Below are 56,804 nucleotides of genomic sequence, written 5' to 3'. Positions count from 1 at the left end.
TCAGGAGAGCTGGACGACACCCTGATCGAACTGGAAGTGGCGGACAGTGCCAGCCCCTTTCCGATGATGGATATCCCCGGACAGCCGGGCAACCAGATGGGGATGATGAATCTGGGCGACCTGTTCGGAAAGGCTTTTGGCCAGCGCAAGCAGCGCAAACGGCTGAGCGTGGCAGAAAGCTATGAAATCCTGATCGGGGAAGAGGCTGACAAGCTGCTGGACGACGAGACCGTGAACCGGGTCGCGCTGCAATCGGTCGAGCAGAACGGGATCGTCTTTCTGGACGAGATCGACAAGGTTTGCGCCCGCTCTGACGCGCGCGGCGCTGACGTCAGCCGCGAAGGCGTGCAGCGCGATCTGCTGCCCCTGATCGAAGGGACGACCGTCAGCACGAAATACGGCCCTGTGAAAACGGATCATGTGCTTTTCATCGCCTCGGGTGCGTTCCACATCGCCAAGCCTTCGGATCTTCTGCCTGAACTTCAGGGGCGTCTGCCGATCCGTGTTGAATTGCGCGCCCTGACCGAAGACGATTTTGTCCGCATTCTGACCGAAACCGAAAATGCGCTGACACGGCAGTATTCCGCGCTGATGGCTACGGAAGAGGTCGCAGTCACTTTTACCGACGACGGCATCGCAGCGCTTGCACGTATTGCCGCCGAAGTGAACCACACGGTGGAGAATATCGGCGCGCGGCGGCTTTACACGGTGATGGAGCGCGTGTTCGAGGAGCTGTCCTTTACCGCACCGGATCGGGCGGGGCAAAGCGTGACGGTGGATGCCGCCTTCGTTGACACCAACCTGGGCGAATTGATGCGGTCCACCGATATCAGTCGTTACGTGCTTTAAGGAACGCCTGCCACTAACATGTTTTCCGGCGCAGATGCGCCTATCTGTGGCGGCGCAGATAGACGTAGTAGGCGCCAGCCCCGCCGTGCGATACATGGGCCTGGGAGATCTGCAGGACCGCTTGCGCCAGGGGCGGTGTGGACAACCAGTTCGGCACCTGGTGTTTGAGTATTCCGCGCGGCACGGGGATCGGTCCGCCCTCATCCCTGTCGCGGCCTTTTCCGGTAATCACCAGCACCAGCCGTTTGCCACTGGCCTGGGCGCGCAGGATGAAGGACGTCAGGGCCGGGTGCGCCTTGTCCATGGTCATGCCATGAAGGTCGATACGCCCTTCCGGGATCAGTTTGCCCCGTTTCATACGCACGAATGCCTTGCTGTCCATGCTTACGGGCGCATCCCGCAGCCTGTCCACGAGGGCTGGCATCAGATCATGTGGCGGCGCGGACGCTCGGACCTTGGCACCAAGCTGGAAGTCCGGCAGTCGCGGCTTCGGGGTCTTGTGGGGCTTGGGTTTAGGCCGCTGCGGCCCATCTTCGGCCCTGGGGCCATCCTGTATCGGTCGCTCCGGATGGAGTCTTTCCGTGCTGTCAGCGATCTTGCGCCAAAGCTCGATCTCATCGGGCCGCAGCCGGCGCCGTGTCATTCCGGGATATCCGTCGCGGCCATGGCATAAGCGCGCTGAATCGGCAAAAGCACGACCATGCGCCCCGGATCCTTCAGCCGCCCCGCCGCGCGCCCGGCCGCATCCCCGGTGCCGAAAAAGATGTCAGCGCGCTGGGCGCCCTTGATGGCAGATCCTGTGTCCTGCGCGATCATCAGGCGGCGCATCGGGTTTTCACCGTCCTTCTCGATCCACACTGGCGCACCCAGGGGGGTGAAGGCAGGGTCCACGGCGATGGTGCGCAAGTCTGTCACCGATCGGTTCATGGCGCCAAGCGGTCCCTTTTCGGCGGGTACGTGGCTGACCTCGCGGAAGAAAACGAAGGATGGATTGTGGCGCAAGAGGTCAAGCCCTTCCTCAGGATTGCGCCGCACCCAGTTCTTGATCACCTCCGCCGATACCTGATGCGAGGCAAAGGTCCCGCGCCGGATCAGTTCAGCGCCGATGGACCTGTATTCATGGCCGTTCGCCCCGGCATAGCCCACGCGAATGCTGCGGCCATTCGACAGTTTGATGCGACCCGATCCCTGGATCTGCAGAAAGAACAGTTCGACCGGATCGTCGACCCAAGCGATTTCAAGACCCCGACCTGACATGACGCCATTCGCTTCGATCTCAGAGCGCGAAAACCAGGGTTGGTTGGTCCGGGCTTCCGGCGGCATGCGATAGACGGGAAACCGGTAGCGGGACGAGGGGGTCAGCGACCCCTCCAACTCGGGTTCGAAATAACCGGTGAACAGGCCGGGGGCACCATCCTCGATCAGGACGGGACGAAAGAACAGTTCGAAAAAGGATCTGGCACTGGTCTGAAGCCGCGCTTCGGTCTGGGCCACCGCACAGAGGCTGGACCAATCCGGGTCCTTCATGTCGGCGCAGGTGTTCAGAAAGGTCCGAAACGCGGATGAATGGTCATCGCTGACCCAGCCGTCAAGTTGGCTGAACTCGAGGACCCGGTAGGTTGGTTCCGACTGCGCTGTGCTTGCTGTCATCGCGAACCAAACCAGGGTCAGGGCTGCCAGCGCCCTGATCATTCGCCCGTTGCGACAAGTTGCCAGTTCGGATCGTCGGTGCCCAGAACACGGGCAAAGGTCCAGACATCCTTCTGGCGCTTCACTTCGTTCGGCTTGCCTTCAACAACCTCGCCCGCTGCATCGCGGACAACGGATGTCATCTCGCCGGTAAAGCGCACGGTGACTTCCGCAAGATTGCTGTCCTTGTCGAAGGTCGCGCCGTGCAGGGCCATTTCCCGGATCCCGATGAACTCGGCCTCAACCGTCAGACCCTGCGCTTCGCGGGCGGCCACGACCTCGGCAAAGGTTTCGTAAACGTCTTCAGCCAGAAATGGCTTGATGCTGTTCATGTCGCCGCGCTCGAAACCCATCAGGATCATCTCATAGGCATAGCGCGCACCCTGCAGAAACTCTGCGACAGAAAAGGACGGCTCGACGCGCTTCATCGCGGCAAGCGTCTTTGCGACGTCGCTGTCGGCCTCGACATTGTCCGTGATGTCATGATCGGGCCCGCCCTCGATCACCTCGAATCCGCGGCGACGATCCGTATTTGCGGGCGCGTCCCGGGGAACGGCAGGCTTCTCGAACCCTTCCCGCGTGCCAAGCACATTTTTCAGGCGCAGGATCAGGAATATAGCAATGCCTGCCAGAACCAAAAGCTGAAGGATGGGAGAATTCATTTAAACCTCTCGTGGGGTCAGGGCATGGAAAGCGAACTAGACCGTTCTTATGTAGGTTAGGGGGTGGGCCAAGTCCACTGTGCCATGGAAGGAAAGGAGCAAGCTCATGTGGCTTTTCGCTGCATTCGTTGCAATTCCCATTATCGAGATCGCCCTGTTCATCCAGGTTGGCGGTTGGATCGGTATGTGGCCGACCCTTGGAATCGTTGTCTTGACGGCCATTCTGGGAACCATGTTGGTACGTGCACAGGGGCGGCTTGCGCTGATGGAACTGCAGCGCGCCTTCTCGCGTCTTGATGATCCGACGTTGCCGCTTGCCAATGGCGCCATGGTTCTTGTCGCCGGCGTTCTTTTGCTGACACCCGGTTTTTTCACCGACGCACTGGGATTTGCTCTACTTGTGCCGGGGGTTCGCTTCGCGGTTTTCAATTTCCTGCGCGCCCGGATTCAAGTTTCCCGTTTCCAGATGGGCCGTGACTCCGGTTTCACGGATGAAGGCCCGGAGCCTTTCCGGCATCGCGCGCAAGGCGCTTCCGGGTCAGAGGTGATAGACGGTGAGTTCCACGAGGTGGAGCCGGGAAAGCGGCCGACACATCGGCCGTCTGGCTGGACGAAGCATTGAGGCTTCGCATCTGTGCTGCTAGACACCTGCGGAAACGTCACTCATCCGGAGATAAAAAATGGCCGAAAACGGCGCAGCCGATACGCCCGCCCAGCCTGCTGCACAGGCCCAGGCGCCGCAGCTGAAACTGAGCATCATCAACCAGTTCATCAAGGACATGTCCTTTGAGAACGTGTTGGCCCAAAAAGGCGTCAGCGGAGAAGTTCAGCCCGACGTGAAGGTCCAGGTCAATCTTGACGCAAAGAAGCGTGCGGCGGAAAACCAGTTCGAAGTGACCATGAAGCTGATCGTCGACAGCTCGGTCAAGGACAGCACGTCGAAGCTTTTTCTTCTTGAGCTGGAGTATGCCGGTGTCTTCCATATCGAAGGCGTGCCGGCCGACCAGATGCATCCTTTCCTGCTGATCGAATGCCCGCGCCTGCTGTTCCCGTTCGTGCGGCGCATCGTGTCGGACGTGACGCGCGATGGCGGCTTCCCGCCGCTGAACATGGACATCATCGATTTCGTTCAGCTGTATCGGTCCGAGCTGGCACGTCGCCAGGCGGCAGAGCAGGCTGCAACCCCGAACGCCTGATTACCCCTGCTTGATCCACAAAGCGCCGTCGCCCAAAGCCTTCACAAAGGCATCATGGGCGGCGGCTTCTTCGTCCGTGATCCGGCTGGGAAGCGGCGTCGGACGCGGTTTCGGACGCCAGGTCTGTGACGATGTCACGCTGGTTTCTGTTGTCGTCGCGGTGGACAGCCCGAAATCCGGCTGCCGCCCGCCGATCAGCTCAAGATAGACTTCGGCCAGGATCTGGCTGTCCAGCAAGGCGCCGTGCAACGTGCGCTCCGTCTCGATCCCGAAGCGGCGGCACAGAGCATCCAGCGACGCAGGCGATCCGGGGAACTTCTTGCGCGCAATCATCAGCGTGTCGATGGCCTGATCCATGGGAAGCAAGGGAAGCTTTATCCATCCCAGCTCTGCGTTCAGGAATTTCATGTCGAAGGCTGCGTTATGGATCACCAGCTTTGCATCGCCGACAAATTCAAGAAATTTCGGCCCGATCTGGGCGAACAAGGGTTTGTCGCGCAGGAAATCATCGCCCAAACCGTGCACTTCGAATGCAGCCTGGGGCATTGCCCGTTGCGGATTGATGTATTCATGAAAGGTGCGCCCTGTCGGCATGTGGTTGTACAGTTCCACGGCGCCGATCTCGACGATCCGATCCCCTTCGGAGGGTTCAAAGCCCGTGGTTTCGGTATCCAGAACGATTTCACGCATGGGTCATTCGCTTCCTTACATCTGCCAGCACTGCGCGAACCTGCTGCGCCGCGTGTTCGGGCGTATCGGTGGTGATCACATAATCCGCTCGGGCACGTTTTTCAGCATCAGGCATTTGCTTGGCAAGAATGGCCTCAAACTGGTCTTGTGACATCGTGCCCCGCGACATTACCCGCTTTTTCTGGGTTTCGGCATCAACCGATACGCAGACAGTCGCATCGACACGGTTTTCGCCGCCGGTTTCGAACAAAAGCGGGATATCCAAGACGACAATTTCAGCGGATGTGGCCTTGATGAAACCCGCACGATCCTGGGCCACAAGGGGGTGAACGATCTGTTCGATCCTGCGCAAGGCATCGGGGTTCTTGGTGATGATCGACTTGAGGATGTCGCGCGACACCGCGCCGTCTATCACCGCCTCGGGGAATGCCTCGGCCATCTGTGCTACTGCGCCGCCATCTTGGGCGTAAAGGCGATGGACAGCGGCATCCGCATCCCAAACGGCGCAACCCTCGTCTTCGAACAGCCGCGCGGTCGTGGATTTTCCCATCCCGATAGAGCCTGTCAGACCGATCAGAAATGTCATTTCAAAACAGCCGCGCGGGTTGCGGCATCGACGGTCGGACGCTGACCGAACCAGCGTTCGAAACCGGGAACGGCCTGGTGCAACAACATGCCAAGACCGTCCACCGTCACGCATCCCATTTCCTGGGCCACGCGCAGCAGGCGCGTTTGCAGCGGGGCATAGACTAGATCCGTGACCAGGGCGCCCTTTTGCAGACCGTCCAGCGGAATCCGCAGTTCAGGCTTGCCCACCATCCCCAGTGAGGTCGTATTGACCACGGTTGTGGCGTCTTCCAGCATGTTCCCGGCCTGCACCCAGTCAACGACCCGCAAGCGCTTGCCGAAATCATGCTGCAACACATCTGCGCGGATGCGGGTCCTGTTCGAGATCAGGATCTCGGGAACGCCAACATCAAGCAGAGAGGCAACAACAGCACGTGCAGCGCCACCTGCGCCAAGAACCGCGGCGGGACCTGCGGCGGGATTCCACTCTGGCGCGTTCTGGCGCAGGTTCTCGATGAAACCGTACCCGTCGGTGTTGTCGGCGTGAATCTTGCCATCCTTGCGGAAGATCAGCGTGTTCGCCGCGCCGATCAGCGTTGCGCGATCTGTCACCAGATCCGCGATTTCCAGAGCGGCCTCTTTATGGGGTATGGTCACATTGACGCCGACAAATCCGGCCTTGGGAAGGGCGCGCAGAACCTCTGCAAGGTGTTCGGCGCTGACATCCATGGGAATATAGAAACCGCGGATACCGTAGGTTTTCAGCCAGTGACCATGCAGCACAGGCGATTTCGAATGCGCGATCGGCGAGCCAATGACACCGGCCAGCGGGATGCGCGGCAGACTTTTCGCATCAGTGCTCATGTATCAATATCCCCCCTGAGAGAAAGATAGGACAGAAGGTCCAGCAAGGGCAGCCCCAGGACGGTGAAATAATCCCCTTCCACCCGCGAAAACAGTCGCACGCCCTCTTTCTCAAGTTTGTAGGCGCCGACGGATTCGGCAATGTCCGGCCAGTTCCTGTCCAGGTATCCTTCAAGCCAGACATCGCTGAAATCGCGGACCATCAGCCGCACCTGTCCGATATGGCGCCAGATCGGTTTTCCCGCATCGCAGATCACGACCGCTGACAGCAGGCTGTGACGCTTGCCGCGCAGCGCGCGAAGCTGCGCCGCGGCATCTTCGCGGGTCGTGGGCTTTGTCAGAACCTGCCCGCCAAGATCCAGAACCTGGTCACATCCTATAACCAGCGCCTCGGGGCGTTTTTCGCTGACACGCAGCGCCTTCATCTCGGCCAGGGCATCGGCCAGATCGCGCGGGCTCGCGCCTTCCGACAGCATGGCATCACGCAGCATGTCTTCATCGACAGCAGGGCGAATGACCTCGAATTCCAAGCCCGCTTGCCGGAGCATCTGCGCCCGGATGGAAGAGCCGGATGCAAGGATTAACGGTTGCGGCATGTGTATAACCCGGTGGAGGAGTGTAAGGTTTTGTTAGGGATGATTACTGGGCATTTTATGGCTTGGATGCAAGGCGGTGACAGGCGCGGGATAACCCGCATGCGCCACGGGTTTTTTCCCGCTGGGGAATGGATGAATCCAGCGTTGTGGAAAACATGCTTTTCCCATGGGTTGTCGAAAAATCCATCCACCGGAAAAAGCAAACCGATCTCTTTTCAAGTTATTGTTTTTACTTTGTTCTTAATTCTTTCCTGATTGGTGCCGGTTTTTATCCCTGACTGTTCCACAGGCTTTGCGACACTTGGATAGGTGTTGGGTAACCCGGTAATCCACAGGAAGGGGTGCTACCTACAAAAACATCATCCTTTTCTCTTATCTATTTATTTTTTAAGAGGGTTCATCGCTGACGAGGATCGCATGACCGATTTCCTGACCCTTGCCTATCCGTGGATGAAGTCGATCCATATCATGGCTGTCATCACCTGGATGGCAGGTATCTTCTACCTTCCAAGGCTGTTCGTGTATCACGCAGAGCAGTCCAAACCAGGTGACAGCCGCGATCAGATATTCACGGTGATGGAGTTCAAGCTGTATCGCTACATCATGAACCCTTCGATCATCGTGGTATGGGTGTTCGGGCTGATCCTTGCCATGACACCGGGGATCGTGGATTGGTCAGCACTCTGGCCCTGGGCCAAGGCTGCTGCGGTCATAGCGATGACGTGGTTTCACATGTGGCTGGGCCAGCGGCGCAAGGAATTCGCGGCTGGTGCAAACGTCCTTTCTGGCCGGAACTACCGGATCATGAACGAGGTCCCGACAATCCTGATGATCGTGATCGTCGTGGCGGTTGTCGTTAAATTCTGATCAGAATTGACTTGAGACCAGGATTTACCTAAAGACCTGTCCAAGCCGCCCGTCCGGGCGGATGTTTCCATTTCAAATAAGACCAAGCGCCGCGGTTGTGCCCGGTCTTCAGGATATTCCCATGAACGACGATGCCACCCAAACCATCGAACGCCTGAACCTTTCCGATCTGAAGGCGAAAAGCCCCAAGGATCTGTTGGCCATGGCCGAGGATCTCGAGATCGAGAACGCGTCCACGATGCGCAAAGGCGACATGATGTTCGCCATTCTCAAAGAGATGGCGGAAGAGGGTTGGGAAATCGGCGGTGATGGTGTTCTGGAGGTTCTTCAGGACGGGTTCGGCTTCCTGCGCTCGCCCGAAGCGAACTATCTTCCCGGTCCGGACGATATCTACGTCTCGCCTGAAATGATCCGGCAGTACGCCTTGCGTACCGGCGATTCCATCGAAGGTGTCATGAAGGCGCCTGAGGAAACCGAGCGGTATTTTGCACTGACCAGTGTGAACTCGATCAATTTCGAGGACCCTGAAAAGGCACGCCACAAGATCGCGTTCGAGAACCTGACCCCGCTTTATCCCGACGAACGCCTGAAGATGGAAATCGAAGATCCGACGATCAAGGATCGTTCCGCGCGCATCATCGATCTGGTGGCACCGATCGGCAAGGGTCAGCGCTCGCTGATCGTCGCCCCGCCGCGCACAGGTAAAACGGTGCTGTTGCAGAACATCGCGCATTCGATCGAACGCAATCACCCAGAATGCTATCTGATCGTTCTGCTGATCGATGAACGTCCCGAAGAAGTGACGGACATGCAGCGCTCGGTCAAAGGCGAGGTGATCTCGTCGACATTCGATGAGCCGGCAACCCGACATGTCGCCGTGTCAGAGATGGTGATCGAAAAAGCCAAGCGTCTGGTCGAGCATAAGCGCGATGTCGTCATCCTGCTGGACAGCATCACCCGTCTTGGTCGGGCGTTCAACACGGTTGTCCCGTCCTCGGGCAAGGTCCTGACCGGCGGTGTTGACGCCAACGCGCTGCAGCGGCCCAAGCGTTTCTTTGGCGCGGCACGCAACGTGGAAGAAGGCGGGTCCTTGACGATCATCGCAACGGCGCTGGTGGATACCGGCAGCCGCATGGATGAGGTCATCTTCGAAGAATTCAAGGGCACCGGCAACTCCGAGATCGTGCTGGATCGCAAAGTCGCCGACAAGCGCGTGTTCCCGGCAATGGACATCCTCAAGTCTGGTACCCGGAAAGAGGATCTGTTGGTGGATGCAAAGGATCTTCACAAGACCTTCGTGCTGCGCAGGATCCTTAACCCGATGGGCACGACGGACGCGATTGAATTCCTGATTTCGAAGCTCAAGCAAACGAAAACCAACGGCGAGTTCTTCGATTCTATGAATTCGTAACTTTTTCACTATAAAACAAAAGGTTACAACTATCATGGACACGATTTTCGCGCTTGCCACCGCGCAAGGCAGGGCGGGGGTGGCTGTTGTTCGCATTTCTGGCCCAGAGTCGCATGATGTCTGCCGCGCGCTGTGCGGCGATCTGCCGGCGGTAAGGATTGCTTCGGTCCGCGTGCTGTCGGACAGTGCAGGGGTCCGGTTGGATGAGGCGTTGGTTCTCGTGTTCGAGGAGGGCGCCAGTTTTACTGGTGAAAAGGTCGTAGAGCTCCACCTGCATGGCAGCATAGCTGTCATCAGTGCGGTACTGCGCGTGCTGTCGTCGATGCCGGGTTTGCGTGCTGCTGAAGCGGGCGAATTCACGCGCCGCGCTCTTGAAAACGGTTGCATAGATCTTGCCCAGGTCGAAGGTCTTGCCGACCTGATAGATGCAGAGACAGAGGCGCAGCGCCGTCAGGCGCTGCGCGTTTTGTCGGGCGACCTTGGAAAGCTTGCGGAAGGGTGGCGGCGTGACCTGATCCGCGCCGCAGCGCTGCTTGAGGCGACGATCGATTTTGCTGACGAAGAGGTTCCCGTTGATGTGACCCCGGAGGTTTCCGAACTTTTGACAGGGGTCAGAATCGCGCTTGCGCGTGAAAGTGAGGGGGTCACGACCGCGGAACGCATTCGGTCCGGCTTTGAGGTGGCGATCGTTGGCGCGCCCAATGTCGGCAAATCCACGCTGCTGAATGCGCTTGCAGGCCGTGAAGCTGCGATCACATCAGAGTTTGCTGGCACAACGCGCGATGTCATCGAAGTTCGGATGGATATTGGCGGCATCCCTGTGACGCTGCTGGATACCGCGGGTTTGCGTGAAACCACTGATGCCATCGAAGAGATCGGGATTCGTCGCGCGCGCGAACGTGCCGCTGCTGCGGATTTGCGGGTTTTTCTGGTTGAAGGCAGCGATGCGCCGGATATGACACCCGAGTCTGGCGATATCGTGCTCAAGGCAAAGGCGGACTTGCTGACTGACAAGACCGATGCCGTGTCCGGGATGAGTGGCGATGGGATCGAATCTCTGATAGAGAACATCAGCAACAGGCTGTCAGGTCGGCTGGGCTCTCTTGGTGTTGCCACCAGAGAGCGTCACCGCGTCGCGATGCAGCGCGCCGTCTTGGCGCTGGACGCGGCATCTGAAAAGTTGGAGCTGGGGCCTGATCTATACGATCTTGCGGCTGAAGAGGTTCGTCAGGCAGTGCGCGCGCTTGAATCGCTTGTGGGTCGTGTGGATGTGGAAAATCTGCTGGATGAGATTTTCTCCAGCTTCTGTGTCGGGAAGTGAGACATGTTTCACGTGAAACAATCTGATTTCGATGTCATCGTTGTTGGCGGTGGCCACGCCGGTGCCGAGGCCGCGCATGCGGCCGCGCGCCTTGGTGCGCGCACCGCGCTTGTGACGTTGCGGCGCGACAGCATTGGCGTCATGTCCTGCAATCCGGCCATTGGTGGGCTTGGAAAAGGCCATCTGGTGCGCGAGATTGATGCAATGGATGGCGTAATGGGCCGCGTGGCGGATTGTTCCGGCATCCAGTTTCGGCTTTTGAATCGCAGAAAGGGCCCCGCCGTGCAGGGCCCGCGCGCGCAATCGGATCGCAAGGTTTATCGCGAAACGATGCAAAGCGAGCTTGTGTTGCTGCCCAACCTTGTCATCGTCGAAGGCGAAGTGACCGATTTCATCATGGATCGGGATCGCGTCAGCGGTGTAAAGCTGGCCGACGATGTCGACTTGCGCGCCGGGGCGGTGGTATTGACCACTGGTACCTTCCTGCGGGGCGTCATCCATATCGGCAACGTGTCCCGGCCGGGTGGTCGTATGGGCGACAAACCGTCGGTGCCTTTGGCGCATCGTATTGACAGCTTCGGTTTGCCCCTTGGCCGGCTGAAGACCGGAACGCCGCCGCGCATTGATGGGCGGACGATTGCCTGGGATCGGCTTGAGTCGCAGCCGGGCGATGATGATCCGGTGATGTTTTCCTTCTTGTCGAAGTCACCGCCACTGCGTCAGGTTGCCTGCGGTATCACGCATACGAATGAACGCACACACGAGATCATCCAGAAGAACCTTGAAAGATCCGCCATGTATGGCGGCCATATCGAAGGTGTCGGGCCTCGGTATTGCCCGTCGATAGAAGACAAGGTCGTTCGCTTTGCGGACAAGACGTCTCATCAGATTTTCCTCGAGCCTGAAGGGCTTGATGATCATACGGTCTATCCCAACGGCATATCGACCTCCTTGCCCGAGGATGTGCAGCGTGACTATGTCCACTCGATTGTGGGTCTGGAAGACGCGGTTATTCTGCAACCCGGCTACGCCATCGAATATGACTATGTGGACCCCCGTGCGCTTGACCTGCGTCTGGCTGTGCGGACGGTTCCAGGGCTGTACCTGGCTGGTCAGATCAACGGCACGACCGGGTACGAGGAGGCGGCAGCGCAAGGTCTGGTCGCTGGCTTGAACGCGGCGTCCGAGGCCCTTGGTCGGGATGCTGTCACCTTCAGTCGTTCCGACAGCTATATCGGCGTGATGATCGACGATCTTGTGTCGCGCGGCGTGACGGAGCCTTACCGCATGTTTACCTCCCGCGCGGAGTTTCGCCTGTCGTTGCGGGCGGATAACGCCGATCAGCGCTTGACGCCAAAGGCAATGGCAATCGGTTGCGTGGGTTCGGCAAGGGCTGAGTCGTTTTCGAGAAAGATGGATGCACTTGTTGCAGGACGACGTCTGCTTGACCAAAGCAGCCATACGCCAAAGGCGCTAAACGGTCTGGGGTTGGCCTTGAATCAGGATGGCGCGCGGCGCTCTGCCTTTCAGTTGTTGTCCTATCCCGATGTGACTTTTGCTCATCTGATTCAGCTTGATGCGTCGCTGGAAATTATTTCACCCGAGATTCAAGAACAGCTGGCCAAGGATGCACTTTACGCCACCTATATTGAGCGGCAGCAGCGTGATGTCGATGCGATCCGGCGGGATGAAATGCAGGAAATCCCGGCGGATTTCACGTTTTCCGGCATTGATGGTCTTTCGAACGAGTTGAAAACAAAGCTGGCGCGCGCTCGACCAGCCAATTTGCATCAGGCCGCGAAGATCGATGGAATGACGCCGGCTGCACTGACGCTGATCTTGGCGAAGCTTCGCCAGGCTCGCCGAGAGAGGCTTGCGTGACTCCAGTGTCCGCAGAGGATCTGAATGTTTCACGTGAAACATTTGACAGGCTGCAATGCTATGCGTCGCTTCTTGAAAAGTGGACCCTCAAGATCAACCTGATCTCGCGGTCCAGTGTGCCGTTCATCTGGTCCCGACATATACGCGACTCGCTTCAGGTTTACAGGGCGGGGCCAGATACCTTTGACAGCTGGGTTGATCTTGGCAGTGGAGGCGGGCTGCCGGGCGTCGTCGTGGCAATATTGGCTGCGGAATCTCCCGCCCAGAAGGCGGTGCGACTTGTCGAGAGTGATGGAAGGAAGGCTGCTTTCCTCAGGACAGCCCTGCGCGAAACAGCCGTTCCGGGCAGCGTCATCTGTGAAAGGATCGAAGCGCTTTCGCCGCAGAATGCAGATGTGTTGTCGGCCCGCGCGCTTGCAGATCTGAAGACGCTGCTGGGTTTTGCAGACAGGCATCTTTCGCCTACAGGCGTCGCGCTTTTTTCTAAAGGCGCAACCTGGGAAAAAGAGGTTGAAGAGGCAAGGCAGGAATGGTCATTCTCCTGTCAAGCCGTTGAGAGTGAAACGGAAAAGGGATCCGTGATCCTGAAAATCGGAGATATAGCACGTGTCTGACCCGCTTCGCCCGCCCGGGCCGCGAATCATTGCAATTGCGAACCAGAAGGGTGGGGTCGGCAAGACCACCACGACAATCAACCTGGGTGCTGCCTTGGCGAAGCTGGGTGTAAAGGTATTGGTTGTTGATCTTGATCCACAAGGCAACGCATCGACCGGTCTTGGGATCGAGGTCGATGACCGGGAGTACACCACCTATGAGCTTTTGCTGGATGACGTCAGCCTGTCCGAAGTGATCAAGCCTACTGCGAATGCGGGGCTGTTCATCGTGCCTGCGACCGTCGATCTGAGTTCGGCCGATGTCGAGCTGGTATCCAATGAAAAGCGCAGCTTCCTGCTCCATGACGCGCTACGTCAGTATGCGATGGATGACCTTGCCTTTGACTATGTACTGATCGATTGCCCGCCATCGCTGAACCTGTTGACGGTCAATGCCATGGTCGCCGCGCATTCGGTTCTGGTCCCCCTGCAGTCGGAGTTCTTTGCGCTCGAGGGTTTGTCGCAACTGATGCTGACTATTCGCGAAGTCCGTCAGACCGCGAATGAGGCGCTGCGTATCGAAGGTGTTGTGTTGACCATGTATGATATACGCAACAACTTGTCTCAGCAGGTCGAAGCCGACGCGCGTGAAAACCTGGGAGAGCTGGTGTTCAGCACGGTCATCCCGCGCAACGTTCGACTATCCGAGGCCCCGTCTTTCGCCCAGTCCGTTCTGGATTATGATCCTGAGTCCAAGGGCGCACGGGCATATCTGGATCTTGCAAAAGAGCTATTGAAAAACCATGGCCGTGCGGCCGTCAGTGAGGGTGTAGCAACATGACCGACAAAAAGCCGAAAACCCGTGGTTTGGGCCGTGGTTTGTCCGCGTTGATGGCCGATGTTGCTGTTCAGGATGATCGTGGCGACTCTGCCCAGGCACGCCGCCCTGATTTTCTTGTACCGATCGAAAAGGTCTTCCCAAACCCACAGCAGCCCCGTCGAAGCTTCGTTGCCGAGCAATTGGAAGATTTGGCGGCCTCCCTGCGCGAAAAGGGGATCATTCAGCCGCTGATCGTCCGTCGGCGCGCGCAGCAAGACGGCACATTCGAGATCGTTGCCGGCGAACGTCGCTGGCGCGCTGCACAGATGGCGCAACTCCATGAGCTTCCCGTGTTGGTGCGAGATTTCGACGATGTCGAGGTGCTGGAAATCGCGATCATCGAAAACATTCAGCGTGCAGACCTGAACCCGATGGAAGAAGCCGTCGGCTACAAGCAGTTGATGGAAAAGTTTGGTCACACACAAGAAAAGCTGTCTGACGTCCTTGGGAAAAGCCGTAGCCACATCGCCAACCTTGTGCGTTTGCTGCAATTGCCGGATGAGGTTCAGGCCTATCTTCGCGAGGGAAAACTGTCCGCGGGTCACGCGCGCGCCTTGATTACGGCCAAAGATCCGGCCGCTTTGGCACGCAAGGTGATCCAGGGTGGTTTGTCGGTTCGTGAAACCGAGCGTCTTGCAAAGGCTGAAGACAAGCCTGCCGGCACAGGTGGCGATGCAGAGACCAAGAAGCGTAGCGCCCCTGAGAAGGATGCCGACACGCGGGCGCTTGAGGCGGATCTGTCAGCGAACCTTGGTATGAAAGTCTTGATTACGCATGATAATGGGCAGGAATCGGGTCTGATCTCGATCCGGTATGACTCGCTGGATCAATTGGACGAGCTTTGCCAAAAGCTTGGGTCCTGACAGGATCAGTTGGTCAGCAGGTCCGACAGGATGGCATTCAGAACCATGCGGCCTTGCCGCGTGACAGTGATGCGGTTGCTGTCTTTCTCGATCATGCCAAGCGCTGACAGGTGATCAAGCCTGTCCTGGGGCAAAGCTCTGCCGGCAAGTGATTGAAATCGTGAAGGATCAATCCCTTCGGCCAGGCGCAGGCCCATCATCAGGAATTCGTTTGCCTGGTCATCGCCGGAAAGCGGCAGACGTTCCTTTTCGCAGGTGCCGTTGTCCACGGCAGCAAGCCATTTGCCCGGGTTGCTCCATGCCTCGATCGCGTGACGTTGGCCGTTCAGCGTCAGGCGACCATGTGCGCCCGGACCAATGCCAACATAGTCGCCATAGCGCCAATAGACCCTGTTATGCCGGGATTCGGCCCCCACGCGGGCATGGTTCGATACTTCGTAGGTCAAGAAACCGGCATCTTCGCAGATGTCCTGCGTTGCCTGGTACATGTCTGCCGAAAGTTCGTCAGCAGGAAGCCCCTTTAGTTTGCCGCGTGCGTACCGATCGCCGAAGGCGGTGCCCTCCTCGATTGTCAGCTGATACAGGGACAGATGGTCTACAGCCATGCCAAGTGCTTGTTTCAGCTCTGTTTTCCAGTCGGCCAGTGATTGGTCCTGCCGGGCATATATCAGATCGAAACTGACCCTATCAAAGTGATCACGCGCTATGTCAAAGGCCGCCATCGCCTCGGCCGTTGAATGGATGCGGCCTAGTCTTTGCAGATCCTTGTCGTTAAGTGCTTGAATACCCATGGAAATCCGGCTGACGCCTGCCTCGGCATAGGCTTTGAAGCGGCCCGCCTCCACCGATCCTGGGTTGGCTTCCAGCGTGACTTCCAGATCATTTGCCTGTGGCCAATGATGTCTGATCCGTTCAAGCACCCCTGCGACGACATCAGGGTTCATCAAGCTGGGCGTTCCGCCGCCAAAAAAGATCGAGGTCAGTACGCGCCCCGGTGTTTCAAGGGCATATCGGTCGATTTCCCGCTGATAGGCTGCAAGCCATCTTGTCTGGTCGATTTCCCGCGCGACATGGCTGTTGAAGTCGCAATAGGGACATTTGGCCTGGCAGAATGGCCAATGCAGGTAGATGGCGAAACCGCCCTGTTGCCAATCTTCAGCCAAAGCAACCAGCCACCAGTTTCCGGAAAGCATCGGCGCGGTGGCTGATGCGGTTCTTTTCCCAGCGATCCATTTCAGCAAATGTCTGGTCGTAACCGTCCGGCTGAAAAATCGGATCGTAGCCATGCCCCTGATCGCCGCGCATGGGCCAGACAACCTGCCCGGGCATCACGCCTTCAAACACCTCGTCGTGACCATCGGGCCAGGCAAGCACAAGGGTGCAGCAGAATTGCGCCCGTCGTGGATAGGGCGCATTCGCCGCTTCCAGCGCGTCATGGGCGCGGGTCATGGCCATGATGAAGTCGCGCCCGTTAGGGGTTTCCGCCCAATCCGCCGTGTAAACGCCGGGCGCACCGCCCAGTGCATCGATTGCGATCCCCGAATCGTCCGCCAGTGCGGGTAAGCCCGTTACCTGCGCCGCGGCATGGGCCTTGATCCGGGCATTCCCGATAAAGGTCGTCTCGGTCTCGTCCGGCTCTGGCAGGTTCAGATCGGCCGCGCCGACAACTTTGACATCAAAAGGGGCAAGCAGATCGGCAATCTCTTCCAGTTTGCCCTTGTTATGAGTGGCAACCAGAAGACGATCACCCGAGAACCTACGCATCGACAGCCGCCCTTTGCGCTGCGACAAGGCCCTTCACGCCAATTTCTGCAAGATCCAGAAGCTCGTTCATCTGCGCGCGGGAATATGTGGCGCCTTCCGCAGACATCTGAACCTCGATCAGTTTTCCGCTGGCCAGCATGATGAAATTTCCATCCACGCCAGCTTCGCTGTCTTCGGGGTAGTCCAGATCAAGAACCGCCTGGCCTGCGTAAATCCCGCAGGACACCGCCGCCACGGGTTCGATCAGCGGATCACTGATCACCGCGCCTGTCTTCATCAGCTTGTCCACGGCCAGACGCAGCGCGACCCAGCCGCCCGTAATCGATGCACAACGTGTTCCGCCATCGGCCTGGATCACGTCGCAATCAACAGTGATCTGGCGTTCGCCCAGCGCCACACGATCGACGCCCGCACGCAGCGAACGCCCGATCAGGCGCTGGATTTCAACAGTCCGGCCGCCCTGTTTGCCGCTTGCCGCTTCGCGACGCATCCGGCTTGTGGTAGACCGGGGAAGCATTCCATATTCCGCCGTGACCCAGCCAAGGCCGCTTCCCTTGATGAAAGGGGGCACGCGATCCTCGATCGTTGCGGTGCACAGCACATGGGTATCGCCCATGCGGATCATGCAAGAGCCTTCGGCGTGCTTGGTCACGCCGGTTTCGATTGAAATCGGGCGCATTTCACTTAGTTTTCTGCCAGAGGGGCGCATGTCGGAACCTTTCCTGAGTTATCGCCGGGGATACAGTCCACAGAGGCCGAAACGCAAGCCTGATTGACCTTTCCGACACAAGCTCTTTAATGGTGCTCCATCAGGAAAGCCCGCGATGACCGAAGGAAAATCCATCCTCGATGAGATGAACGACCGCTCGCGCGAAGTGTTTCGCCGCGTTGTCGAAGGCTATCTGGAAAGCGGCGATCCTGTCGGCAGCCGAACCTTGACGCGCACCATGTCGGAAAAGGTCAGCGCGGCGACGATCCGCAACGTGATGCAGGACCTGGAATATCTCGGGCTTCTGGGCAGCCCCCATGTCAGCGCAGGCCGCATTCCGACGCAGCGCGGGCTGCGGATGTTCGTCGATGGTTTGCTGGAGGTCAGCGACCTGAACGAACAGGACCGCATCAAGATCGATGAAACACTTGGCAGCAATACGTCAGACGTGACCGGTATGCTGGACAGGATCAGCACGGCCTTGTCTGGCGTCACACGCGGTGCGTCACTTGTGCTGGCGCCAAAGCACGAAGCGCCGATCAAGCATGTGGAATTCGTCAACCTGGGGCACGATCGTGCGCTTGTGGTTCTGGTCTTTGCCGATGGGCATGTCGAGAACAGGCTGTTCACGCCCCCCGCAGGTCAGACGCCTTCATCCATGCGCGAAGCCGCGAATTTCCTGAATGCGTTAATCGAAGGGAAAACCCTTTCCGACCTGCAAACCGCCATCCGCCGCGAGATACACGCGCGTCGCCAGGAAATCGACAGTTTGGCCCATGCTTTGGTGGAAAGCGGCATCGCCCTGTGGGCCGGTGACGGGGATGCGCCAGAGCGTCTGATCGTCAGGGGGCGGTCGAACCTGCTTAGCGCTGCAGGCGGTGACGAGGAGCTGGACCGTATCCGCCATCTGTTCGATGATCTCGAAAGAAAGAAAGACATCGCCGAGTTCCTGGACCTTGCCCAGGAAGGTGAAGGTGTGCGCATTTTTATCGGGTCAGAGAACAAACTTTTCTCACTTTCGGGTTCCTCTTTGGTGGTCAGTCCATATATGAACGCTGATCGGAAGATCATCGGCGCGGTTGGGGTCATTGGACCCACGCGCCTGAACTATGGACGGATTGTGCCGATCGTGGACTACACGGCACAACTGGTCGGGCGCATGATATCCGACCGGAAATAGAGGTGAGTTATGGCAGAGCCGAAGAAAGACGATTTCCTTGATGATATCGAAGCCGCCGAGGCCGAGGAATATGCCGAGGATTCGATCGAGTATAGCGACGAGGCAATCGAACTGGATACCCTGCGGGCAGAACGCGATGAGCTGAAAGACCGGTTCATGCGCGCCCTTGCGGATGCCGAGAATGCCCGCAAGCGTTCCGAAAAGGACCGTCGCGAAGCAGAACAGTATGGCGGATCCAAGCTGGCCCGGGATCTGTTGCCGGTGCACGACAACCTCAAGCGCGCCCTTGAAGTTGCCACGGACGAACAGCGCGCGAGCTTTGGTCCCTTGCTGGAAGGCGTGGAGCTGACGCTGCGCGAACTTCTGAGCGTGTTTGGAAAGCACGGCATCAAGGTCATCAGCCCGCAGGTCGGCGACCGTTTCGATCCGCAGATGCATCAAGCGATGTTCGAGGCGCCTGTGCCGGGCACCAAGGCCGGTGACATCATCCAGGTATCGGGCGACGGGTTCATGTTGCATGACCGTTTGTTGCGCCCGGCCCAGGTCGGTGTTTCTTCGATGCCCGCAAGCTGACGAAAAGCCACCTACAAGATCAGGAAAAGGGGCGTCGCGATCAGGTCTGCGACGCCTCTTTCAATTCATAGATCAGTTGAAGCGCTTCTCGCGGGGTCAGCTCATCTGGATGAATCGCCTGCATGCGGTCCTCCAGCGCCGAAGACTTTTGCGGTGGTGGTGCCGGGGGCGGCGCCGCCATCGAGAAAAGCGGCAGATCGTCTATGATGGCCTTTTGCTTACCCGCGCCTTCGCGTTCGCCCTTTTCAAGCGCATCCAGAACGACACGTGCGCGGCTGACCACGGCGTCGGGAAGCCCTGCCAGTTTCGCGACCTGAACACCGTACGACCTGTCAGCGGCGCCTTTTCGCACTTCGTGCAGGAAGATGACGTCGCCCTCAAATTCCTTGACGGTGACGGTCGCGTTGTCCACACGTTCAAGCTTTCCGGCCAGGGCTGTCAGCTCGTGGTAATGGGTCGCAAACAGGGCGCGACATCTGTTCACGTCATGAAGATGTTCCAGTGTTGCCCATGCAATCGACAGACCGTCATAGGTGGCCGTGCCGCGCCCGATTTCATCCAGGATCACAAGCGCATGATCGTCAGCCTGATTGAGGATGGCTGCCGTTTCCACCATCTCCACCATGAAGGTCGACCGCCCGCGGGCCAGATCGTCCGACGCGCCCACACGGCTGAAAAGCTGGCTCACCAGCCCGATTTCGGCGCGGGAAGCAGGTACGAAACTGCCGATTTGAGCCAGTAGCGCGATCAAAGCTGTTTGCCGCAGGAATGTTGATTTCCCCGCCATGTTCGGACCCGTCAGAAGCCAGATATCCGTGCCATCGCCCAGGTCGCAATCATTTGCAACGAAAGGCGCGCCGCCCTGCTTGCGAAGCGACTGTTCGACAACCGGATGCCGCCCGCCTTCGATCAGCAGGCGGCGCGATTTGTCCACAAGCGGCCTGGTCCAGTTTTCACCGCGTGCGAGATCGGCAAGCGCGCTGGATAGATCAAGTTCTGCAAGGGCCCGTGCTGTGCCGCCGATGCGGGCAGCGCTATCCAGAATTGCATCTTTCAAGGCGGAATAGAGCCGCTTTTCGATCTCCAGCGCCTGGCCGCCAGCGTTCAGGATGCGGGTTTCCATTTCGGTCAGATCAGGCGTGGTGAAGCGAAGCTGGTTTGCCGTTGTCTGCCGGTGCCGAAATATATCGGACAGCGGTTCGGACAGCATTCGCTCGGCATGTGTTGCCGTCACTTCGATGAAGTAGCCCAGAACATTGTTATGCTTGATCTTGAGGGACTGGATGCCTGTCTGGCTGGCATATTCGGTCTGCATTCTTGCGATAACCGAGCGCCCCTCGTCCCGCAGGGCGCGCATTTCGTCCAGTTCGCTGTCGTGACCCGCAGCAATGAACCCACCATCCCTTGCCAGAAGCGGCGGTTCGGCGACAAGCGCCTGGCCAAGCAGGTCGATCAGCACATCGTGACCCCCAAGCGCGCGTGCGGCGCCTGAAAAAAGTGCAGGCAGGTCGTGGCCCTGCAGCAATGTGGCGATCCTGTCGGCCTGTTCCAGGCCGTTGCGGATCGCCGCAAGGTCACGTGGACCACCGCGATCCAGTGCAAGGCGTGACAACGCACGGTCCAGGTCCGGCACCTTGCGAAGCGCCTCGCGCAGATCATCCCCAAGCCGTCTGTTGTCATGGATAAACGCCACGGAATCGAGCCTGTTATTCACCGTTTCCAGATCGCGGGCCGGGCTGGACAACCGCCGCTCAAGCAGCCGCGCACCGCCAGCCGTTACCGTGCGATCTATCGCAGACAGAAGCGCACCCGCCCGTCCACCGCCAAGCGCATGGGTCAGTTCCAGATTGCGCCGCGTCGCGGCGTCGATCTGCATGACCCCGGCTTCGGCTTCCCGCACGGGCGGGCGCAGCAGCGGCAGCTTCCCCTTCTGGGTGATGTCCAGGTATTCGACCAAGGCGCCCAGGGCCGACACCTCTGCGCGGGAAAACGTGCCATAAGCATCAAGCGAACCTATCCCGTACAGCGTACACAGGCGTTTTTCCGCCGCGGTGCTGTCAAACGCCGCGCGGCCCAGCGGCGTCAGGGATGCGCCCGATTCAGTCACGATTCCGGCCAGATCTGCCTCTGCCGCTTCCGAGATGACAACCTCTGACGGCATCAGCCGCGCCAGTTCCGGCCCCAGCCTGACGGGTGCAATCTGCATCACATGGCATTCACCCGTGGAAATATCGACCCAAGCCAGCGCCGCATCGTCCCGCACAACGGAAAAGGCGCAAAGGTAATTGTTGCGCCGCGCTTCCAGCAGGGATTCCTCGGTCAGCGTTCCGGGGGTCACCAACCGAACCACATCGCGCTTGACCACGGATTTCGATCCGCGCTTCTTGGCCTCTGCCGGATCCTCAAGCTGCTCGCAAACCGCGACGCGGAAGCCCTTGCGGATCAGGGTCAACAGGTAACCTTCTGCGGAATGGACGGGCACCCCGCACATCGGGATGTCCTGCCCGTCATGCTGACCGCGTTTTGTCAGCGCAATATCCAGCGCCTGAGAGGCGGCAACGGCATCCTCAAAGAACATCTCGTAGAAGTCGCCCATCCGGTAGAACAGAAGCGCTCCCGGATATTGCGTCTTGATCCCCAGATATTGTGCCATCATCGGCGTGGTGGCGGCTTGGTCTGCTGTCACGGCGTCCCCTCGTTTTCTTGGCAGACCTTACAAATCTCGTATCTTTGGTAAAAGGCAAAAACGCAAAAGCGTTGAGGCGCGGCTTCGGGCAGGCTAAGACGCTTGAACCCTCAGAAAGAACAGGCCGTAGCGTATGACAAAGACCAGACTGACCCGCGAAGAGGCTCTTGCCTTTCACATGGAGCCGACGCCCGGCAAGTTCGAAATCACCGCGACCGTGCCGATGGCCACGCAGCGCGACCTTAGCCTGGCCTATTCGCCGGGCGTAGCCGTCCCCTGCGAGGAAATCGCCGCGGCGCCTGAAACGGCCTATGATTATACAAACAAGGGTAATCTTGTGGCCGTGATTTCCAACGGAACGGCGGTTCTGGGTCTGGGCAATCTTGGCGCGCTGGCATCCAAGCCGGTGATGGAGGGCAAATCTGTTCTGTTCAAGCGCTTTGCCGATGTGAACAGCATCGACATCGAACTGGATACTGAAGACCCTGAGGCCTTCATCAACGCGGTTCGCCTGATGGGGCCGACCTTCGGCGGCATCAACCTGGAGGACATCAAGGCGCCCGAGTGCTTCATCATCGAGCAACGTCTGAAAGAAGTGATGGATATCCCTGTCTTTCATGACGACCAGCACGGAACGGCAGTGATCTGCGCCGCCGGCCTCATCAACGCCCTGCATCTGTCAGGCAAGAAGATCGAAGATGTGCGGATCGTGTTGAACGGGGCGGGTGCGGCAGGGATCGCCTGCCTGGAACTGCTCAAGTCGATGGGCGCCAAGCACGACAACTGCATCATGTGCGATACCAAGGGCGTGATCTATCAGGGCCGTACCGATGGCATGAACCAATGGAAATCGGCCCATGCGGCGCGCACCGATCTGCGTACGCTGGAAGAGGCGATGAAAGATGCAGATGTGTTCCTTGGCGTATCGGCCAAAGGCGCCGTCACGCAGGCCATGGTCGAATCCATGGCGCCTGATCCGGTCATCTTTGCCATGGCCAACCCGGATCCCGAAATCACACCGGAAGAGGCACATGCCGTGCGCCCCGATGCGATCGTGGCGACAGGACGTTCGGATTACCCGAACCAGGTGAACAACGTGTTGGGCTTTCCTTACCTGTTTCGCGGGGCCCTCGACATTCACGCCCGCGCCATCAATGACGAGATGAAGATCGCCTGCGCCGAAGCGCTGGCCGAACTCGCGCGCGAGGATGTACCCGACGAGGTTGCGATGGCCTATGGCCGTAACCTGAGCTTCGGGCGCGATTACATCATTCCCACGCCTTTCGACCCGCGACTGATCTATCGTATCCCGCCTGCCGTGGCGCGTGCCGGGATGAAGACCGGCGCCGCGCGCCGTCCGATCATCGACATGGACGCCTATGAGGTCAGCCTGAAAGGCCGGATGGACCCGACCGCCAATATCCTGCGTGGTATCCACGCACGTGCGCGGGCGAACCAGGCGCGGATGATCTTTGCCGAAGGGGACGATCCGCGCATTCTGCGTGCAGCGGTGATCTATCAGCGGTCCGGGTTGGGCAAGGCCCTTGTGGTAGGCCGTGATTACGATGTGAAGGCCAAGCTGGAGGCCGCAGGCATGGCCGATGCCGTGGCTGAACTGGAAGTCGTGAATGCGGCAAACACCCCGCATCTGGAAATGTACAAGGATTTTCTTTACCAACGCCTGCAGCGCAAGGGCTTTGACCGGCACGATATTCATCGGCTGGCGGCGCGCGACCGGCATGTGTTTTCGGCTCTGATGCTGGCCCATGGGCATGGCGATGGCCTTGTGACCGGCGCCACCCGCAAGGCGGCGCATGTGATGGAGCTGATCAATCACGTCTTCGATGCGGACGCGGCACATGGTGCGGTTGGGGTGACGGCGCTGCTGCACAAGGGTCGGATCGTGCTGATCGCGGATACGCTGGTGCATGAATGGCCCGATGAGAACGACCTTGCCACCATCGCCCAGCGTGCCGCCGATGTTGCGCGGGATCTGGGGCTGGAGCCCCGCGTTGCCTTTGTCAGCTTCTCGACCTTCGGGTATCCCCGATCGGAAAGGGCCGAAAAAATGCATCGTGCCCCCCGTGTCCTTGAAACGCGCGGTGTGGATTTCGAATTCGAAGGCGAGATGACCGTTGATGTGGCGCTGAACCCAAAGGCGCAGGCGACCTATCCTTTCCAGCGCTTGACGGGACCTGCGAACATCCTTGTGGTGCCGGCGCGACATTCCGCTTCGATCTCTGTCAAGCTGATGCAGGAAATGGCCGGGGCAACTGTCATCGGCCCGATTCTGTCTGGCGTCGATCAGTCCATCCAGATCTGTTCGACCAGCTCGACAGCCAATGACATTCTGAACATGGCGATGCTGGCGGCCTGCAAAGTGGGCTGATTGCAACAGCGGGGGGCGGAATGGCGATCTACAATCTCGGGTCTATCAACGCCGATCTTCTCTATTCCGTCCCGCATTTACCGCGGCCGGGTGAAACGCTGGCTGCAACTGGGTTTCGTCGCGGATTGGGCGGCAAGGGGGCCAACATGTCCGTTGCTGCGGCGCGCGGCGCGGCGCATGTGGTGCATATTGGCGCTGTCGGGCCCGACGGGCGTTGGGCGCGGGATCTTCTGACTGAATACGGTGTCGATACGCGCCATATCAGCGTCGTGGATGACGTCACGGGGCATGCCATCATCCTGCTTGATCCGGCGGGCGAGAATACGATCGTGATCAATCCGGGCGCAAACCATGCCATGACAGAAGACCAGATCGGTCTGGCGCTGTCAGAGGCGTCCCCCGGTGACATCCTCTTGATGCAGAACGAAACGACCCATCAGGCATTTTGCGCCAAAACAGGGTCTGATCTTGGGCTGCGCGTCATTTATGCGGCCGCGCCATTCGACGCGGAAGCAGTCAGGGCTCTTCTGCCTGTCATGGATATGCTGGTCCTGAACGCGGTCGAGGCGGATCAGCTTCAGCAGGCACTTGGCATGGCGCCCGATGCGCTGGGCGTCTCTGATGTCATCGTGACGCTCGGGGCTGATGGGTGTCGATGGTTTCACGCTGAAACAGGGCAGGTCAGGGACTTTCCCGCCCTTCCCGTGACACCCGTGGATACCACCGGGGCAGGGGATACCTTTACCGGCTACCTGCTGGCGGGTCTTGATCGCGGGCAACCCATGGAGCAGGCCATCGGCCTGGCAACCAAGGCGGCGGCCTTGATGGTGACCCGCATCGGCACCGCCGATGTGATCCCCGATCTGCTTGAGATCCAGCAGATGACCCAGCCCCGGTAAAGCCGCTTTTCGCGGTCGATGTTCCGGTCTAGCCTGCCGTTGAAACCAGGAGGCCCATATGACGGATCATGTGACAACGCATCAGGCGGCGGAAGATGCCCGGAACGAGACGATCAGGATCTGGCTGAACGGACAGATTGTTCCCAAGGCCCAGGCCATGGTCAGCGTTTATGACAGCGGCTTCATGCTTGGCGATGGCGTATGGGAGGGAATCAGGCTCTATAACGGGAAATGGGCGTTTCTCGACGAACATATGGACCGCCTTTTCGAAGCAGCAAAAGCGATTGATCTTGATATAGGTCTCAGCCGGGATCAGGTCATTCAGGCTGTGTTAGACACGCAAGCCGCCAATGAGATGACCGAAGATGCCCATGCAAGGCTGATGGTGACCCGAGGGGTCAAGACACGGCCCTTCCAGCATCCGTCACTGTCCCGGCAGGGTCCGACAATCGCGATCATCATGGAACATTCCAAGCCCAGCATTCCGCGGCCGATCCGCCTTGCGACAGTGCCGCATCTGCGCGGCCTTCCCATGACTCAGGATCCCAAGCTGAACAGCCATTCGAAACTGAACTGCATTCTGGCCTGTATCGCCGCCGAAAAGGCAGGCGCTGACGAGGCCCTGATGCTTGACCTGCATGGCTTTGTGAACACCACCAACGCCTGCAACTTCTTTATCGTGCGAAAGGGTCAGGTCTGGACCAGCACCGGGGACTATTGCATGAACGGCATCACCCGCCAGAAAGTGATCGACCTGTGTCGCGAAAACGGGATTCCGGTTTTTGAGCGGAACTATTCCCTGGTCGATACCTACGGTGCGGATGAGGCGTTTCTGACCGGGACATTCGGCGCGCAGACCCCAGTCGGGAATATCGACGGGCGACAGATCGGAGAGGGCCAGATGGGGCCCGTCACCAAACATATCAGGATGCTGTATCAGGCTCTGATTCAGCGGGAAACAGCCTGATCATGCGGATTGCGATGTGGTCAGGGCCGCGTAATCTTTCGACGGCGATGATGTATTCCTTCGGGGCGCGGTCTGATTTTGCCGTCGTGGATGAACCCTTTTACGCGGCCTACCTTGCGCGCACCGGTCTTGAACATCCGATGCGCGAACAGATACTTCGGTCGCAATCACGGGATCCCGATGAGGTGGCCGCGTTGCTGACCGGGCCGATCCCCGAGGGAAAGCCGCATTTCTATCAAAAGCACATGACGCAGCACATGATCGCAGACATGCCGCGGGACTGGATGAACCAGATGCGCCATGTATTCCTGATCCGTCACCCGGCCCGTGTTGTGGCCAGTTTCGGGGCGAAATACGACAATCCCACCCTGGCCGACATCGGATTTACCCAGCAGACCGAGATTTACGAACAGCTTGTGGCGCAAGGACTGAACCCGCTGGTGATCGATTCCGCCGATATCCGGCGCGACCCGATGACCATGTTGACCCGTCTGTGCAATGCGCTTGGCCTGCCTTTCGATCCCGCGATGCTCTGTTGGCCGAAAGGCGGGCACCGGTCGGATGGCGTCTGGGCAAGCCACTGGTACGGCGCGGTGCACGATTCGACCGGATTTGCCCCGGCGGAAGGCCCGCTTCCGGTTCTGTCGGGCGATGCTGCCGAACTGGTGCGGCAGGCTTTGCCTCACTTCGAGGCGCTGAATGCGAAAAAACTCTAGAAAGCTGAACTGGCCTGAAACTTTCCCGGTCCTTGATGCGTGACTTCTTCACGAGGGGTGAAAACCCCCTGAGAACGCATAAAAGGAGAGGTTCCTATGATGAAATTTGTTTTGGCCGCAGCATTCACCGCAGCTTCAAGCATGGCGATGGCTGCCGGTGGCATGGCCCAGATGGTCGATGCCATGGATCAGGATGTGTCCGGCGGCACCGTTACGGCATCCAAGGTCATGGCTGACGTAAACGGATGGCTGGTTGTCCACCGCACCGATGCAGAGATGAAGCCGGGTCCGGTGGTTGGATACGCACCGCTTCGCAAGGGTGAAACCTCTGATGTGGCGGCTATCCTGACGGAAGAGGTCAAGCCGGGCGACATGCTGATGCTGATGATTCACGCAGAGGAAGGCGGCATGCAGACCGGCATCTTCGAATACACGCTTGGCGCCAAGGAAGACGGCCCCATTCGCGTGGATGGCAAGCTTGTGATGGCGATGATCACCGCAAAGTAAGGTCCATGGCCTGATCGCCGACGGCGGATCAAACATGAAAAGGGCGGCATCTTTACAGGTGCCGCCCGTTCGTTTTCCAGATCGCCGGAAAGATCAGCCTTTGATGCGGCGATTCCGGGTCGCGATCAGTTTCAGCCGCAGCGCGTTCAGGCGGATGAAGCCCTGCGCGTCTTTCTGGTCATATGCGCCGGCGTCATCCTCGAAGGTCACATGCGCTTCGGAATAGAGGCTGTGATCGGACCAGCGACCCACACAGGTTGCCAGACCCTTGTAGAGCTTCAGCCGCACCGTGCCGGTCACATGTTCCTGGCTCTTGTCGATCAAGGCTTGCAGCATCTCGCGTTCGGGGCTGAACCAGAAGCCGTTGTAGATCAGCTCGGCATAACGGGGCATGATGCTGTCTTTCAGGTGGCCTGCGCCCGCATCAAGCGTGATCTGCTCGATCCCGCGGTGTGCCTCAAGCAGAACGGTGCCGCCGGGTGTTTCATAGATGCCGCGCGACTTCATGCCGACAAAGCGGTTTTCCACGAAATCCAGACGCCCGATCCCGTGCTTTCCGCCCAGCTCGTTCAGTTTGGTCAGGATCGTGGCGGGGCTCATCGCCTCGCCATTGATTGCCACGGCATCACCGCGCTCGAAGCTCACTTCGATGTATTCCGGGGTATCGGGCGCGTCTTCCGGCGAAACGGTGCGCTGATAGACGTATTCGGGCGCCTGTTCGGCCGGGTTTTCCAGCGCCTTGCCCTCGGAAGATGTGTGCAGCAGGTTTGCATCCACACTGAAGGGCGCTTCGCCCCGTTTGTCCTTGGCGATCGGGATCTGGTTCTTTTCGGCAAACTCGATCAGCTTGGTGCGGCTGGTCAGGTCCCATATGCGCCAGGGGGCGATCACCTTGATTTCCGGGTTCAGCGCATAGGCGCTCAGTTCGAACCGTACCTGGTCATTGCCCTTGCCGGTCGCGCCATGCGCCACGGCATCGGCACCGGTTTCGGCGGCAATCTCGACCAGACGCTTGGAGATGAGCGGACGTGCGATAGAGGTGCCAAGCAGATAAAGCCCTTCGTAAAGGGCATTGGCGCGGAACATCGGAAAGACGAAATCGCGCACGAATTCTTCGCGGACATCTTCGATGAAGATATTTTCGGGCTTGATCCCCAGCAGCTCGGCCTTGGCGCGGGCGGGCTCCAGTTCCTCGCCCTGGCCCAGATCGGCGGTGAAGGTCACGACCTCGCAGCCATATTCGGTTTGCAGCCATTTCAGGATGATCGAAGTATCAAGGCCGCCTGAATAGGCCAGCACGACTTTCTTGGGCGCGGACATGTGGTTTTCCCCAGTGAATGCGTTTTGCGGCGATTACCGGGTTTTGTGACGCAGGGCAAGGAGGCCGCCATTCCGCAGCTTTGACTTGCGCGATGCGTCAAGCTGCGCCAGAGATCGGAAATGACCCAGTTTCAAGATCAGGCTCGCGCAGCCGAACGCGCCATGCGCGAGGTTTTTCCCGCGACCCCGCTGTTGCGCAACGCGCATCTGTCCGAAAGGTTCGAGGCCGACATCTGGCTGAAGCGTGAAGATCTGTCGCCCGTGCGGTCCTATAAACTGCGGGGCGCGTTCAACGCGATGCGAAAGGTTCTGGCCGCCGATCCCGGCCGGCGGCTGTTTGTCTGCGCCTCTGCGGGCAACCACGCGCAGGGTGTGGCCTTCATGTGCCGGCATTTCGGGGTCAAGGGCGTGATCTTCATGCCTGTCACCACCCCACAGCAGAAAATCCAGAAAACGGGAATGTTCGGTGGCGATGCGGTCGAGATCAAGCTGAAGGGCGACTATTTCGACGATACGCTTGCATCGGCACAGGCCTATTGCGCCAAGGAAGGCGGGCATTTCCTGTCGCCATTCGATGATGCCGACGTGATCGAGGGGCAGGCTTCCGTCGCGGTCGAGATCCTGGACGAGATGGGACAGGTGCCCGATCACATCCTGTTGCCTGTTGGCGGTGGAGGACTGTCCGCAGGGGTGCGAAGCTTTTTCGGCACTGATCCCGCCTATACCTTCGTTGAACCGCTGGGTGGCGCAAGCCTGCAGGCGGCCCTTTCAGTGGGGCGCCCCGTGATGCTGGACAAGGTGAATACCTTCGTCGATGGCGCGGCGGTCGCCTGCATCGGCACGCAGACTTTCGCGCGGCTCAAGGATGTATCGCTGCATGATGTCGTCACCGCGCCCGAGGACCGGATCTGCACAACCATCCTTGAAATGCTGAACGTCGAGGGTATCGTGCTTGAACCAGCAGGCGCGCTGGCAGTTGATGCGCTGGTGGATGTCGCCGACCGGATCAAGGGCAAGACCGTGGTTTGCATCACATCGGGCGGGAACTTCGATTTTGAACGCCTGCCCGAGGTGAAGGAGCGTGCACAGCGCTATTCGGGTGTGAAGAAATACTTCATTCTGCGGATGCCGCAGCGCCCTGGTGCGCTGAAGGAATTTCTGAACATCCTTGGCCCGGATGACGATATTGCCCGCTTCGAATACCTCAAGAAGTCGGCGCGCAATTTCGGCTCGGTCCTGATCGGGATCGAAACGACGCGGCCCGAGAATTTTACCTCCTTGCTGTTCAAGCTGAACAAGGCGGGCTTCACCTATCGCGACATCACCAATGATGAAACGCTGGCCGAATTCCTGATCTGATTGCCTCTGGGCGGTGTCATCATCCGATCTGCGCCAGAAGCGTGTGATGGCGTGCGGTAAAGTCTGCGCGCACCGCGACAGGCGGGCGCAGCTGGATGGAAAGGCCCCGGATCAGAGTCTGATCCGGCTTGCCGAACAGCTTATCGGCTTCGGTCATGCTGAAGCCTGCTATCTCGATCGCTTCCATCCACGCGCTGACCCGATCCGCTTGCTTGATCTGCTTCTTTATTTCGGCGGGAATGGTCGCTGGCAGCCCGAAACGGATATGGATCGCGGCGGTCAATCTTGTATCCAGGTCCTCGTATCCGGGTCCGACGGCGGATTTGACCGGGCTGATCATGTCGCCGATCACATATTCCGGGGCATCGTGCAGCAAGGCCGCTAGCTGCCATTTGGGCGCGATGCCCGGCGCCATCCGGCTGAACAGTGTTTCCACAAGAAGCGAATGCTCGGCCACCGAATAGGCATGATCACCACGCGTCTGCCCGTTCCAGCGCGCGACGAAGGCAAGGCCGTGGGCAATATCCTCGATCTCGATATCGACCGGGGTTGGATCCAGCAGGTCAAGACGGCGGCCTGACAACATTCTCTGCCAGGCACGGGGCGGTTTTGACATGACTCCTCCGACGTTCAATCAGGCTCTTTTGACCAGCTTGAACCGTTTGGCGCAAGCCCGCCACGACAGGCATGACATTTTCCGCAGACGGGCTAGTTTGGTGCAGCGTTGTGGCGAAGATGAAAGAATGATACGCGCTGCGCGAAATGAGTTTGCATGAAGGGTGCCCAGATGGCCAATGATTACATCGTCAAGGATATTGCGCTTGCCGCCTATGGCCGGAAAGAGCTGGATATCGCAGAAACCGAAATGCCGGGCCTGATGGCCTGCCGCGCTGAATACGGTGAAACCAAGCCGCTCAAAGGTGCGCGCATTGTCGGATCGCTGCACATGACGATCCAGACCGCCGTGTTGATCGAAACACTGGTGGCGCTGGGCGCCGATGTGCGCTGGGCGTCCTGCAACATCTTTTCCACGCAGGATCACGCGGCCGCGGCCATCGCCGCAGGCGGAACACCCGTTTTCGCGATCAAGGGTCAGACGCTGGAAGAGCATTGGGATTACCTCGACAAGTCCTTCATGTTCCCCGAAGGCGCCAACATGATCCTTGATGATGGTGGTGATGCCACGCTTTACGTGCTGCTGGGCGCGCGCGCGGAAGCCGGCGAAGAGATCATTCCCGTGCCGCAGTCCGAAGAAGAAGAAGTGATCAAGGCCCAGATCAAGAAGCGTATGGCGGCCAGCCCCGGTTGGTTCACAAAGACCCGCGACGCGATCAAGGGCGTGTCCGAGGAAACCACCACGGGCGTGCACCGTCTTTATGACCTGCACAAGAAGGGCCTTCTGCCGTTCCCCGCGATCAACGTGAACGACTCGGTCACCAAGTCGAAGTTCGACAACAAATATGGCTGCAAGGAATCTCTGGTTGACGGCATCCGCCGCGCGACCGACACGATGATGGCCGGCAAGGTCGCCGTCGTTTGCGGTTATGGCGATGTTGGCAAAGGATCGGCCGCGTCTCTGCGTGGTGCGGGCGCCCGTGTGAAAGTAACCGAAGTTGATCCGATCTGCGCGCTTCAGGCCGCCATGGACGGGTTCGAGGTTGTGCTGCTGGAAGATGTTGTCGGCAGTGCCGATATCTTCATTACCACGACCGGCAACAAGGACGTGATCCGCATCGACCACATGCGAGCGATGAAGGACATGGCAATCGTTGGCAACATTGGCCACTTCGATAACGAGATTCAGGTCGCCGCCCTGAAAAACCACAAGTGGACCAACATCAAGGACCAGGTCGACATGATCGAGATGCCTTCGGGCAACCGCATCATCCTTCTGTCCGAAGGGCGTCTGTTGAACCTTGGCAACGCAACCGGCCATCCGTCTTTCGTGATGTCGGCCAGCTTCACCAACCAGGTGCTGGCCCAGATCGAGCTGTGGACAAAGGGCGACGAGTACAAGCCGGGCGTCTACATCCTGCCGAAGGCGCTGGATGAAAAGGTGGCCCGCCTGCATCTGGACCGTATTGGCGTGAAGTTGACCAAGCTTGATCCCGATCAGGCCGCCTATATCGGCGTCACGCCCGAAGGCCCCTTCAAGCCGGAACACTATCGTTACTGACCGAAAACAGACGTTCAAATGCAACGGCCCGCTTCCTGGCGGGCCGTTTTGCATTCAGATTTCGGAAAAAACATTGAGTGTTGTTGAAGACTCGCTAACCTTTCGCTTGGACCGATGGGATGCATTGGCCGTGGTACCAAAAAATTTGACTGGTAAGGGAGCTAGGAATGGGAAAGCGTGACGATCTGATTGCGAAATACGCAAGCGATCTGAAGAACAAGTGCGGCATGGAGCCTGATATGGTCCTGCTGACAAAAGTCACGATCGGCTGCGGCCCGGCAATCTACAACGCTGATGCCGAAACGGTGGCCTCCTCGCAGGAGAGCGAACTGGAAACCGTGAAGAACAATTTCCTCATCAAGAAGCTTGGACTGCCCGACAGCCCCAAGCTGATGGAGGCGATCAATTCTGTCGTGGAAACCTACGGCAAGTCAGAGCGGAACAAGTACCGCGTCGTGGTTTATTACATGCTGACCAAGCATTTCGGCAAGGAAGCTGTCTACAAGTAAGCGGCGGAAAATACGTGAGAAGCCCGCCAGGTGTGTGGGCCTCTCACTGTTCAGAAAATTTTCGGCACTTGGCGTTTGCACAGTCGTTGGACTGTGGCTAACTGTTTGATGTCGGGCCAGTATGGCCGGAACCTAATCCAGTGATCACGTGTGGTGTGTAGGGAGCACGTGGGGTGACGGGGGGTTCTGGCCTTGGCCTTTGCCCCCCGTTTATATCGGTGTCACACGCCCAAACCGGCAAGGCCACAGACGATGGCCCACTCCTCTGCCGTGACGGGCTGCACGGAAAGTCGCGAATTTCGCACCAGGACCATTTCTGCCAGCCGCGGGTCGCCCTTGATCTGTTCAAGCGTCACCGGTGTCTTCACTGGTTTGACGGCCTTGATATCCACGCATTCCCAGCGAGGGTCATCTGTCGTGCTGTCGGGATGTGCGGGGTTGATCACCTCGACGATGCCGACCACGGCTTTTTCATCCTGCGAATGGTAGAAAAACCCAAGGTCGCCCACTTCCATCTCGCGCATGAAGTTCCGCGCCTGATAGTTTCGCACCCCGTTCCATTCCTCGCCGCTTTCGCCCTTGGCCAGCTGATCGTCCCAGCCCCAGGTCGAAGGTTCCGACTTGAACAGCCAATAGCGCATCAGCCGATGACCTTTTTCCAGGCAATCAGCTCGACATCCTGAAAAAGACCAGCCTTGGAATAGGGATCGCCCGCGGCCCAGCGCCTTGCGGCCTCCATATCCTCGACCTCGAGGATCAGCAGAGATCCGATCATCTGTTCATCCTTGTCCAGTAGGGGTCCGGCCTGCCGCACCACGCCGGTCTGTGTGACGTAATCCAGATGTGCAGCGCGATTGGCCAGCCGTGTTTCAAGGGCGCCGGGTTTGTCCCGCGCGATAAGGGCGATGTACATTCATTCCTCCTTCAATGGACGTGACAATAGCATGTCCATGGCTTGGCGTAGCTGGATCTTGCCGTCAAGCAGCGCCACGACGGCGGCGGTGATCGGCATTTCCAGCCCTTCTTCGGCGGCCCGCTGCAAGGTGGCACGCGCCGTGGCGGCGCCTTCAACTGTAATGGTGGGGTCGAAGGCCTCGTTTTTGCCCAGTGCCATGCCAAACCGCATGTTACGGCTTTGCGGACTTGTGCAGGTCAACACAAGATCACCGAAGCCTGACAGCCCGGACAGGGTATCTGGGCGGGCCCCGAGGGACAGCGCCAACCGCTGCATTTCGGCGTACCCCCGCGTCATCAGCGCAGCACGCGCGCTGTCACCCAGCCCGGCACCTGTCACAGCGCCTGCGGCAATGGCGATCACATTCTTCAAGGCGCCGCCAAGTTCGGCGCCGATCGTGTCTGTTGTGCGATAAATTCGCAAATTCCGCGTCGTCAGAGACTGCTGAAGGACGATCCCCTTTTCAGGATCCGCACAGGCCAGGGTCAACGCGGTAGGCAAACCCCTGGCAATATCGCGCGCGAAACTGGGTCCGGTCAGTATCGCGGCCGCGCTGTCTGGAATCATTTGCCGCAGGATTGCGACAGGACCCATTGTCGTGCTCAGTTCGATCCCTTTACAGCATGCGACCAGGTCGCGCCCCTCGAGGGTTGCACGATGCTGCTTGATCACATCGCGCATCTGCTGCATCGGCACCGCCAGAAGCACCGGGCCGGTGCCTGCCGGAATGGTGGTATCAATGGCAAGGAACTGCGGAAGAGGAATACCAGGCAGGCGATGTGCGTTTTCGCGGGCAAGCCGCATCGCGGATACCTGTTCATGGTCTCTTGACCACAGGGTCACCGGATGACCCGCCTCGGCGAGTGAAATCGCAAGTGCCGTGCCGAATGCGCCCGCGCCCATCACCGTGATCATGCCTTGGCTCCCTTTTTTCCACTGCCCAGAAGCGCAGGGCTTGATCTGTCGAGGGGCCAGCGTGGCCTTGCGGCCAATGTCAGGTCATCGCACAGGCCCGCACGATACTTTTCCATTCCGGCATAGGCGATCATCGCCGCGTTGTCGGTACAGAGTGACAGGGGCGGCGCGATGAAAAGAGCGCCCATTTCAGCTGCAACAGACTCTAGTTTGCTACGGATCAGGCTGTTGGCTGCCACCCCGCCAGCGACAGAAAGAACAGCAACGGCCGGAGCGTCAGCCAGATAGAGGCGAAGTGCCCTGCGCGTTTTTTCGGCCAGCACATCGGCAACGGCCATCTGGAAGCCTGCACAAAGATCCGCCCTGTCGACCGAAGTCAGCCCGCCCTTTTCATCCACGATGCGGTCACGCGTCCGCAACAGGGCGGTCTTCAGCCCGGAAAAGGACATGTCGCATCCTTCGCGGTCCAGCAGTGGCCGAGGAAAGGCGTAGCGCGCCGGATCGCCGTTGCGCGCCTCTGCTTCGACCGAAGGTCCGCCGGGTTGCGGCAGGCCAAGAAGGCGGGCGGTCTTGTCGAATGCCTCACCGGGCGCATCGTCGATGGTGCCGCCCAACCGGGTGAAATCATCGACGCCTCGGACCAGAAGAAACTGACAATGTCCGCCTGACACCAGCAGCATAAGGTAGGGATAGTCGATCCGCTCAGTCAGCCGTGGCGTCAGGGCGTGCCCCGCAAGATGGTTCACCCCGATCAGTGGCAGGCCCGCGCCCACAGATAGGCCCTTGGCGCACATGACGCCTGCCAGGACACCGCCGATCAGGCCGGGCCCTGCGGTAACCGCGATGGCATCCATGTCGGAAAGGCTCAGGCCCGCTTGTGACAGAGCCTGTTTCACGCAGATATCGATTTTTTCGGCATGAGCGCGCGCGGCGATTTCAGGGACGACGCCACCGAATGCCGCATGAAGTTCAGTCTGCCCCAGCACGATGGAAGACATGATTTCCGCCGGTTGCGTGCCGCGCTGCCTGACCACCGCCGCGGCGGTATCATCGCAGCTGCTTTCCAGACCCAGTATCGTCAGCGTCTTGGCCATTGGTCGTTCAATCCTGCCAGAACCGGCCCTGAACATTGCAAGACCACCGGTTGCGAGGTAACACCAGACAAGGATGCAAACAATCCCGGCGCAATCATGACACGGCCTGTCATCTTGTTGACCCGTCCCGAAGCGTCATCGCACCGGATGGCGATGCTGCTGTCTGCTGCATTCGGTGACCGCCTTGAGATTTGCATCTCTCCCCTGATGGAGATCGTTCTTGATCCGCGATTGCCAAGCCTTGAGGGTATCAAGACGCTGATCTTCACCTCTGCCAATGGCGTTGCGGCCTATGTCGCCGCCAATGGTCCCAAGGCGCTGCCCTGTTACACGGTTGGCGATGCCACCGCACGTGCCGCGACCGCTGCCGGCCTTCACGCGATATCGGCGGGTGGCGATGCCGATGCCCTGATCGACCGGATAAAACAGGACAATGCGCCCGCTCCGCTGCTTCATGTCCGGGGCGCGCATGCTCGTGGCGACATCTCGGAACGGCTTGGCGCGGCTGGCTTTCCCGTGTCCCAGGCGATCGTCTATCATCAGAATGCCCTGACCCTGACGGAGGAGGCTAAATCGCTTCTGGATGGGTATCGACCCGTGATCCTGCCGCTGTTCTCACCCAGAAGTGCCGCATTGCTGGGCTCGGCCCCCGTCAGCGCAAAGGTTTATGCCGTTGCGATGAGCGAAGCGACAGCCGATTCCCTTCGGTTTGACGTTGAAGACATGCGTGTTGCGGCTCATCCGGATTTCGAAAGCATGGCGAGCGTGATCGCCGATCTGCTTCAGTCCGCGCCATGGGACAAAGAGAAACCACTGTAAAAGGATCAATGACTTGAGACAGTCAGCCCGTCACAGTAGGCTTTCGGGTGACGTAAATGTTTGCGAGACCAGATTCGAAAGGGTTGCTGCCGGTGCCGGACAAGAAAAAGAACTCCCCGAACCAGGAACTGCCCAGTGATCCGATCGAGGATGCGGTCATTGTGAATGATCCGATCTACGATGGCGAATCCCCCTCCAAGACGCAGACCGACGATGCCGAGACGGCTGAAAGCGCTGCTGCACCGCAAGACGCGGACACCTTGCAGGCGGAGGCGGATAAGGTTGGCACCGCCAGCGACGAGTCCGAACCAGAAACCGAGGCAGTCGTTGCAGACAGCACCTCCACTGAGCCAGATCCGCAAGACGCGGAGGGTGGCAAGCCTGATGTGGACAAGCCCGAAAAGCCGGTTGCTTCCGAAAAGGTTGTGATCAGGAAAGGCGGGTTCTTTCCGATGCTGCTGGGCGGTGTCGCGGCCGCGGCTATCGGCTTTGGTCTGGCACGAAGCGGTGTTCTTGAAGGAATGCCGCTGCCTGGGCTGGACACGGGTCAGGGCCTTCTGACGGAAGTCGAGCAGAGGACCGTCGCGCAACAGACCGCATTGTCGGATCTCCAGGCACGGCTTGCCGCGCTTGAGGCCGCCCCCGCGCCCGAGGTCCCACCAGCCGGGCCTGATCTTGGCCCGACGATCGAGGATCTTGCAACGCAGATCGGGGTTCTGGCCGGCCGGATCGACGCCCTGGAAGCCAGGCCGGTTTCCCAAGGCGGTGGTGTCGATACGCAGGCCCAGGCCGCCTTGGCCGATGCGCGTGCGGAGCTTGATCAGATCCGCGCCGCTCTTGAGACGCAACAGGCACAGATTGCAGCGATTTCCGACGAAGCCGCGCAGGCAGAAGCGCAGGCGCAGTTGACGGCAGAGACAACGATGAAGCGCGCCGCCGTCACCCGGATCGTGACCGCGCTTGACGCTGGCACGGGATATGCCGAAGCGGTGAACGATCTGACTGCCACGGGCGCAGAAATCCCGACGGTCCTGCTGGAACAGGCGGAAACCGGTGTGCCGACCCTGGCCGCCCTGCAAGCCGCCTTTCCCGATCTGGCCCGCGATGCTTTGCGGGCCGCGCGGCAATCAAACGGTGCGGGTGGCATTGGCGGATTTTTCGAGACGCAGCTTGGTCTGAGGTCTTTGCAGCCCAGAGATGGGGATGATCCCGATGCAATCCTGTCGCGCGCCGAAGCGGCGCTGCGGGACGGGCGGCTGTCGGATACGCTGGCCGAGATTGAAGGGTTGCCGGACGAGGCGGCAACACTATTGGCAGAGTGGCGCAGCCAGGCTCTGATGCGCGTGACCTTGATGGATGCGGCGCAGAACCTTGCCCAATCCCTGAACACGAACTGAAGGATAACTGAATGCTCTGGTCGCTTATCAAGATTATCCTGTTTGTTGTTCTCGTTGCCGCTGCTGCGATGGGGGCGGTCTACCTGATGGAGCTGGATGGCGGCGTTCGCATTGCCGCCGCAGGATACGAGATCAACCTGACGCCGCTTTACGCCGTGATCCTGCTGATCGCCCTTGTTTTCCTGGTCTGGCTGACGCTGCGTCTGCTGGCCTTGCTGGTGGCGGTGCTGAAATTCATCAATGGGGATGAAACGGCGCTCAGCCGCTATTTCAACCGTAACCGGGAACGCAAGGGGTACCAGGCCCTGTCCGAGGGCATGCTTGCGCTGGCTGCCGGTGAAGGGCGACTGGCCATGGCCAAGGCCAGCAAGGCCGAACGCTATCTGAACAAGCCGGAACTGACGAACCTTTTGACGGCGCAGGCAGCAGAGATGTCCGGCGATCGGCGCAAGGCGGAAGAAGTTTACAAACGCCTGCTGAAAAACGACTCCACCCGTTTTGTGGCCGTACGCGGGATCATGAAACAGAAACTTGCGGATGGCGATACGGCGACTGCCCTCAAGCTGGCCGAAAAGGCGCTGGATCTGCACCCCAAGCATGAAGAGACACAGGATGTTCTTCTGCGGCTTCAGGCCAGTGCCCATGACTGGGCTGGCGCGCGCCGGACCCTTGGTGCGAAACTCAAGTATGGAAGCCTTCCGAAGGATGTGCACAAACGCCGTGATGCCGTGCTGGCCTTGTCCGAGGCAAAGGAAGTCCTGACCGAGGGCAATGACATCACAGCCCGCGAAGCCGCGATCGAGGCCAACAAGCTGTCACCAGACCTGATCCCGGCCGCGGCCTTTGCCGCCCGTGGTTACATAGAACAGGGCAATGCGAAATATGCGACGCGGGTTATCAAAAAGGCCTGGGCTGCCCAGCCGCACCCGGATCTTGCTGCTGCTTTTGCCGCGATCGTGCCGGATGAAACACCGGCGGCGCGGTTGAAACGGTTCAAGCCGCTGATCGCCCAGCATCCCGATCATGTGGAATCGCGTCTTTTGCTGGCCGAATTGAATATCGCGAACGAGGATTTTCCCGAGGCGCGCCGCGCGCTGGGCGATCTGGTGGACACCGCACCTGATGCCCGCGTGATGACAGACATGGCCGCCATTGCCCGCGGCGAAGGCGCATCGGATGTCGTGGTCAAGGGGTGGTTGGCCAGGGCCCTGACCGCGCCGCGCGGTCCGCAATGGGTCTGCGAGAAGTGTCACAACATACATGCTGAATGGGTTCCGATCTGCGACAATTGCAAATCCTTCGATACGCTGGCGTGGATCTCGCCTCCGGCCGGGGCAGCTTCTGCTTCGACAGGGTCGGAAATGCTTCCGATGATTGTCGGCTCAACCCAGGACCATGGCTCGACATCGGATGACGATGTGCCGGATGCAGAGATTCTTCCCGATGAAGAAACGCTGCATCGTCCGATAGATGCGCCTGTAGAACCCGGGGACCTGGCCCGAAAATAGGTCTTTTCGATCCAGGGGCGGGGTGCTATAGCCCCGCCTCAAAGGCCGCTGTAGCTCAGCTGGTAGAGCACGTCATTCGTAATGATGGGGTCGGGGGTTCGAGTCCCTTCAGCGGCACCAAAAAATCCCAAACTATCAACTTGAAACAATCTCTTGCGCCCACGGGCCGCTTTTGGTTGGCCGTTCACATGCATGGAGCAGCCACCATGGCAGGGGGGCCTTGCCTCAGGGGGATGTGCCAGTAGAGTGATTGTAGTGTCGCATGTTTGGCCCGTCAGCCGTGATTGGAACCGTTCTTCCGATCCTGACGCCAAACCGGCCAAGTACCTTGCCAGGTAATGCAGAGGTTGTTGTTGAATGAGTTGGTTTGTCGAATACCTGAAGCGTACCGATCAGCGGATGCTGACAAAATGGATGCATTACTTTGAAATTTACGAAAGAGAGCTGACGCGGTTTCGGGCCCGGCCGATCACATTCCTTGAGGTCGGCATTTTCAAAGGCGGCTCGATCCCGATGTGGAAGAGTTACTTTTGTGAAGGCTCAACGCTGGTTTTCATAGACATTGACCCGAATTGCGCTGCCCATTCCGACCCTGGCACGCATGTCGAGATCGGCAATCAGGCCGACCCGGCGTTCCTCAAGGCGCTGGCACAGAAATACGGCCCCTTTGACGTCGTGCTGGACGATGGCAGTCATGTCTGTTCGCATCAGATCGCAACGCTCGAAGGGCTCTGGCCGCATATGCGAGACCAATCGCTCTATATGGTGGAAGATTGCCACACCTCTTACTGGCCCGGTTTTGGTGGCGGCTATCGAAACGAGGCAAGTTTCATCGAATTCGCCAAACGCAAGATCGATGCCATGCACTCCTGGTATACGGATCAGGACGAGCTGTTTCCCTTTGATCCGATTGCCAAGGAACTTGCGGGGGTGCGGTTCTATGATTCCATTGTGGCATTCGAAAAGTCCGTGACGGTCGAGCCGCCGATGTCAATTGCCGCCCAGAACGGGAAATTCAATGGCTCGCGCAAGGCGTTGCAGTTGCGCGGACGCACTTCGGTGTTCAAGGGCAAGGACGGCACATAGACATCGCCAGAAGACCAGGGCTGCATTTGAAACGTGCATGAAAAAGGTGTGATTGCTCACTCAAGCACCCCAGCTCCTGATCGCGGCCAACTGCGCGAAGGTCTGACCGTGGGGCAGGTTTCGTGCGCGAAACCTGCGTCTTGTTGCATCGGATACACCATGCTTTCTTGTCTCATGGGTCTTTGCGGATGCGGTCCTTAAGGTACTCAAAAACATCATAAAATTCCAAAACGAACATTTACGAACATAAATTGCTTTCCTTTTTCGGCATGTCGCGCCATATAACACCTATGATTCAGGCGTTCCGGAGTGATGCGCGTGACGACCCAACAGCCAGACAAGACGCTTGACCTCATCATCATCGGTGGCGGGATCAACGGGTGCGGGATCGCGCGCGATGCGGCGGGGCGGGGGCTTTCGGTGCGGCTGGTCGAGATGAACGATCTGGCCTCGGCCACGTCATCGGCCTCGACCAAGCTGTTTCATGGCGGCCTGCGCTATCTTGAGTATTTTGAATTCCGCCTGGTGCGCGAGGCGCTGCTGGAACGCGAGGTGCTGCTGAAAGCCATGCCGCATATCAGCTGGCCCATGCGGTTCGTGCTGCCCTATCACAAGGACATGCGGTTCGAGGCGGAAACCCCCGCATCGCGCCTGCTGTCCCGGATCATGCCCTGGATGAAGGGGCGGCGCCCCGGCTGGATGATCCGCTTGGGTCTTTTTCTCTATGACAGCCTTGGCGGGCGGCAGATCCTGCCGGGTGCGACAACCCTGGACCTGCGCGGCACCGCCGAGGGTGCGCCGCTTCAGGACCGGTTCGAGACCGCGTTCGAATATTCCGATTGCTGGGTCGAGGATTCGCGGCTGGTTGTGCTGAACGCGCGCGATGCCGCCGCGCGGGGTGCCGATATCATGCTCGGCACAAGGTTGGTGCGGGCCGAACAAGCCGATGGGTTGTGGCGTGTCACCACCGAAGATCGCGAGACAGGCGAGACCCGCACCCATCAGGCGCGGATGCTTATCAATGCGGCAGGTCCCTGGGTGGGTGATATCATCACCGGCAAGCTGCGGTCGAACATGCCCGATCGCGTGAGACTGGTGCGCGGCTCGCATATCGTGACCCCGCGTCTTTACGATCATGACAAGTGCTATTTCTTTCAGGGCGAGGATGGGCGGATCATTTTCGCCATTCCCTATGAGACAGATTTCACCCTGATCGGAACCACCGATGCCGACCATGATGACCCCTCGGTTGCGCCGGTCTGCACGCCGGCCGAACAGACCTATCTGCTGGACTTCGCCAATCGCTATTTCAAGCGGCAGCTGACCGATGCCGATGTGGTCTGGACCTATTCGGGGGTCAGGCAGCTGCATGACGACGGTGCCAAAAGCGCCACGGCGGCAACGCGCGATTACACGCTGAAGGTCGATGCGACCGCGGGTGCGCCGGTGCTGCATGTCTTTGGCGGCAAGATCACCACCTATCGGCGGCTGGCGGAATCGGCGATGGACAAGGTGGGCACGGTTTTTGACGGGTTGCCGGGACCATGGACGGCGGGCGTGGCCCTGCCGGGTGGGGATTTCCCGGTGGACGGGTTCGATGCACTGGTGGCGCGGTTGCAGCAGGCGGCCCCTTTTCTGGCGCCGCGTCAGGCGCGCCGCCTGGTGCGCGCCTATGGGACGGATGCCTTCGATGTGGTGGGCGATGCGACCTCGCTGGCCGACATGGGGCAGGATTTCGGCGCCGGTCTGACCGCGCGCGAGGTGGCGTGGCTGATGCGCCACGAATTCGCACGGCGGGCCGATGATATCGTGTGGCGGCGCAGCAAGCTGGGTCTGCGGATGGGGCCGGACCAGATTGCGGCGCTGCAGGACTGGATACGCGCGCAGGACACCGCGATGCCGGCAGCGGCGGAATAGCTGCACCCTTGTCGTCATCGCGCGACCGGATAGGGTGGGCCAGGGGCTTGCGCCCTGTCGGGGAACAAGGGGGAACAGATGCGCTATATCCTGGCCATTGATCAGGGCACCACATCCAGCCGCGCGATACTGTTCGACGGCCATATGAAGGTGGCGGCCATCGCCCAGCAGGAATTCGCGCAGCATTACCCCGCCTCGGGGTGGGTGGAGCATGATCCCTCCGATCTATGGACAAGCACCGCGGCGACATGTCGTTCGGTACTGGAAAAGGCGGGCATCAAGGCCGGGGATATCGCGGGGATAGGGATCACCAACCAGCGCGAGACAACGCTGATCTGGGACCGCAAGACCGGCAAGCCCATTCACACTGCGATCGTCTGGCAGGACCGGCGCACGGCCCCCCTGTGCCAGCGGCTGAAGGCCGAGGGGCATGAGGCAGCGGTGACCGAACGCACGGGGCTGTTGCTTGATCCCTATTTCAGCGGCACCAAGGTGGCGTGGATCCTGGACAATGTGCCCGGCGCCCGTGCGCGGGCGGCAGCGGGAGAGCTGGCTTTCGGCACCGTGGACAGCTGGCTGATCTGGAACCTGACCGGCGGGGCGGTGCATGCGACGGATGCGACCAACGCCGCCCGGACCCTGCTTTATGACATCCGCAAGGGGCGCTGGTCGCGCACCATGTGCGAGATGCTGGACATTCCCGAAAGCCTGCTGCCCGAGGTGCATGATTGCGCCGCCGATTTCGGCATGACGCGCGCCGATCTGTTCGGGGGCGAGATTCCGATCCTGGGCGTGGCGGGCGATCAGCAGGCGGCCACGATAGGACAGGCCTGTTTTCAGCCCGGAATGATGAAATCCACCTATGGCACGGGATGTTTCGCCTTGCTGAACACGGGCGATACGCCGGTGGTGTCGCATAACCGTCTGCTGACCACGATCGCCTACCAGCTGGACGGCACGCCAACCTATGCGCTGGAAGGGTCGATCTTTATTGCGGGGGCGGTGGTGCAATGGTTGCGGGACGGGTTGAAGATCATCCGCACCGCAAGCGAGACTCAGCCGCTTGCCGAACAGGCGGACCCGGTACAGAACGTGATCCTTGTGCCGGCCTTCACGGGTTTGGGCGCGCCCTATTGGAACCCAGATTGCCGTGGCGCGGTTTTTGGACTGACGCGCAATTCGGGACCTGCCGAGATGGCCAAGGCGGCCCTGCAAAGCGTGGGCTTCCAGACCCGCGACCTGCTTGAGGCGATGCAGGCCGACTGGCAGCCGCAGGGGGCGGGGCGGGTGTTGCGCGTGGACGGGGGCATGAGCGCGTCCGGCTGGGCGATGCAATTTCTGTCCGACATCATCGGCGCGCCGGTGGACCGGCCCGCAGTGCTTGAGACAACGGCCATGGGGGCTGCCTGGCTGGCGGGGATGCGCGCCGGTCTTTATCCGGGTCAGGAGGAGTTCGCCCGGACCTGGGCGCTGGAGCGGCAATTCACGCCCGCCATGTCAGAGGCGGCGCGGGCGGCGGCCTATGCGGCATGGCAACGCGCGGTCGCGGCCACGCTGTCTGTCTGACCCGATCGTCGGCGGTGCGGGATCGCGCGCAACGGATCTCGAATCAAAATCAACCTGAAGGCTTACAACCCGCATAGCGGTCTCACTTGATTTGGCCCGCAATGCGGAAACAAAGTTCGACGTGGCGGTCCATTGTTTGTATTAAAGATCGTGCTAAGGTAGAAAGTGGTCAAAAACTGGGCGGGCCACGCATAAGATCTACGCGACCCGACGCGACGGATTGCCGCCATTTTTTTGCCACAAATGTGCCATTTTTGCGCCACTGCCATCCTGTTCCCGGTGCAGGCCAGCGGCATGGACCGGTTTCCGCAGGGTCATCTATGGCCCCTCGATTGTTGCAGTAACGGAAACGACGGGCACCATTAAGACGCGTTGTTTCCAATAAGTTGAAGAATAAGCCCTAGATTGACCTGTTTTGAGAAAAACTACACAGGTTTCGCACCGCCCAGCATGCCCTAAATCACTCAACCGCTCTCCCTTGCAGGGGCGCGCGCAGTGCATTTCCCGATGTCGGTACACCTTGTCTCGAATGAGACTCCGTATGCTCTTTTGCAGGAATTAGACTCGCCTCCCGATTGACCTCAAGGCAAAAAAAGGGCTTAAATGAGGCATAGCCCAGTTAGGTGCAGAGTGGCCTTGGTTTATTGCAAGTAAGAACGTTTGCGGCCTTCCGGGGTCAAAGATGTGAGTGCAACTGCTGAACGAGCCACCTTCGCCATGTGCTGCCAGATAGGGCGAGGGTTACAGGGGAAAGATACAACTGTATCAAAGACTTGATGACGCGGACCATGAGTCCGTGAACAGCGGTCTTATGCCGTTACCCCAAGGCCCGGCACTCCGCTTCCCGATGATCGCAGATGGCTTGGTTCAGCTGCTCAAGACGCATTTTCGCGTCTGCTCATTTGGGGGAATGAGACTATGGCCTATGATTTGGGCGCATACCCGGACTCTGCCCGGGAACGTGCCGCAAGAAATGTCCTTATATCCGCGTCTCCAGTGCTGTCGTCGGAGCGTCTTGTTCTCTACGATGGAGTGGGCAAGCGCATTTTTGATCTCGTGTTTGTCGCCCTGATCGCCCTGCCCGTGACTCTGGTGCTGGCGGTACTGTCTGTCCTCATCGCAATGGACGGACATTCACCCTTTTACGTGCAGAAGCGCCTTGGCATGCATGGCAAGGTATTCCGCATGTACAAGCTGCGGTCGATGGTGCCGCATGCCGACAAGGTGTTGAGCGCCTACCTGGACAGCAACCCCGAGGCCCGCGCCGAATGGGACCACAACCAAAAGCTGAAAGACGATCCGCGCGTGACGCGGCTGGGTCGCCTGATCCGCAAGACATCCCTGGATGAGCTGCCGCAATTCCTGAACGTGCTGAAAGGCGATATGTCGGTGGTCGGGCCGCGCCCGATGATGACCGATCAGAAGGATCTTTATCCCGGCACCGAGTATTACGAGATGCGCCCCGGCATCACAGGCGCATGGCAGACCTCGGTTCGCAACGAGAGCAGCTTTGCACAGCGCGCCGAATATGATCGCGACTATTTCTATCATCTGTCCCTTATGACCGACCTGAAAATCGTGCTGCGCACCTTTGGTGTCGTGATGCGGGCCACGGGTCACTGACACTGCTGCAATCCCGCTGCGCCCCGGTGCTTGCCGCCGGGGTGCGGTCATTTTTATCTCAGGCGCGGGGGATAAGGGTCGCAAGCAAGTGGCAAATGCGGCAATCTGGCGGAACACCGGGCCGCGTGCGTGGGCTGATGTTGTCGTTACCCTGCAAAGAGAGTTGAGGAACGGGACACCACGATGCCGAACGGGTTTGCCTATCTGATGCTGGCGCTTTGGCCAATCGTCACAATTGTGATCTTTCAGAGGTTTCCGCCAGGCAAGGCCATCGTGATCTGCTTGCTTTCTGGCTATCTTCTGTTGCCGCCGCCCCCTGCGCAATTCGATCTTGCGCTGATTCCGGTGCTGAACAAGGAAACCATTCCCAATTTATCTGCGCTTGTTGTGTGTTTTTTCATGTACGGAGCACGGATGCGTCTGCTGCCGCAGAATAGGCTGGGCAAGTTGCTTTTGCTGATGTTCGTGCTCAGTCCGCTGGCAACGGCGATGAACAACGGCGAGCCGATTGTGAACGGCGCTTTCTTCATTCAGGGCCTCGGGATCAAGGAAGGACTGTCCATGGCCCTGGGCAACGCGCTGAGTGTGGTTCCGTTCGTGCTTGCCATGAACTTCCTGACGACTGACAAGGACCTGCGGTATGTTCTGGTGGCACTGTTGGTCGCGGGCCTTGCCTATTCTCTTCCGATGCTGCTGGAGGTTCGGTTGAGCCCTCAGATCAACATCTGGGTCTATGGGTATTTTCAGCACAGTTTCGAACAGATGATGCGTGGTGACGGGTTCCGCCCCATTGTTTTCCTTCAGCACGGCTTGTGGGTGGCTTTCTTTGCGCTGATGGCAACGCTTGCGGCCTTTACTCTTTTCAAAAGCGACAGATCGCGCGATCCGAAGGTCTATCTGATGGCGGGCGTTTACCTTGCCGTCGTTCTGGTCCTGTGCAAGTCGCTTGGCAGCATATTGTTCGCGATCTTACTTTTGCCGATGGTCATTTTTCTGGGGCTTCGCATGCAGGTGCGGATTGCGCTTTTGATGATGATTGTCGCACTGGTCTATCCCGTGATGAAAGGGAACAATCTGATACCGCAGAGGGCGATCCTGCTGAAGGTGGCCGACATCAGCTATGAGCGGGCCTATTCGCTTCAGTTCCGCATGATCCATGAGGCTGTTTTGCTGGAGCGGGCGCAGGTCAAGCCGTTGCTTGGGTGGGGAACCTTCGGCCGTGGTCTGGTGCATGATCAGAACGGCCGGTTGCTGTCCATTCCGGACGGGCGTTGGGTGATCGTATTGGGCGCGTTCGGCTGGGTCGGATATATCGCCGAGTTCGGTCTGTTGGCGTTGTCGGGCTTCATGATGTGGTGGAGAGTGGTGAAGCAGCGACCGATCAGGCAAGTGCCGCCCTGGATCGGGGGGTTGATGCTGATTTTGGGCGTCAACATGATCGACATGCTGCCGAACGCCACGCTGACGCCGTTAACATGGATGATTTCAGGTGCAGTGCTGGGATATGCAATGTCTGCACAGGTTGTGAAACGAAGACAGATGAGGGTGCAAAGCGTGATTTGATCGTCCAGCTATCACACCTGAGCGTCGGATTGCGGGGGATCCGAATGTAATTTGGAAGGCGGGGCGGTGGTCTGCGGACCCCGCTGATGGGTAACCCGGTTGAGACCTTTCCGCGTGTCCTGTCATGGCCGGATGAGGGTGAGGACCTTGCCACCCGGCGCCTGACCGACGAGATCCGCCTGGTCGCTATTCAGGAAATTCAGTTCTCAAACCCAGTTGAGACCCCAATTGCATTGACGCCTGAAGTTCACCCTTAAGTAGATTTTCAGCAGGAATCGAACATATTCTTGCGATTGTTGAGATTAATGGCAGCTGATCGTTTAAATTGTTCATGATTGCAGGCCAGTAGCTGCCATAATCTTGCCAAGATATTGCCCTTCATGGCACTCTGACATGGTAGATTTGGCATATTTGCCGAAATACCCGCCGCCTTGGGTCCTGACATTGGCCTTACGGGTGATTTAAACCAATTTCTTAGGATCTTACAGTGCTCAGCATCATCATTCCGGCGAATAATGAAGAGGCGTTTCTGGGTGCTTGCCTGTCTTCAATACTCGCCTCTGATTCTCCGGCCTGTCCCGTTGAGATCGTGGTGGTGGCCAATGGCTGCACCGACCGCACCGCGGAGGTGGCGCGCGGTTTCGAGAGCCGGGCACAGGCGCGGGGATGGCGGATGGAGGTGCTGGAACTGTGCCAAGGCGACAAGATGCGCGCGCTGAACGCGGGCGATGCCGCCGCGCACTGGCCGTGGCGGGCTTATCTGGATGCCGATGTCACCCTGTCGCCCGCATTGCTGGGGCAATTGTGCAAGGCGCTGGACGGACCCAAGGCCCGCTATGCCAGCGGCCGGTTGCGGATCACGGCGCAGGGCTGGGTCAGCCGGGCCTATGCGGCGACCTATCGCCGCGTGCCCTTCATGGCGCGGGGGGTGCCGGGCTGCGGGCTCTTCGCAGTCAATGCCGCGGGGCGCGCGCGCTGGGGCAAGTTTCCCGATATCATTTCGGACGACACCTATGTGCGGCTGCTGTTTCGCCCGGATGAGCGGATAAACGTGGCAGCGACTTATGACTGGCCGATCGTCGAAGGGTTCGCCGCCTTGGTGCGCGTGCGCCAGCGGCAGGATCGCGGGGTGCGGCAGGTGGCCGCGCTGTTCCCCGACCTGATGGCAAATGACGACAAGGCAAAGCTGGGCGTGCCGGGCATGCTGCTGCTGGCGGCGCGCAATCCGGTAGGCTTTGCCGTCTATTCCGCCGTGGCGCTGGCGGTGCGCTGGCGCGACAGGGGCCGCGCGGGGGCGGGCGCGGGCGCAGGTCTGCCTGACTGGAGCAGGGGGCGATGACCGACGGGGTTGTTTCCAGCGGCAGAATGCATGGGCTGCTGACGAGTGGCGGCCTGTCCGCTCGCCTGTTGCGGTCTTCATTCTTGACTGTTGCGGGGTTCGGGTTCTCGCAGGTGATGCGTCTGCTGAGCAATCTGGTGCTGACGCGGCTGCTGTTCCCCGAAGCCTTCGGCCTGATGGGGATTGTTGTCGTTTTCATGATCGGCTTGCAGATGTTCTCGGACGTGGGAATCGGGCCAGCGATTTCGCGCAGCACGCGCGGCGACGATCCGGTGTTTCTGGACACGACCTGGACGGTACAGATCCTGCGCGGCATCGTTTTGTTCATGGCCGGTTGTCTGCTTGCCTACCCGATTTCGGTTTTCTACGAGGAACCGCTGCTGTTCGGGATGCTTTTGCTGGCTTCGGTCCAGTTTCTGGTGGCGGGCGTAATGCCGACCCGGCGCGAGACAGCAAACCGGCATCTGGCACTGGGACGGGTGACACTTCTTGAGATGGCGGCACAGGTCGTCGGGCTGATCATCATGGTCGGGCTGGCGTTCTGGCTGCAATCAGTCTGGGCGCTGGTTATCGGCACGGTCATCGGCAGTCTGGTTCAGGTGACGCTCATGACCCTGTATCTGCCCGGATATCGCAACCGCCTGCGTCTGGAATCCGAAGCGCTGCGCGAGGTGATCCAGTTCGGGAAATGGATTTTCCTCAGCACGATCTTCGGTTTTCTGCTGGTGCAGGGCGACAAGCTGATTTTGGGCAAGTTTCTGGCGCTGGATCTGTTCGGGATCTACAATATCGGCTTTTTCCTTGGCAGCTTTCCTATGATGCTTGGCATGATGGTTGTCGCCCGCGTGCTGATTCCGGTCTATCGCGACTGCCCGCCGGCCGCTTCGCGTGAGAACTTCCTTAAGTTGCGCAAGATGCGGGTTCTGGTCACGACGGGTCTGTTGCTGCTGCTGGCCTGCTTGGCCTTCGTGGGTCCGTTGCTGGTCGATCTGATGTATGATGACCGTTACCTGTCGGCAGGTGCGGTTTCGGTTCTGATTGCCTGCATCAATATTCCGGTGGTTATCGGGCTGACCTATGATCAGGCGGCGCTTGCTGCGGGCGAGTCGCGCCGGTTCTTTTTTCTGACGTTGATAAAGGCCAGTCTGACCATTCTGGGTCTGTTGATCGGTGTCTCTGCGGGCGGTCTGATCGGCGCCCTGATCGGGCAGGGCATCGGCATCCTGGCGGCTTATCCCGCGCTGGTGTGGTTGTCGTCCAGACTGGGGGTCTGGGACCCGCTGCATGATCTTGGATTTGCCGTTCTGGGGCTCTTCGTGGCCTGCGGGGCGATCTGGTGGAACTGGGACGCGATCATGGTGTTGGCCGCGTAACGGCACGTAACAAGTTTGACAGTGTTTTGTCAGATTATGACCGTATTTGGCCGCTAACGCGGAACCGGTGTTTTGTAACGAGTGATGACGGACGGACAGAGGGGGCCATCGCTCGTGACTGCTGAAACCGATATCGCCATTGTGGGCATGGCCGCGCATCTTCCGGGTGCGGGGGATGTCGATACCTATTGGCGCAACCTGCGCGATGGTATCCGGTCCATTCGCAAGCTGTCCGAGGACGAACTGCTGGCGGCGGGCGAGGCGCGGCACATGCTGTCGCGGCCCGATTACGTGCCCTATGCCGCGCCCCTGGACGGGTTCGACCGGTTCGATGCGGAATTCTTCGGCTTCAGCCCCAAGGATGCGGCGATCATGGATCCGCAGCATCGCCAGTTCCTTGAGGTGGTCTGGGAGGCGTTGGAAAACGCCGGTCACATGCCCGAGGATTTCCCCGGCCCAGTGGGTGTTTTCGGCGGCTGCGGCATGGGCAGCTATTTCTATTTCAACATCTGCTCCAACCCCGATCTGGTGCAGGATGTGGGCATGTTCCTGTTGCGCCACACGGGCAATGACAAGGATTTTCTGACCACGCGCGCCAGCCATGTGTTCAACCTGACCGGGCCCAGCGTGAACGTGCAGACGGCCTGTTCCACATCGCTTGTCGCGGTGCATGGCGCGGTGCAATCGCTGCTGATCGGCGAATCCGACATGGCGATTGCGGGCGGGGTCACGATCGAGCTGCCGCAGAATCGGGGCTATCTCTATAAAGACGGCGAGATCCTGTCGCCCGATGGCGAATGCCATGCTTTCGATCATCGCGCCAAGGGCACGGTGTTCGGATCGGGCGCGGGGGCGGTGGTGCTGCGCCGCCTGTCGGATGCGATTGCGGATGGCGATCATATCTGGGGCGTGATCAAGGGCACGGCGATCAACAACGACGGCGCCGCCAAGGCGGGCTATCTGGCGCCCTCGGTCGATGGTCAATCCGCCGCGATCGTCGAGGCGCAGGCAGTGGCCGGCGTGGCACCCGATACGGTGGGCTATGTCGAATGCCATGGCACCGGCACCTATCTGGGCGATCCGATCGAGGTGGCGGCCCTGACCGAAGCGTTCCGCCAGGGTGGGGCCCAGGGCGAAGGCTTCTGCCGGATCGGATCGGTCAAGACCAACATCGGCCATCTGGACACCGCTGCCGGTGTGGCCAGCCTGATCAAGACAATGCTGGCGCTGCATCACGGGCAGATCCCGCCATCGCTGGGATACGAGGCCCCCAACCCCGTGATCGGGTTCGAGGGCAGCCCCTTCGTGGTCAATGACCGGCTGACTGACTGGCCGCGCGGGTCTGCTCCCCGTCGCGCCGGGGTCAATTCGCTGGGCGTCGGCGGCACCAACGCGCATGTGGTGCTGGAGGAAGCGCCCATGCGCGCGCCATCCGGGGAAAGCGATTTCCCGTTTCAGCCGCTGGTGATCTCGGCCCGCAGCAAGGCGGCCTTGGATGAGGCGACGCAGCGTCTGGCCGATCATCTGGACGCACGGCCCGATCAGCCGCTGGCCGATGTCGCCTATACCCTGCGCCACGGGCGGCGCGCGTTTGAACAACGCCGCGTGATCGTGGCCGCCAGCCATGCCGAGGCGGCGGCGACCCTGCGCGCGAATGACCCGCGCCGCGTGTTCACCCACAAGGTTCTGGGCGATGCGCCGGATGTGGTCTTCATGTTCCCCGGCGGCGGCGCGCAATACGCGGGTATGGCGCGGGATCTTTATGACACCGAGCCGGTTTTCCGCGACTGGATGGATCGCGGCCTTGCGGTGCTGCAAGGCAAGCTGGATTACGACATTCGCGCCGTCTGGCTACCCGAACGCGGGCAAGAGGCGCAGGCGGACGAACGGCTGAAACAGCCATCGGTGCAGCTGCCGCTGATCATGATCGTCGAATATGCGCTGGCGCAGCTCTGGATCAGCTGGGGGGTCAAGCCCGCCGCTCTGGTCGGTCATTCCATGGGCGAGAATACCGCCGCTTGCGTGGCCGGCATCATCGGGTTCGAGGATTGCATCGGCCTGGTCCATCTGCGCGGCACGCTGTTCGATACGGTGCCGGCCGGTGGGCTTCTGTCGGTCGGACTGCCTGCGGATGAATTGCGCCCGCTGCTGGGTGACGATCTGGACCTGGGCGCGGTCAATGGCCCGGCGCTGAGCGTGGCATCAGGCCCGCAGGCCGCACTTGACCGTCTGCAAGCAGAGCTGACCGCGCGCGAGGTCGAGTTCCAGCGCATTCCCATTGATGTGGCCGCCCATTCGCGGATGTTGGAGCCGATCCTGCAACGCTTTGGCGATTACCTGCGGTCGATCACGCTGAACCCGCCCGCGATCCCGGTGATGTCCAACCGGACCGGGCAGCGCATGACCGACGCGCAGGCCACAGACCCCGAATACTGGGTGGGCCATCTGCGCCATACGGTACATTTCGCCGATTGTATCGCCAGCCTGGCGGCCGCTGCGCCGAAAGGGCAAGGGCGCGTTTTCCTTGAGGTCGGGCCCGGCAAGGGGCTGGCCTCGCTGGCGGGGCAACATGCCACGGTCACGCCCAATGCGGTGATCGGGTCGTTGCGCCATCCGCAGGACAGCGTAGCCGATGACGCCTATTTCATGGCGATGCTGGCGCGGATGTGGGCGGTGGGGGTTGCCATCGACTGGGATCAGGTCTGGGGCGGGGTGCCGCGCAACCGCGTGCCGTTGCCGGGCTATGCCTTCCAGCGCAGCCGCTATTTCATTGAGCCCGGCAAAGGCGCGCAATCGCAGGCCGAGGCCGATCTGTGGCCCTTGCGCCGCGATGACCTGGACAGCTGGGGCTATCGCCCCGCCTGGGTGCCGCGCCTGGCCGCATGTGATCTGGATATGGACGATCTGTCGGATCTGCCGCCGCAGGACTGGCTGGTGTTCGAGGATGACGCGGGTCTCGGTGCGGTCTTGACGGCGAAGCTGCGCGCCGCCGGTCAGCGGGTGATTACCGTGCGCCCCGCCGATGCCTTTGCCCGCGTGGGCGACGATGGCTATCTGCTGGCCCCCGAACAGGGGCGGGCGGGATATGACCTGCTGATCCGTGACCTGATGGACCGGGGCCGGATGCCCGCGCGCATCGCCCATCTGTGGCAGGTCACGCGAGATCATGGCTTCCGCCCCGGTAGCAGTTTCTTCCACCGCACGCAGGAACAGGGCTTTTACAGCCTGCTGTTCCTGGCGCAGGCCATGGCCGAGGAAAACGCCACCGCCCATGTCAGCGTGATCACATCCGACGCGGCGCAGGTGCGTGGCGAGGCTTTGGGTGATCCTGACAAGGCCACCGTGATGGGACCGGCGCGGGTGATCCCGCGCGAAGTGCCGGGCATGACCTGCGCGGTGCTGGACATCCGCCTGCCCGAAGGGCGCAAGCGCGGCGAGGCGCTGGATGATCTGGCCGCCCGCGTGCTGGAAGATCTGCTGGCCGCACCTGACAATACCGTGGCCGCCCTGCGCGGTGAGAAACGCTTTGCGCTGGAGTTCAAGCCCGCGCCGCTGGCCCCGGTAGCCGCTGACAGGCTGCCGCTGCGCGCCGATGGCGTGACCCTGATCACGGGTGGTTTCGGCGGTATCGGCCTGAGCATCGCGGCGGCGCTGATCGCGCGCGGGCAACGCCGTGTCGTGCTGCTGGCGCGGTCCGCCCTGCCGCCGCGTGCCCGCTGGGACGGGCTGCTGCGGTCATCCGTGCAGGATACCGTGGTGCAGCGTATCCGCGCCGTGCAGGCGCTTGAGGCCCAGGGCGGCGAGGTTCTGGTGATCCAGGCCGATGTCAGCAATATCGAGGATATGCGCGCAGCGGTCAAACAGGCCGAGGCCAAGATGGGTCCGGTGACGGCCGTGATCCATGCGGCCGGCGTGATCCAAGACGCGCCCCTGCTGACCAAATCCCTGACCGAGATCGAGGATGTGTTCACCCCCAAGATCCACGGCACCAAGGTGCTGGAAGAGTTGTTCCCCGATGGGGCGCTGGATTGGCTGGTGCTGTTCTCATCCTCGTCGACGGTGACCGCGCCGGTGGGGCAGGTCGATTACGTGGCCGCCAACGAATATCTGAACGCCTATGCCAAAGCGCGCGCGGGCGGCAAGACGCGGGTGCTGGCGATCGACTGGGGCATCTGGTCGGGTGTGGGTATGGCCGCCGATGCGATGGCGGCACGGCTGGCGGGCGATGCGCCCCCCGAACGGCGCGCGGCGCCCAAGGATACGCCGTTGCTGGATCAGGTCGCGCTGGACGCGGGCGGGCACCGGATGTTCCTCAAGACGCTGGATGCGCGTGCCGACTGGGTGCTGAACGAGCATCGCACGGCGGCGGGTGACGCTGTCATGCCGGGTACCGGCTATCTGCAACTGGCGGCGCAGGCCCTGCGCGCGCAGGGCGAGACCGGCGGGTTCGAGATCCGCGATCTTTACTTCCTGTCGCCCTTGCAGGTGGCCGATGCCGCACCGCTGGAAATGCGGGTGCGCCTGCCCCGGTCCGAGGCCGGTTATGCCTTCGAGGTGCAAAGCGCGCAGGCTGGGGGCATCGTGACACATGCCGAGGCCGAGTTGTCGCTTTTGCCGCTGACACCGCCGGCAGCACTTGATCTGTCCGCCATCGCCGCGCGCTGCGCCCATCCGCACGAGGCCGGACCGCAAGGTTTCATCCCCTCCCCGCAAGAGGCGCATCTGGCCTTCGGGCCGCGCTGGCGGGTGATCCGGTCCATGGCCTTTGGTCAGGGCGAAGGGCTGGCCTGGCTGGCGCTGCCCGATGACAAGACGGCCGATCTGGGCGCGGGCTGGGGCCTGCATCCCGGCCTGATGGATCTGGCGACCGGCTGGGCCATGGGGCTGATCGCCGGCTACAAGCCCGATCATTTGTGGGTGCCGGTGTCCTATGGCACGGTGCGCGTTCATCGCCCGCTGCCGGCGCGCGTTGCAAGCTGGGTACGCAGCCGCACGGGCAACAGCGCCGATGGACCTTCGGCCACTTTCGACGTGGTGATCGCGGCCCCCGACGGGACCGTCTGCATCGAGGTCGAAGGCTTCAGCATCCGCCGTCTGGACGACACCGCCGCCTTTGGCCGCGCCGCCGCCCCTGCCACGGCCGCCCTATCCGAAAGCACCGGGCCGCGCCCGCTGTCGCCCGCCGAGGAACGGCTGCGCCACATGCTGACGCAGGGCATCAGACCCGAGGAAGGCGCCGATGCGTTTCTGCGCGCGCTGGCGGGCAAGGGATCGCAGGTCGTCATCTCATCGATGGATCTGGCCGCACTGATCCGGCAGGCCGATGCGGTCGATACCGGCGCCGACACGGGCGGGCAGAGTTTCGAGCGCCCCAGTCTGGACAGCGATTTCGTGGCACCCGAGACCGAGGTCGAAAAGCGTCTGGCCGCCTTCTGGCAGGAATTGCTGGGGCTGGACAGCGTGGGTGTCGAGGACAGTTTCTTCGATCTGGGCGGGCATTCGCTGATCGCGGTGCGCCTGTTCGCCAAGGTACGCAAGGCGTTCAACGTGGATTTCCCGATCTCGATCCTGTTCGAGGCGCCGACGATCCGCAAATGCGCCGCCCTGATCGCGGAACGTGGCGGCGTGGTGGCGGGGGCCGAGGGGGCCACCGACACCGCCAAGCCTGCAGCGCCGCAGCGCCGCTTTACCCATGTGGTGCCGATGCACACAGGCGAGGGCGGGCCGAGAACGCCGTTCTTCCTGGTGGCGGGTATGTTCGGCAATATCCTGAACCTGCGGCATCTGGCGCATCTGCTGGGCACCGACCGGCCCTTCTACGGGTTGCAGGCGCGCGGGCTTTACGGCGATCAGGAACCCCATCGCGATCTGGTGCAGGCGGCGCGCGACTATATCGCCGAGATCCGTCAGGTGCAGCCGCGGGGCCCCTATATGCTGGGCGGTTTTTCCGGTGGCGGGATCACCGCGCTGGAAATCGCGCGGCAGTTGACGGCGGCAGGCGAAGAGGTGGCAGCCCTGGTCATGCTGGACACGCCCTTGCCGGTGCCCCGTCCGCTGTCCTTGCGGGACCGGCTGGTGATCCAGTTGCAGGAATTGCGCGCGGGCGGCATCGCCTATCCGGCGCGTTGGCTGACGCGCCGTATCGCGTGGGAGTTCGAGAAACGTCGCATCAAGACCGACGACGCCGAGGAACCGGCGGCGCAGTTCCACAATGTCGCGATCGAGGCGGCCTTCATGGAAAGCGTCACCTCGTACAAGCTGCAGCGCTGGGACGGGCCGTTGATGCTGTTCCGTCCGCCGCTGGTGGGCAAGTGGCAGGTGGCGCCGGACCGTCTGGTCAATTCAGAACGCGCCTATGTGCTGCATGACAATGACTGGACCGCATGGGCGCCAAAAGTCGAGGTGCAGGAAGTGCCGGGGGATCACGATTCCATGGTGCTGGAACCCAATGTGCGGGTGCTGGCCGCGCGGATGCGCCGGGTGATCGAGGCCGCCGAACGGCGCGCATCACGTCCCGCGCTGCGGGCAGTCGCGGGCCGTGACGTGCCGATGGAAGCGGCGGAATGACCATGACGAGCAAACCGCCACGCCTGTTGACCGTGCTGCTGAACTGGCGCACCGCGCCCATGACCCTGCGCGCCGCAAAGGCCGGGCTGGCCGCGATGGCCGAGGTGCAACGCGCCTTTCCCGGCGCGCGCACCGACATGGTGATCGTGGACAATGACAGCGGCGATGGCAGTTTCGAAATGCTGCGCGATGCGGCGCGGGACAATGGCTGGACCGAAGGCGGTGCCGTGCGGGTGATCCAGTCCGGCCATAACGGCGGCTTTGGCGCTGGCAATAACGTGGGCATCCGCGCCGGAATGGCCGATGGCGAAGCGCCCGATTACGTCTATCTGCTGAACTCTGACGCCTTTCCCGAGCCCGGCGCGCTGGTCGCGCTGCTGCGCGCGCTGGAGGCGGATC

General features: G+C 60.2%; 51 protein-coding genes and 1 tRNA gene (2 of these 52 cut by a window edge). 34 read left to right on the top strand and 18 right to left on the bottom strand.

All coding sequences use genetic code 11. The features are described 5' to 3' along the window. Positions 1 to 849: the 3' portion of an ATP-dependent protease ATPase subunit HslU gene (hslU, locus tag ACFQ3C_RS10760; RefSeq protein ID WP_380791554.1), read on the top strand. Its footprint begins 459 nt before the window's first position; 849 of the gene's 1,308 nt are visible here — the last part of the coding sequence; its start codon lies beyond the left edge, outside the window; its stop codon occupies positions 847 to 849. Positions 850 to 889: 40 nt separating this feature from the next. Here hslU and ACFQ3C_RS10755 read toward each other — a convergent pair whose 3' ends face one another. The 3 genes from ACFQ3C_RS10755 to ACFQ3C_RS10745 all read right to left on the bottom strand — a co-directional run bounded on the left by ACFQ3C_RS10755 (position 890) and on the right by ACFQ3C_RS10745 (position 3,200). Continuing rightward, complete coding sequence (locus ACFQ3C_RS10755; RefSeq protein ID WP_380791552.1) at positions 890 to 1,273, bottom strand: Smr/MutS family protein; 384 nt, start codon at positions 1,271 to 1,273, stop codon at positions 890 to 892. 215 nt (positions 1,274 to 1,488) lie between these two features. After that, complete coding sequence (gene mltA, locus ACFQ3C_RS10750) at positions 1,489 to 2,499, bottom strand: murein transglycosylase A (protein WP_380791550.1); 1,011 nt, start codon at positions 2,497 to 2,499, stop codon at positions 1,489 to 1,491. 38 nt (positions 2,500 to 2,537) lie between these two features. Then, positions 2,538 to 3,200, bottom strand: a complete 663-nt coding sequence (locus ACFQ3C_RS10745) for a Tim44/TimA family putative adaptor protein (RefSeq protein ID WP_380791548.1) — start codon at positions 3,198 to 3,200, stop codon at positions 2,538 to 2,540. A 106-nt stretch (positions 3,201 to 3,306) separates the two neighbouring features. On the opposite strand from ACFQ3C_RS10745, the gene ACFQ3C_RS10740 reads away from it, so the two are divergent. Next, positions 3,307 to 3,822: an FxsA family protein gene (locus ACFQ3C_RS10740; RefSeq protein WP_380791546.1), complete on the top strand. Its 516-nt coding sequence runs from the start codon at positions 3,307 to 3,309 to the stop codon at positions 3,820 to 3,822. Between the two features lie 18 nt (positions 3,823 to 3,840). On the opposite strand, the gene ACFQ3C_RS10735 is transcribed toward ACFQ3C_RS10740, so the two are convergent. Continuing rightward, the gene (locus ACFQ3C_RS10735) at positions 3,841 to 3,972 is read right to left on the bottom strand and encodes a hypothetical protein (protein WP_380791544.1); all 132 of its coding nucleotides are present in this window, start codon (positions 3,970 to 3,972) and stop codon (positions 3,841 to 3,843) included. Positions 3,973 to 3,979: 7 nt separating this feature from the next. On the opposite strand from ACFQ3C_RS10735, the gene secB reads away from it, so the two are divergent. Beyond that, entirely contained in the window at positions 3,980 to 4,396 is a 417-nt protein-coding gene (gene secB, locus ACFQ3C_RS10730; RefSeq protein WP_380791542.1) for a protein-export chaperone SecB, read from the top strand. Here the strand turns inward: secB and dnaQ are convergent, their stop codons facing one another. From dnaQ to ACFQ3C_RS10710, 4 genes are read right to left on the bottom strand one after another with little or no spacing between them, the layout of a single operon-like run. Next, positions 4,397 to 5,086, bottom strand: coding sequence for a DNA polymerase III subunit epsilon (dnaQ, locus tag ACFQ3C_RS10725; RefSeq protein WP_380791540.1), 690 nt, complete (start codon positions 5,084 to 5,086; stop codon positions 4,397 to 4,399). It abuts the gene before it with no gap. Further along, entirely contained in the window at positions 5,079 to 5,672 is a 594-nt protein-coding gene (gene coaE / locus ACFQ3C_RS10720) for a dephospho-CoA kinase (protein ID WP_380791538.1), read from the bottom strand. Before coaE ends, dnaQ begins: the two co-directional genes overlap by 8 nt. Beyond that, a complete protein-coding gene (locus tag ACFQ3C_RS10715; protein WP_380791536.1) occupies positions 5,669 to 6,517 on the bottom strand; it encodes a shikimate dehydrogenase in 849 nt (282 codons plus the stop codon). The genes coaE and ACFQ3C_RS10715 overlap by 4 nt, the downstream gene beginning before the upstream one ends. Then, positions 6,514 to 7,113: a Maf family protein gene (locus tag ACFQ3C_RS10710; protein ID WP_380791534.1), complete on the bottom strand. Its 600-nt coding sequence runs from the start codon at positions 7,111 to 7,113 to the stop codon at positions 6,514 to 6,516. The genes ACFQ3C_RS10715 and ACFQ3C_RS10710 overlap by 4 nt, the downstream gene beginning before the upstream one ends. A 128-nt stretch (positions 7,114 to 7,241) precedes the next feature. On the opposite strand from ACFQ3C_RS10710, the gene ACFQ3C_RS10705 reads away from it, so the two are divergent. The 8 genes from ACFQ3C_RS10705 to ACFQ3C_RS10670 all read left to right on the top strand — a co-directional run bounded on the left by ACFQ3C_RS10705 (position 7,242) and on the right by ACFQ3C_RS10670 (position 14,929). After that, positions 7,242 to 7,391, top strand: a complete 150-nt coding sequence (locus ACFQ3C_RS10705) for a hypothetical protein (protein WP_380791532.1) — start codon at positions 7,242 to 7,244, stop codon at positions 7,389 to 7,391. Between the two features lie 139 nt (positions 7,392 to 7,530). Then, positions 7,531 to 7,980, top strand: coding sequence for a protoporphyrinogen oxidase HemJ (hemJ, locus tag ACFQ3C_RS10700; RefSeq protein ID WP_380791530.1), 450 nt, complete (start codon positions 7,531 to 7,533; stop codon positions 7,978 to 7,980). Between the two features lie 121 nt (positions 7,981 to 8,101). Further along, the gene (gene rho, locus ACFQ3C_RS10695) at positions 8,102 to 9,391 is read left to right on the top strand and encodes a transcription termination factor Rho (protein WP_380791528.1); all 1,290 of its coding nucleotides are present in this window, start codon (positions 8,102 to 8,104) and stop codon (positions 9,389 to 9,391) included. A gap of 34 nt (positions 9,392 to 9,425) precedes the next feature. After that, positions 9,426 to 10,712, top strand: a complete 1,287-nt coding sequence (mnmE, locus tag ACFQ3C_RS10690) for a tRNA uridine-5-carboxymethylaminomethyl(34) synthesis GTPase MnmE (RefSeq protein WP_380791526.1) — start codon at positions 9,426 to 9,428, stop codon at positions 10,710 to 10,712. A gap of 3 nt (positions 10,713 to 10,715) precedes the next feature. Further along, positions 10,716 to 12,593, top strand: a complete 1,878-nt coding sequence (mnmG, locus tag ACFQ3C_RS10685; protein ID WP_380791524.1) for a tRNA uridine-5-carboxymethylaminomethyl(34) synthesis enzyme MnmG — start codon at positions 10,716 to 10,718, stop codon at positions 12,591 to 12,593. Beyond that, positions 12,590 to 13,207: a 16S rRNA (guanine(527)-N(7))-methyltransferase RsmG gene (gene rsmG / locus ACFQ3C_RS10680; RefSeq protein ID WP_380791522.1), complete on the top strand. Its 618-nt coding sequence runs from the start codon at positions 12,590 to 12,592 to the stop codon at positions 13,205 to 13,207. The genes mnmG and rsmG overlap by 4 nt, the downstream gene beginning before the upstream one ends. Then, positions 13,200 to 14,027 carry a ParA family protein gene (locus tag ACFQ3C_RS10675; protein WP_380791520.1) on the top strand — a complete coding sequence of 276 codons (828 nt, stop codon included), beginning with the start codon at positions 13,200 to 13,202 and terminating at the stop codon, positions 14,025 to 14,027. The genes rsmG and ACFQ3C_RS10675 overlap by 8 nt, the downstream gene beginning before the upstream one ends. Continuing rightward, the gene (locus ACFQ3C_RS10670) at positions 14,024 to 14,929 is read left to right on the top strand and encodes a ParB/RepB/Spo0J family partition protein (RefSeq protein ID WP_380791518.1); all 906 of its coding nucleotides are present in this window, start codon (positions 14,024 to 14,026) and stop codon (positions 14,927 to 14,929) included. The genes ACFQ3C_RS10675 and ACFQ3C_RS10670 overlap by 4 nt, the downstream gene beginning before the upstream one ends. Before the next feature lie 5 nt (positions 14,930 to 14,934). Here the strand turns inward: ACFQ3C_RS10670 and hemW are convergent, their stop codons facing one another. Genes hemW through rph form a run of 3 tightly spaced genes read right to left on the bottom strand, consistent with a single transcriptional unit; the run spans position 14,935 to position 17,402 of the window. Continuing rightward, positions 14,935 to 16,122, bottom strand: a complete 1,188-nt coding sequence (gene hemW / locus ACFQ3C_RS10665; protein WP_380791516.1) for a radical SAM family heme chaperone HemW — start codon at positions 16,120 to 16,122, stop codon at positions 14,935 to 14,937. Next, on the bottom strand, positions 16,085 to 16,693 hold the full coding sequence (gene rdgB, locus ACFQ3C_RS10660; RefSeq protein WP_380791514.1) for an RdgB/HAM1 family non-canonical purine NTP pyrophosphatase: 609 nt from the start codon (positions 16,691 to 16,693) through the stop codon (positions 16,085 to 16,087). Before rdgB ends, hemW begins: the two co-directional genes overlap by 38 nt. Then, positions 16,686 to 17,402 carry a ribonuclease PH gene (gene rph, locus ACFQ3C_RS10655; RefSeq protein ID WP_380791512.1) on the bottom strand — a complete coding sequence of 239 codons (717 nt, stop codon included), beginning with the start codon at positions 17,400 to 17,402 and terminating at the stop codon, positions 16,686 to 16,688. Before rph ends, rdgB begins: the two co-directional genes overlap by 8 nt. 115 nt (positions 17,403 to 17,517) lie before the next feature. Here rph and hrcA point away from each other — a divergent pair, with 115 nt between their 5' ends. Together hrcA and ACFQ3C_RS10645 are read left to right on the top strand one after the other, a co-directional pair. Continuing rightward, positions 17,518 to 18,582, top strand: a complete 1,065-nt coding sequence (hrcA, locus tag ACFQ3C_RS10650) for a heat-inducible transcriptional repressor HrcA (RefSeq protein ID WP_380791510.1) — start codon at positions 17,518 to 17,520, stop codon at positions 18,580 to 18,582. Between the two features lie 9 nt (positions 18,583 to 18,591). Next, complete coding sequence (locus ACFQ3C_RS10645) at positions 18,592 to 19,155, top strand: nucleotide exchange factor GrpE (protein WP_380791508.1); 564 nt, start codon at positions 18,592 to 18,594, stop codon at positions 19,153 to 19,155. Between the two features lie 40 nt (positions 19,156 to 19,195). Here ACFQ3C_RS10645 and mutS read toward each other — a convergent pair whose 3' ends face one another. Further along, positions 19,196 to 21,811 carry a DNA mismatch repair protein MutS gene (gene mutS / locus ACFQ3C_RS10640; RefSeq protein ID WP_380792125.1) on the bottom strand — a complete coding sequence of 872 codons (2,616 nt, stop codon included), beginning with the start codon at positions 21,809 to 21,811 and terminating at the stop codon, positions 19,196 to 19,198. Between the two features lie 163 nt (positions 21,812 to 21,974). Between mutS and ACFQ3C_RS10635 the strand changes: the two genes are divergently transcribed. From ACFQ3C_RS10635 to ACFQ3C_RS10615, 5 genes are all read left to right on the top strand, one after another. Then, positions 21,975 to 24,230 (top strand): NADP-dependent malic enzyme, encoded by a 2,256-nt coding sequence (locus tag ACFQ3C_RS10635; protein WP_380791506.1) that lies wholly within the window; start codon positions 21,975 to 21,977, stop codon positions 24,228 to 24,230. A gap of 20 nt (positions 24,231 to 24,250) precedes the next feature. Next, the gene (locus ACFQ3C_RS10630; protein ID WP_380791504.1) at positions 24,251 to 25,129 is read left to right on the top strand and encodes a ribokinase; all 879 of its coding nucleotides are present in this window, start codon (positions 24,251 to 24,253) and stop codon (positions 25,127 to 25,129) included. A gap of 58 nt (positions 25,130 to 25,187) precedes the next feature. After that, positions 25,188 to 26,096, top strand: coding sequence for a D-amino acid aminotransferase (locus tag ACFQ3C_RS10625; RefSeq protein ID WP_380791502.1), 909 nt, complete (start codon positions 25,188 to 25,190; stop codon positions 26,094 to 26,096). Between the two features lie 2 nt (positions 26,097 to 26,098). Beyond that, positions 26,099 to 26,812 carry a sulfotransferase-like domain-containing protein gene (locus tag ACFQ3C_RS10620; RefSeq protein WP_380791500.1) on the top strand — a complete coding sequence of 238 codons (714 nt, stop codon included), beginning with the start codon at positions 26,099 to 26,101 and terminating at the stop codon, positions 26,810 to 26,812. A 99-nt stretch (positions 26,813 to 26,911) separates the two neighbouring features. After that, positions 26,912 to 27,319 carry a DUF7282 domain-containing protein gene (locus tag ACFQ3C_RS10615; protein WP_380791498.1) on the top strand — a complete coding sequence of 136 codons (408 nt, stop codon included), beginning with the start codon at positions 26,912 to 26,914 and terminating at the stop codon, positions 27,317 to 27,319. 93 nt (positions 27,320 to 27,412) lie between these two features. On the opposite strand, the gene ACFQ3C_RS10610 is transcribed toward ACFQ3C_RS10615, so the two are convergent. Further along, on the bottom strand, positions 27,413 to 28,639 hold the full coding sequence (locus tag ACFQ3C_RS10610) for an argininosuccinate synthase (RefSeq protein WP_380791496.1): 1,227 nt from the start codon (positions 28,637 to 28,639) through the stop codon (positions 27,413 to 27,415). A 120-nt stretch (positions 28,640 to 28,759) separates the two neighbouring features. On the opposite strand from ACFQ3C_RS10610, the gene ilvA reads away from it, so the two are divergent. Then, positions 28,760 to 29,998, top strand: a complete 1,239-nt coding sequence (gene ilvA, locus ACFQ3C_RS10605; protein WP_380791494.1) for a threonine ammonia-lyase IlvA — start codon at positions 28,760 to 28,762, stop codon at positions 29,996 to 29,998. Between the two features lie 19 nt (positions 29,999 to 30,017). Here the strand turns inward: ilvA and ACFQ3C_RS10600 are convergent, their stop codons facing one another. After that, complete coding sequence (locus tag ACFQ3C_RS10600; protein ID WP_380791492.1) at positions 30,018 to 30,614, bottom strand: HD domain-containing protein; 597 nt, start codon at positions 30,612 to 30,614, stop codon at positions 30,018 to 30,020. A gap of 171 nt (positions 30,615 to 30,785) precedes the next feature. Here ACFQ3C_RS10600 and ahcY point away from each other — a divergent pair, with 171 nt between their 5' ends. Both ahcY and ACFQ3C_RS10590 read left to right on the top strand, forming a co-directional pair. Then, positions 30,786 to 32,174 (top strand): adenosylhomocysteinase, encoded by a 1,389-nt coding sequence (ahcY, locus tag ACFQ3C_RS10595; protein ID WP_380791490.1) that lies wholly within the window; start codon positions 30,786 to 30,788, stop codon positions 32,172 to 32,174. 167 nt (positions 32,175 to 32,341) lie between these two features. Next, positions 32,342 to 32,683, top strand: a complete 342-nt coding sequence (locus tag ACFQ3C_RS10590; protein ID WP_380791486.1) for a DUF2853 family protein — start codon at positions 32,342 to 32,344, stop codon at positions 32,681 to 32,683. 221 nt (positions 32,684 to 32,904) lie between these two features. Here the strand turns inward: ACFQ3C_RS10590 and ACFQ3C_RS10585 are convergent, their stop codons facing one another. The 4 genes from ACFQ3C_RS10585 to tsaD are packed head-to-tail and all read right to left on the bottom strand — an operon-like array spanning position 32,905 to position 35,647. Continuing rightward, positions 32,905 to 33,324, bottom strand: a complete 420-nt coding sequence (locus ACFQ3C_RS10585) for an EVE domain-containing protein (RefSeq protein ID WP_380791484.1) — start codon at positions 33,322 to 33,324, stop codon at positions 32,905 to 32,907. Beyond that, positions 33,324 to 33,596 carry a YciI family protein gene (locus tag ACFQ3C_RS10580; protein ID WP_380791482.1) on the bottom strand — a complete coding sequence of 91 codons (273 nt, stop codon included), beginning with the start codon at positions 33,594 to 33,596 and terminating at the stop codon, positions 33,324 to 33,326. Before ACFQ3C_RS10580 ends, ACFQ3C_RS10585 begins: the two co-directional genes overlap by 1 nt. Next, positions 33,597 to 34,553, bottom strand: coding sequence for an NAD(P)H-dependent glycerol-3-phosphate dehydrogenase (locus tag ACFQ3C_RS10575; protein ID WP_380791480.1), 957 nt, complete (start codon positions 34,551 to 34,553; stop codon positions 33,597 to 33,599). It lies immediately after the preceding gene. Further along, on the bottom strand, positions 34,550 to 35,647 hold the full coding sequence (gene tsaD / locus ACFQ3C_RS10570) for a tRNA (adenosine(37)-N6)-threonylcarbamoyltransferase complex transferase subunit TsaD (protein WP_380791478.1): 1,098 nt from the start codon (positions 35,645 to 35,647) through the stop codon (positions 34,550 to 34,552). Before tsaD ends, ACFQ3C_RS10575 begins: the two co-directional genes overlap by 4 nt. Before the next feature lie 96 nt (positions 35,648 to 35,743). Between tsaD and ACFQ3C_RS10565 the strand changes: the two genes are divergently transcribed. The 13 genes from ACFQ3C_RS10565 to ACFQ3C_RS10505 form a co-directional block, all read left to right on the top strand. Continuing rightward, complete coding sequence (locus ACFQ3C_RS10565) at positions 35,744 to 36,466, top strand: uroporphyrinogen-III synthase (protein WP_380791476.1); 723 nt, start codon at positions 35,744 to 35,746, stop codon at positions 36,464 to 36,466. 92 nt (positions 36,467 to 36,558) lie between these two features. Beyond that, positions 36,559 to 37,863: a COG4223 family protein gene (locus ACFQ3C_RS10560; RefSeq protein ID WP_380791474.1), complete on the top strand. Its 1,305-nt coding sequence runs from the start codon at positions 36,559 to 36,561 to the stop codon at positions 37,861 to 37,863. Positions 37,864 to 37,874: 11 nt separating this feature from the next. Beyond that, entirely contained in the window at positions 37,875 to 39,371 is a 1,497-nt protein-coding gene (locus ACFQ3C_RS10555; protein WP_380791472.1) for a heme biosynthesis protein HemY, read from the top strand. 44 nt (positions 39,372 to 39,415) lie between these two features. Beyond that, a tRNA-Thr gene (locus ACFQ3C_RS10550) sits at positions 39,416 to 39,491 on the top strand. 279 nt (positions 39,492 to 39,770) lie between these two features. Then, positions 39,771 to 40,457, top strand: coding sequence for a class I SAM-dependent methyltransferase (locus ACFQ3C_RS10545; RefSeq protein ID WP_380791470.1), 687 nt, complete (start codon positions 39,771 to 39,773; stop codon positions 40,455 to 40,457). 318 nt (positions 40,458 to 40,775) lie between these two features. Next, entirely contained in the window at positions 40,776 to 42,374 is a 1,599-nt protein-coding gene (gene glpD, locus ACFQ3C_RS10540) for a glycerol-3-phosphate dehydrogenase (RefSeq protein ID WP_380791468.1), read from the top strand. Positions 42,375 to 42,452: 78 nt separating this feature from the next. Further along, complete coding sequence (glpK, locus tag ACFQ3C_RS10535) at positions 42,453 to 43,940, top strand: glycerol kinase GlpK (protein ID WP_380791466.1); 1,488 nt, start codon at positions 42,453 to 42,455, stop codon at positions 43,938 to 43,940. Positions 43,941 to 44,936: 996 nt separating this feature from the next. Next, positions 44,937 to 45,563 carry a sugar transferase gene (locus ACFQ3C_RS10530; RefSeq protein ID WP_380791464.1) on the top strand — a complete coding sequence of 209 codons (627 nt, stop codon included), beginning with the start codon at positions 44,937 to 44,939 and terminating at the stop codon, positions 45,561 to 45,563. A 183-nt stretch (positions 45,564 to 45,746) separates the two neighbouring features. Continuing rightward, positions 45,747 to 47,126, top strand: coding sequence for a hypothetical protein (locus ACFQ3C_RS10525; protein ID WP_380791462.1), 1,380 nt, complete (start codon positions 45,747 to 45,749; stop codon positions 47,124 to 47,126). Between the two features lie 487 nt (positions 47,127 to 47,613). Then, positions 47,614 to 48,465, top strand: coding sequence for a glycosyltransferase family 2 protein (locus tag ACFQ3C_RS10520; protein WP_380791460.1), 852 nt, complete (start codon positions 47,614 to 47,616; stop codon positions 48,463 to 48,465). After that, on the top strand, positions 48,462 to 49,838 hold the full coding sequence (locus ACFQ3C_RS10515; RefSeq protein WP_380791458.1) for an oligosaccharide flippase family protein: 1,377 nt from the start codon (positions 48,462 to 48,464) through the stop codon (positions 49,836 to 49,838). Before ACFQ3C_RS10520 ends, ACFQ3C_RS10515 begins: the two co-directional genes overlap by 4 nt. An 84-nt stretch (positions 49,839 to 49,922) precedes the next feature. Next, positions 49,923 to 56,405, top strand: coding sequence for a type I polyketide synthase (locus tag ACFQ3C_RS10510; RefSeq protein WP_380791456.1), 6,483 nt, complete (start codon positions 49,923 to 49,925; stop codon positions 56,403 to 56,405). After that, a protein-coding gene (locus ACFQ3C_RS10505) for a glycosyltransferase family 2 protein (protein ID WP_380791454.1) crosses the window boundary here: on the top strand, positions 56,402 to 56,804 show its beginning. 644 nt of this gene lie beyond the right edge of the window; the window shows 403 of its 1,047 coding nt (coding positions 1-403); its start codon is at positions 56,402 to 56,404; the stop codon falls past the right edge of the window. Before ACFQ3C_RS10510 ends, ACFQ3C_RS10505 begins: the two co-directional genes overlap by 4 nt.

Origin of the sequence: Seohaeicola saemankumensis (assembly GCF_042678485.1) — a bacterium.
GTDB lineage: Bacteria > Pseudomonadota > Alphaproteobacteria > Rhodobacterales > Rhodobacteraceae > Seohaeicola > Seohaeicola saemankumensis.
The sequence above is the reverse complement of the archived record's forward strand: the minus strand, read 5'-3'. Positions and strand labels throughout refer to the sequence as shown.

What these genes read in the sequence shown, in the direction of transcription:
- ACFQ3C_RS10755 (WP_380791552.1), bottom strand. Translation starts at nt 1,273, where the DNA reads ATGCCAGCCCTCGTGGACAGGCTGCGGGATGCGCCCGTAAGCATGGAC.
- mltA (WP_380791550.1), bottom strand. Translation starts at nt 2,499, where the DNA reads ATGACAGCAAGCACAGCGCAGTCGGAACCAACCTACCGGGTCCTCGAG.
- ACFQ3C_RS10745 (WP_380791548.1), bottom strand. Translation starts at nt 3,200, where the DNA reads ATGAATTCTCCCATCCTTCAGCTTTTGGTTCTGGCAGGCATTGCTATA.
- ACFQ3C_RS10740 (WP_380791546.1), top strand. Translation starts at nt 3,307, where the DNA reads ATGTGGCTTTTCGCTGCATTCGTTGCAATTCCCATTATCGAGATCGCC.
- ACFQ3C_RS10735 (WP_380791544.1), bottom strand. Translation starts at nt 3,972, where the DNA reads ATGAACTGGTTGATGATGCTCAGTTTCAGCTGCGGCGCCTGGGCCTGT.
- secB (WP_380791542.1), top strand. Translation starts at nt 3,980, where the DNA reads ATGTCCTTTGAGAACGTGTTGGCCCAAAAAGGCGTCAGCGGAGAAGTT.
- dnaQ (WP_380791540.1), bottom strand. Translation starts at nt 5,086, where the DNA reads ATGCGTGAAATCGTTCTGGATACCGAAACCACGGGCTTTGAACCCTCC.
- coaE (WP_380791538.1), bottom strand. Translation starts at nt 5,672, where the DNA reads ATGACATTTCTGATCGGTCTGACAGGCTCTATCGGGATGGGAAAATCC.
- ACFQ3C_RS10715 (WP_380791536.1), bottom strand. Translation starts at nt 6,517, where the DNA reads ATGAGCACTGATGCGAAAAGTCTGCCGCGCATCCCGCTGGCCGGTGTC.
- ACFQ3C_RS10710 (WP_380791534.1), bottom strand. Translation starts at nt 7,113, where the DNA reads ATGCCGCAACCGTTAATCCTTGCATCCGGCTCTTCCATCCGGGCGCAG.
- ACFQ3C_RS10705 (WP_380791532.1), top strand. Translation starts at nt 7,242, where the DNA reads ATGGATGAATCCAGCGTTGTGGAAAACATGCTTTTCCCATGGGTTGTC.
- hemJ (WP_380791530.1), top strand. Translation starts at nt 7,531, where the DNA reads ATGACCGATTTCCTGACCCTTGCCTATCCGTGGATGAAGTCGATCCAT.
- rho (WP_380791528.1), top strand. Translation starts at nt 8,102, where the DNA reads ATGAACGACGATGCCACCCAAACCATCGAACGCCTGAACCTTTCCGAT.
- mnmE (WP_380791526.1), top strand. Translation starts at nt 9,426, where the DNA reads ATGGACACGATTTTCGCGCTTGCCACCGCGCAAGGCAGGGCGGGGGTG.
- mnmG (WP_380791524.1), top strand. Translation starts at nt 10,716, where the DNA reads ATGTTTCACGTGAAACAATCTGATTTCGATGTCATCGTTGTTGGCGGT.
- ACFQ3C_RS10670 (WP_380791518.1), top strand. Translation starts at nt 14,024, where the DNA reads ATGACCGACAAAAAGCCGAAAACCCGTGGTTTGGGCCGTGGTTTGTCC.
- hemW (WP_380791516.1), bottom strand. Translation starts at nt 16,122, where the DNA reads ATGCTTTCCGGAAACTGGTGGCTGGTTGCTTTGGCTGAAGATTGGCAA.
- rdgB (WP_380791514.1), bottom strand. Translation starts at nt 16,693, where the DNA reads ATGCGTAGGTTCTCGGGTGATCGTCTTCTGGTTGCCACTCATAACAAG.
- rph (WP_380791512.1), bottom strand. Translation starts at nt 17,402, where the DNA reads ATGCGCCCCTCTGGCAGAAAACTAAGTGAAATGCGCCCGATTTCAATC.
- hrcA (WP_380791510.1), top strand. Translation starts at nt 17,518, where the DNA reads ATGACCGAAGGAAAATCCATCCTCGATGAGATGAACGACCGCTCGCGC.
- ACFQ3C_RS10645 (WP_380791508.1), top strand. Translation starts at nt 18,592, where the DNA reads ATGGCAGAGCCGAAGAAAGACGATTTCCTTGATGATATCGAAGCCGCC.
- mutS (WP_380792125.1), bottom strand. Translation starts at nt 21,811, where the DNA reads ATGATGGCACAATATCTGGGGATCAAGACGCAATATCCGGGAGCGCTT.
- ACFQ3C_RS10635 (WP_380791506.1), top strand. Translation starts at nt 21,975, where the DNA reads ATGACAAAGACCAGACTGACCCGCGAAGAGGCTCTTGCCTTTCACATG.
- ACFQ3C_RS10630 (WP_380791504.1), top strand. Translation starts at nt 24,251, where the DNA reads ATGGCGATCTACAATCTCGGGTCTATCAACGCCGATCTTCTCTATTCC.
- ACFQ3C_RS10625 (WP_380791502.1), top strand. Translation starts at nt 25,188, where the DNA reads ATGACGGATCATGTGACAACGCATCAGGCGGCGGAAGATGCCCGGAAC.
- ACFQ3C_RS10620 (WP_380791500.1), top strand. Translation starts at nt 26,099, where the DNA reads ATGCGGATTGCGATGTGGTCAGGGCCGCGTAATCTTTCGACGGCGATG.
- ACFQ3C_RS10615 (WP_380791498.1), top strand. Translation starts at nt 26,912, where the DNA reads ATGAAATTTGTTTTGGCCGCAGCATTCACCGCAGCTTCAAGCATGGCG.
- ACFQ3C_RS10610 (WP_380791496.1), bottom strand. Translation starts at nt 28,639, where the DNA reads ATGTCCGCGCCCAAGAAAGTCGTGCTGGCCTATTCAGGCGGCCTTGAT.
- ilvA (WP_380791494.1), top strand. Translation starts at nt 28,760, where the DNA reads ATGACCCAGTTTCAAGATCAGGCTCGCGCAGCCGAACGCGCCATGCGC.
- ACFQ3C_RS10600 (WP_380791492.1), bottom strand. Translation starts at nt 30,614, where the DNA reads ATGTCAAAACCGCCCCGTGCCTGGCAGAGAATGTTGTCAGGCCGCCGT.
- ahcY (WP_380791490.1), top strand. Translation starts at nt 30,786, where the DNA reads ATGGCCAATGATTACATCGTCAAGGATATTGCGCTTGCCGCCTATGGC.
- ACFQ3C_RS10590 (WP_380791486.1), top strand. Translation starts at nt 32,342, where the DNA reads ATGGGAAAGCGTGACGATCTGATTGCGAAATACGCAAGCGATCTGAAG.
- ACFQ3C_RS10585 (WP_380791484.1), bottom strand. Translation starts at nt 33,324, where the DNA reads ATGCGCTATTGGCTGTTCAAGTCGGAACCTTCGACCTGGGGCTGGGAC.
- ACFQ3C_RS10580 (WP_380791482.1), bottom strand. Translation starts at nt 33,596, where the DNA reads ATGTACATCGCCCTTATCGCGCGGGACAAACCCGGCGCCCTTGAAACA.
- ACFQ3C_RS10575 (WP_380791480.1), bottom strand. Translation starts at nt 34,553, where the DNA reads ATGATCACGGTGATGGGCGCGGGCGCATTCGGCACGGCACTTGCGATT.
- tsaD (WP_380791478.1), bottom strand. Translation starts at nt 35,647, where the DNA reads ATGGCCAAGACGCTGACGATACTGGGTCTGGAAAGCAGCTGCGATGAT.
- ACFQ3C_RS10565 (WP_380791476.1), top strand. Translation starts at nt 35,744, where the DNA reads ATGACACGGCCTGTCATCTTGTTGACCCGTCCCGAAGCGTCATCGCAC.
- ACFQ3C_RS10555 (WP_380791472.1), top strand. Translation starts at nt 37,875, where the DNA reads ATGCTCTGGTCGCTTATCAAGATTATCCTGTTTGTTGTTCTCGTTGCC.
- ACFQ3C_RS10545 (WP_380791470.1), top strand. Translation starts at nt 39,771, where the DNA reads ATGCTGACAAAATGGATGCATTACTTTGAAATTTACGAAAGAGAGCTG.
- glpK (WP_380791466.1), top strand. Translation starts at nt 42,453, where the DNA reads ATGCGCTATATCCTGGCCATTGATCAGGGCACCACATCCAGCCGCGCG.
- ACFQ3C_RS10525 (WP_380791462.1), top strand. Translation starts at nt 45,747, where the DNA reads ATGCCGAACGGGTTTGCCTATCTGATGCTGGCGCTTTGGCCAATCGTC.
- ACFQ3C_RS10515 (WP_380791458.1), top strand. Translation starts at nt 48,462, where the DNA reads ATGACCGACGGGGTTGTTTCCAGCGGCAGAATGCATGGGCTGCTGACG.
- ACFQ3C_RS10510 (WP_380791456.1), top strand. Translation starts at nt 49,923, where the DNA reads ATGACGGACGGACAGAGGGGGCCATCGCTCGTGACTGCTGAAACCGAT.